Source organism: Caulobacter sp. (assembly GCF_017744445.1).
Classification (GTDB): domain Bacteria; phylum Pseudomonadota; class Alphaproteobacteria; order Caulobacterales; family Caulobacteraceae; genus Caulobacter.
In genome coordinates this window covers 164,423-219,840 of the sequence record NZ_JAGIBH010000004.1, presented here as the reverse complement: position 1 = coordinate 219,840, position 55,418 = coordinate 164,423, and the positions used below count along the sequence as shown (strand labels likewise).

The window sequence follows — 55,418 nt, the reverse complement described above, 5'->3', positions numbered from 1 at the left end:
ATCGCGACGGTCTCGTTCGTCTGTTACGCGCTGAGCCACTTCCTTGAGGGGCGTCTGGCGACGGCGCTTTCCGTCGTGGGGCTAGGGGCCTGCGGATGGGCCTGGCTGGTCGCGAGGGCCCTGTTCGACCCGGCTGAGCGCGATGCGCGGTGGGCCTGGGTCGTCGCCCTGGTCGTCGCCATCAGCGCCGGCTTGGCGGGTCTGGCGCCCGCGGGGACGCTGGTCGGACGCGTCGCCGGCAATGTCTATGCTCTCAGCGGCTCGGCGGCCTTGCTGCTGACCTTCGTCGAGCCGTTCCAGCGGTATGCAGCAGACCTGCCGACGATCGAGAAGCGGTTTCGGTTCGTATTCGTGGCGCTGTACGCCGTGCTCGTCGGCGTCTCGGTCTTGGGCCTGCGCGCGTCGGCCGGCGCCGCGCAGGACGACCTGGTGAAGAGCGTCTGCGCCGTGGTGGGTCTGGCGGCCACGCTGAGCGCGGTCTGGTTCCGACGGCGTCATCCGCTCGCGGTAAGAGTCCGCCGCGCGGCCACCGACGACGACGCCCGCCTGGCCGATCGGCTCAAGCGCCTGCTGGCCGAGGAGGCCATCGACAGCCGGCCCGAGCTGAAGATCGCCGACGTCGCCGCGCGGCTGGGCGAGCCGGAGTACCGGGTCTCGCAGTGCATCAGCGCCGCCTTGGGCTTTTCCAACTTCAACCGCTGGATCAACCACCACCGCATCGCGCGCGCCAAGGCGCTGCTGGCCAGCCCGGACGAGCGGCGCTCGATCCTGGAGATCGCCTTCGACTGCGGCTTCGCCTCGCTGGGACCGTTCAACCGCGCCTTCAAGGACGAGGTCGGCACAACGCCGCGGGCTTATCGGTCAGCGACGCGGCAGCCCTAGGGGGCGCCACACGCCTTGCCATCCAGCTTGCGCTGATAGGCTTCGGCCAGGCTCAGATACGGCGGCAGGAAGGTGTGCAGCGTCACCGCCTTGCCGTCGCTCGTCGTGCCGCTGACCCCCGCCCGTAGCTCGAAGTGCAGGTGGATCGTCGTGGGCGTGCCGCCGAAGTCGTTGGACACCTTGCCCAGCTTCTGCCCGACCGCGACGTTGTCGCCTTCCTTCACCGCCAGGGTCGACATCTGCATGTGCAGGTAGCGGTAGGTGTAGTGCGGCGCGGCCTTGGCCACGAGCGTGACGGTGTAGGTCCCGATGTCGGTGATCGTGCCGGCCTCGGCGGCCACGGCCCAGTGCTCATTCTTCTTGCAGGTGGCCGGGCGGATGTCCTGGCCCTGGTGGCCGTTGCCGGAGCCCGCGCACAGCGGGTTCGCCCGCGAGCGCGCCTCGCAGAAGGTGTCGCGCCAGGGCAGGGTGTAGTTCAGCGTATCGCACTGGCTGGGCTTGCCGGGCGGACCCATGCCGCCGCCGGGGCCGTAGACCTGCGAGTTCGGGAAGCCGGCCTCCATCATCGGCCAGCACATCTTGGGCGACCAGACCGTGCGGTCCAGATAGCCCGGACCCTGACCGGCCGGGATCGCGCCGGCCGGCGCGTGGTCGAAGCTGGCCGGCGAAGGCGCGGGCGGCTCGGGCGGCTGCGGCGCGGGATCGGGGCTGGGCGGCACCGGCTCGCTGGACGGCTGCTCGGCCCCGCCGTCGGCGGGCGCATCGTCGGCCTTGGGCGGACCGGGCTCGGGCGAAGGTGGTGGCGTCACGCCGCCGGTCGCCGGTGTCTTGGTGGTGTCGTCGCAGGCGGCTAGCGGGGCCAGCGCCAGGGCGGCGACCAGAAGGAGCGGGGAGACTTGCATGATCAACCTCCCAGCCCTGCGGCCTGCCGCGCGGCCTTGCCCATGACCACGGCGGTGGTCTTGCCGACCAGGCCCAGGACGTAGTTGTCATCGACGCAGCGCGGGTCGCTGGGCGCGTCGCAGCGGATCTCCACCGTGTAAAGCACCCCGTAGCGCACGAAGCTGGCCAGCTGGCCGTCGACCGTGCGCTGGACGGTCAACTGCTCGGGGCCGCTGTCGATCTTCAGCGGCTTGCTCGCCGGCATCGGCACGGTGGTCGTCGTGCCGCTGAACGACACCCCGCCGCCGGCCGTGTCGGCCGTGATCGTGTAGTAGTCGCCGAAGCTGTAGATCCGCGCATTGCCGGCCAGCTTGGCGTCGGTGGGCAACAGGATCGGCACGGCGGTGATGTCGACCTGCTGGCGGTTCAGGTTGCCGCCCAGGTTCTCGCCCAGGCCGCCCGACTGCCTCAGGCCGCCGACCGCGCCCTGCCAGTCCACGCGCGGACGCGGCGGGGCCACGAAGGCCGCGATACCGGGTCGGATGGCCGGACGCGGCGCGGCGGCGCCGGGGATCGGCGCCCCGGTCGCGTCCCGGGTCTGAGCCCGGCTGGTCGATATCCAGGTCGCCCCCGCGACCATGGCGACGACGACGGCCCCCGTCGTCGCCCACCACTTCCCATGACGCATGGCTTCCCCCACAGAACCGCGTTCGGTCAAACCCTAACGTGAAAATGCCGCGCTGTTAACCTTTGTCGCCATGTTGCAGTGCGATTGAACCGCGAAGGCTTCATGCTATATGCGTGACATGTATTCGCGGGCCTTGTGTGTGGCGGCCCGGAAGAACCCCAACCATTCAAAGGGATAGGCTTCCCCGCCATGCTGCTCACCATGCTCAAGGCCAAGCTGCACCGCGCCACGGTGACCCAGGCCGACCTCGACTACGAAGGCTCGATCGCCATCGACCGCGACCTGTTGGACGCCTCGGGCATCCTGCCCAATGAGCAGGTCGACGTGCTGAACATCACCAACGGCGCGCGCTTCACCACCTACGCCATCGAGGCCCCGCGCGGCTCCAAGGTGATCGGTGTCAACGGCGCCGCCGCGCGCCTGGTGCAGAAGAACGACCTCGTCATCGTCGTCACCTACTGCCAGATGGCCGCGGAAGAGGCGCGCAACTACGCCCCGACCGTCGTGCTGCTGGAAGAGGGCAACCAGATCAAGAAGGCGGCCTGATGCGTCGCATCGCGCTGGTAGGGCTGGCGGCCCTGGGTCTGTCGGCCTGTTCGGGCAAACTGCCGGACGGCGTCGATGAGAGCATCCTGACGCAGTCGGTCGGCAAGTCGATCGGCTCGCCCTCGACCTGCGTGGTCATCGCCGACGCCGACGGCAAGCTGGTCTGGCGCGGCGGCGGCTATGTCACCTGCTCGCGCAACCTGCCCGACTGCGAGGGTGGCCAGACCACGGCCGAGGACTTGCTCAAGGCCAGCCTGGGCAAGCCAGCCCGCTTCATCAGCTGCCCCAGCCCCGCGGCCGCCGCCAACACCGTCGGCTGGTCGATCGGCCCGGTGCCGACCGGCGAGGGCAAGCCGCCGCGTAACCTGACCTATGTCGCCGTCATGGAGGGCGAGCGCGCCCTGCCGGGGCTGGAGATCAAGAATCGGGTCGAGCGGGCTTTTAAGAAAGCCGGCTTCTAGCCTGAAGCATCAAAGCCGCCGCCGGGCTGTCCCGACGGCGGCTTTTTCGTGCCTGCTCGGGGAGCGGACTTACTTCGAGACTTCGTAGACCGCGCTGACGTCGATGCGGACCTTCAGCTCGCCGCCGGCGATGCTGGTCGAGTCGGCCATCTCGCGCTTGCCGGCGAAGGCCATCATCGGCACCGGCGGCGGCGCGGGCATGTAGCCGCCGCCTTCGCTCAGATTGACCAGGCGCACGGTCTTGTAGCCCGTGGCGCGGCCGTACAGCTCGGCCTTGGCCTGCAGGGCCTTGACGGCCTCCAGGCGGGCGGCGTCCTCGGCCGCCTGCGGATTGATCAGGCCAAAGCTGATGCCGTTGACCGTGTTGGTGCCGGCATTGACCGTAGCGTCCACCGTCGCGCCCAGCTTGGACAGGTCACGCACCGTGATCGTCACCTGGTTCGAGGCCTGATAGCCGGTCAGGCGGGGCGGCTGGTTCTGCTCATAGGCATACTGGGCGTTGATGTTCAGGTTCGAAGTCTGGATGTCGCGTTCGGCGACGCCGGCCTTCTTCAGCGCGGCCATCACCTGGTTCATGCGCTCGCCATTGGCCTTGAGGGCGCTGGAAGCGCTGGTGGCTTCGGTCTGGACGCCCAGATTGATGGTGGCCATGTCCGGCGCCACGCGGGTCTCGCCATAGGCCGACAGGCTGAAGGTCGTGGCCTTGAAAGCCGCCTCGGTGGAGCTCTGGGCCAAGGCCGGAGCGGCTGCGCCCATCAGCAACGCGCCGCCGATCAGGGCAGGCAGGGCCATCGAAGTCAGGCGGCGAGCGGTGTTGGTCATCGTTCTTTCTCCAGGGCGATCCGGCGCAGGAAAGCGACGCCGGACAGCTATGGTTCCTTTGGTGACAGCATCAACCTGAACCGGAGCTTTAAGCGGCGTTCGGCTCATGTTATTCGCCGGCTCTCGCGTACGCTCACCCGTATTCGCGCGGGCCTGTAGCTCAATGGTTAGAGCCGACCGCTCATAACGGTCTGGTTGGGGGTTCGAGTCCCTCCAGGCCTACCAAACCTTCTCCCTTATAGTGCTGAAGCCTGCGCGCCGCTGCTGAGCTGTGGTGGCATCGTTGCGCTACATGCAAATCTAACTCGTACTCTTGAATTTGCCTCATGTGCAAAAATTAACACACGTCAGACTCGGACGTACGCGCCGCCGCGACCCGTCGACTCACGCGAAAGAGGCGTGCAGAGTAGGGGTGTTGAAGGCGGAGGTTGTCGTGTTCGCGGTGACGCGGTTCTGCGTACAGGCGTTCGGGAGGCGGGGTGGAACGCTCCAGCCGACCGAGGTTCGGGAGTGCTACTTCGAGGAGGATGCCCGGCGTGAGATGGAGGTCCTGGGGCGGCGATCGTCGGGCGTGGCGCTGTATCGCGTGCGGGGCGAGCCGCTGTCAGGCCTTTGGGGCAAGCCTGCGCTGATCGCGCGCCAGGGCGAGATCCTGGCGTTGGACTAGGTGGGAATTATCCCACCTTTTTCAGGGTTTGTCCGATCTCGACCAGTTGCAGCCGCTGAACGGGCTGGAGCTGGTCCCAGATCGACCAGATTCCTTCGGAGGCTTCCGGATCCCGCATGATCAGGTCGGCAGGCTCGCAGCGATAGATGGTCGCCAGCGCTTCCAGCACGTCCTGCGAATAGCCGGTCTCGCCGCGTTCGACACGCGACAGCTGGGCTACCGAATAGGGGTAGCCGACCTCCAGCTCCAGCCGTTCGACGGCCTGCTCCAGGTTCAGGTCGCGATGCTTGCGCCAGGCGCGGATGAAGGTCTTGCCGCGCCGTTTCGCCTTGGCCTGCCGGTCGGGTGTCATGCAAATCCCAGATGCGAGCGAAAGGGAGAATGTCCGGCCATTAAACACAAAATTTGCTTGCCATGCAAATTTGTATTTGGTACAAATTGGATATTCCGAGAACTTCGCCCTGGCGACGCGAGCCGGGCGGGGTCTCCCCCGAAATTCCCCATCCATCGGCTCAAGCCGCAGGAAGCTCCAGATGATTCCGATCCACGCGACCGGTCCGGCCGGTCATGCGACCTTTCACGTCTATACGGCCCGCCGCACCGAGGCCGACCGTCGGCGCCCGCGCGCCATTCTCACCGGCCTGCTGATGGGCGATCCGCGCCCTGACCGCTACGCGCTGTCGGAGGCGATCCGCACCCGCCTGTTCGGCGTCCTGCCGGATGAGCCTGTCGTGCCGGCCAAGGTGCTGGCCGTGCTGGAGGCCCTGGCCGACGGCCCGCTGACCCTGGCGGACCTGGCCGACGAGATGGCCGTCAGCCTGTCGGCCGGCAGCGACCGCGCCCAGGCCGCGCGCCTGATCGGCCTGGTCGAGCGTCTCGGCGGTCGTCCGTGCCGGGTCAGCCTGACGGCGGCCGGCCGCGCCGTCCTGGAGGAGCAGGGCGGGTGAGCGGCCTGCAGGACGAGGTCGCGCAAGGGGCCATCGACCGCGCCGTCCAGGCCTGCGGGCCACGCAAGCCGATGCTGTGCGCCATCATCCGCGCCGCCGGCCGGATGCTGGCCGAGAGTGAAGGCCACGACTTCGTCGCCCAGGTCTGCGCCGGCGAGGCCCGGCGCCACGCCCTGGCCGAAAACCGACGCGGCGTCCGGTTCGGGCGCTGAGATTTTCCAAACGAGAAGGGGACCGCCATTAGCGTCCAAGTCATCCGTCCCGAGGGGCTGACCTCCGCCGAGCTGGCCGACATGGCCCGCGCCGATCGCGCCGCCGTCCTGGCCATCAGTCCCGCCGCCCGCCAGGCGGCGCGCGAGACCGTGCTGCGTATCGCCGGCGCTCAGCTGGCGCGCAGCGAGGAGGCCGAGATCGCCGCTGGCCTGATCGAGACCGCGGCTTTGGCCCGCGCGCGGGGCGAGCAGATCGATACCGGCGCCGGCGGCTTGCGGATCTCCAGCCGCGACGGCCTGCGCAGCCTGCGCCAGGGCGGCCGCATCACCGACGCGCACTATGCCGTCGGCCTGCTGTACCGCGTCGGTTTCGAGGCCCGCGGCCGTGACTTGCGCGCCGCCAGCCTGGAGCCCGGGCGCTTGAGTGGCGGTGGGGGCGGCGGCCACGACAACGACCGCTTCGTCGCCGCCCGGCTGCGTCGCGCCCGCATGCTGGACTTCGTGGCTCGCGCCGACCGCGCCGTGGCCATGTCGCTGGCCGACAAGCCCATGGCCTTGCGCCTGCTGCGCTCGGTGGTGGGCGAGGGGACCAGTCTGTCGGTCTGGGGCGCCGGCCGCGCTTTCACCCGTAATCGCGAAGTCCTGGTCGAGGTTCTGGACCTGATCGTGGCCATGGCCAAGCAGATCGCTCGCGACCGCAAGAATAGGAACGTTTATCGAGCAAATTGATTGACCGTCGGGAAGGTAGATGGTCTAATCTGATCATTCTCGGAGATGTGCCTATGACGGCGCTTTTGACCTCCGAAGACTAAAAATCCGAACCTTCGATCTCTTCCGGACCCGACGCTCGATTTGAGCGACGGACCGCCCGCGACCCCGTCCTTCGTTCAAGGGCGGGGTTGTCGTCTCGCCTGCCTGTTCAGGAACCCAGACATGACCCTCGATCCCGTCGCCGGGAGCCATGCGGCTCCGGGAACGCCTCCGCTCGCCTGTCTGCCGGCGGGCCGCCGATGAGCGTGCTGAAGATCCGCGCGGCGCTGGAGACAGCGCTGGCCGCCATGAGCCCCGCCCTGGCCACTGCTTGGGAGAACACCGCCTACACGCCGACGGCGGGCGCGCCGTACCAGCGCGCATCGATGCTGTTCGAGCCGCCGGTCAACACCGAGTACGGGCGCGGCTTCCAGCAGGGCGGCATGTTCGTCGTCGCGCTGTGCTGGCCGCAGGGCGCCGGCATGGCCGACCTGTCCGCTCGTATCGAGCTGCTGCGCGCGACCTTCCCGCGCGGCGCGGCCTTCACGTCCGACGGCCTGACCACCCAGGTCGCCCGCACCCCTCTCATCCTGGCCGCGATCCTGGAGGGCGACCGCTACGTCGTGCCCGTTCAGGTCCCGTTCCTGGCCACGATCACCAGCTGACGGCGGCCTCCGCCCGAAGGGACGGTCTTCCGTCCAGCCCCTCCACCCATCCCGATAACTTCCCAGGAGAAGATCCCCATGGCAGTCGCCCAGGGCATCAACAAGAAGACCGTCTACAAGAAGCAGGCCGGCCTCGGCGCCGCCGCGACCGGTACGGGCGGTCAGATCGTCCGCCGCACCAGCTCGGTGTTCCAGGCCCCGCCGGACACCTTCGAAAGCAACGAGATCGTCAGCCACCAGCAGTCGACGGGCGTTGGCCTGGGCGTGGTCAAGCCGGCCGGCAAGATCGACGGCCTGCTGTCGCCGGGCTCGTACGCGGCCCTGCTGGCCTCGCTGTTGCGCAAGGACATGACCACGGGCGTCTCGGCCACCGGCGCCACGATCAGCGTCGCCGCCTCGGGCCAGAACTGGACCCTGACCCGCGCCGCCGGCTCGTATCTGACCGACGGCTTCAAGATCGGTGACGTCGTCCGCCTGACCGCCGGCGCCTTCAACGCCCTGAACACCCAGAAGAACCTGCTGGTCATCGCCCTGACCGCCACGGTCGCCACGGTGCGCGTGATCAATGGCTCGGCCATGTTCGCCGAGACCAGTATCGCCAGCGCCACGGTCGCCGTCTCGGGCAAGAAGTCGCTGGTCCCGCTGACCGCCCACACCAACGACTACTACACCTTCGAGGAGTGGTATCCGGACCTGGGCCGCTCGGAAACCTATGCTGACCAGCAGGTGGGCCAGGCCGCGCTGAACCTTCCGGCCACCGGCAACGCCACCATCAGCCTCGACACCGTCGGCCGCACCCGCACCCTAGGCGCCGCCCAGGTGCTGACCTCGCCGGCCGCCGAGACGGGCACCGACATCCTGACGGCCGTCAACGGCGTGATCCTGGTCAACGGCGCGCCCGTGGCCAATGTCACCGGCGCCCAGGTGACCATCAACGGCAACGCCGCCCACAGCGACGCCGTGGTGGGCTCGAACGTCGTGGACGACATTCAGCGCGGCCGCCTCGCCGTATCGGGCTCGTTCACGGCCAAGTTCGACAGCGTTTCGCTGCAGTCGATCTTCGACGGCCGCTCGACCACCTCGCTGGTGCTGGCCATCACCGAGGACGCCACGGCCAACGCCGACTTCGTGGTCATCAACCTGCCGATGATCAAGCTGACCGGCGACACCCCCGACGACGGCGAGAAGGCGGTGATCCGGACCTATCCGTTCACGGCCCAGATCAACAGCGCCGGCGGCGCGACCCTGGCCACCGACCAGACCATCGTCGCCATCCAGGACAGCGCCGCCTAACCGGCCCGGCCCTTCTCCCTCCCTCTAAAGTCCCCTCAACTCAACGGCCGGGTCGCGCCCGGCCGTCCTTTTCCCAAGGACAAAGCGACATGACCAAGTTCTCGACCGAAACCCTGTTCGACCTGAACGACCTCGACGCCGTCGCCGCCGGCGATACGCCCTTCGAAGTCGAGTACATCCGCGCCGATGGCAGCGGCTCCGGCGTCTTCCTGCTGGTGCTGGGCGGCCAGTCCGAGAAGGTGCAAGGCGAGGTGAACCGCCTCGTCAACGATCGCCGCAAGAAGCAGGCCGTGGCCGCCGCCATGACCGGCCGCTCGAACCCCGAAAAGGCCGACTTCACGCCGATCGAGGACGACATCGCCTTCGGCCACCGCCTGACCGCCATCCGCCTGGTCGGCTGGCGCGGCATCAAGCAGGAGTGGTCGGCCGAGAACGCCTTCCGCCTGGTCAGCCGCAATTCCGAGATCGCCGAGCAGGTCACCACGGCCTCGAACACCCTCGGAAATTTTATGCCGGGCAAGTCCGCGGCCTGACAGCCTATGCCCGCGAGCAGTTCGAGCTCGCCGGCCGGCAGGATGACGGCGAGCCGCTGCGGACGCACTTGGAGAGCCTGGCCCGCCAGGGCGATCCGGAAGCGACCTGGCGGCTCGCCAACCCGCCGCCGCTGTCGTCGTACGTCGCCCACCTCTGGGGCTGGTACGCCGACCTGTGCCAGACCCGCCAGTCGGGCGGCTTTGGCCCCTCGCGCCTCTCGCGCCTGGAGATCCAGGCCTGGGAACGCGACGAGGGCGTGCGGCTGGAGCCGTGGGAACGCCGGGCCCTGATCGCCCTGGACGCCGAACACCTTCTGACGATGACGGCCCCCGCCAAGGGCGGCTGACCACCAACCGGGCTGCGCCTCTTCACCGAGGCGCGGCCCGAACTTTTTGGGAGAGCCGTTGTGGCTGACAAGGATCTGGATGAGCTGATCTCGCAGTTGGGCAAATCTGCTCGCGCAACGGACTCGTTGGCTTCGGCGCAGCGCACCGCGACGCAGGCTGCCGACCGCTTGGCTGCGGCGATCGCCGACTTGAACAAGCAAGCATCGCGGGGGGCGACGGATCTCAGCGCCATCACCAAGAGTCTGAACGATCACGCGGCGGCTACCCGGGCGGCTGCGCTGGCTCAAGCAGAGATCGCCAAGGTCCAGGCGCCAGCCAGCAGCGCATTGAAGACGACGGAAGCCGCCGCAAAAGCGAGCGCCGATCAGCTGAAAGCCTCGCGCGACGCTGCCAAGGAGCTGAGCGGTGTCCTGATCGATACGTTCGCCAAGATCGCATCAGGCGAAGATCCCTTGAAGACGTTGGCCGCCAAGACCGCTGACGTTTCCAAGGTTCTTGTGAAGGCAAAAATCGACGGCGCGGATCTGGGTGGCGTCCTTGGCCAGCTTGGCGGTTCAGCCGGAAGTCTGGCGGCGAGCCTCCTCACGATCGCAGGCGCGCAGGCTGCGCAGACCCTTGTTTCCAAGATCGCTGCGGCCTCGGCTGGAGAGGCGGCGTCGGCCAATGTGTCGCTCGCGGCCGCTTCAGGAGGCGCCGCCGGCGCGTTGCATCTGCAGGCCGCTGCCGCGACCGAGGCTGCGGCCAAGAATGTCATAGCCGCGGAAACCGCTGTGGTCGCGACGGCGGCGACGACCGAGGCGGCCGTCGCGTCTCGAGGGCTGGGCGCCGCGCTCCTGGGGGCGGTCGGTGGTCCGATTGGCTTGGTCGTCGGTGCGTTGATCGCCGGCGTGGCGGCGCTCGCGTTCGCTCAGCGTGATGCGGCCCAGTCGTCCACCGCTGCAGCTGGTGCGAGCGATATCTCGGCCAAAGCCATATCTGACCTCAACAACATCTTGAGTCAGGACCCGACGCCTGGGGTCACGGTGAACGTCAAGGAGTACACCAAGGCTCAGCTGGATCGAGCGAAGGCGACCTATGAGGTCGCCCGTGCGGACTTAATGGCCAAGAAAGCGGGCGCCGAAGCGCGTTTGGCGGACCTGCAAGATGGGGTCGTCACGGAGAAGACCGGGCCACGCGGAACCTATCGGGATCGCCGCCTTTCGACTGCGGGGGGGCGCGCAGGCTCGGAACTCAATCGGGAGAAGGGTGCTGCTCAGGCTGCCATTGATGCCGCCAACGGCGGAATTGCAAATCTCGACGTTGGATACGAGCGCGCCAGCAAAGCGATTGTGGCGCACGGCAAGGAGCTGCAGAAGGCGCAAGCCGCCACCATCGTTCATACACAGGCCGTCAAAGGCCATACTGCCGCGCTGTCGGCTGAGGACGAGGCCTGGTCGCGAGGCGCGCAGTCTTCCAAGGACTTCGCCGATGCCTTGTCCGAGGAAATCGCGACAATGGGTCTCTCGAATGAGGAGATCCGTCGGCGTCAAATCAACCTGGAAATCCTGAAGGCGCCGACCTCTCAGCTTCATGATCGTCTCGTGGAATTGCGAGATCAATGGGAGCAGCAGACCGCCGTCACTAGAGGCGCCGAGGAAGCGCAGAGGGCCGTCGCGGCGCAGCAGCGCGAAACGCTACACACGATGCGCGAGATCATTGGGGATGGCCCTCATTTCTCGACCATTTTCGAGGATGTCGCCGAAGCCCTGGCTAAGAACGTCGCTCAGGCGGACGCCACGCGGATCAGCATCGAAGGCATCGCAACGGCGCTGAACAAGAACGATTGGACCGGCGCCCTCGGCTCTATGGTCGGTCTTCTTGGTCAATTGGAGAAGGCGTTCGGGAAGACCGGTACGGCCGCGGATAAGTTCACGGCGCTGGCTGGCGTTGCTCAAGGCGTTGGCGGGATTGTCGGCGGCAGGACAGGATCCGCCATCAGCGGCGCCGCGTCGGGCGCGCTGGGAGGCATGAGCCTCGTCGCATCCCTGGCCGCCGCCGGCACGATCATTCCCGGTATCGGCAACGTCGCCGGCGCCGCCATCGGCGCCGTACTGGGCGGCATCGGCAGCCTTTTCGGCTCCTCGAAGGCCAAGAAACAGGCCAAGGCCCAGGCCGCCGCCGAGGAGGCGCAACGGCAGGCGCAGATCGCGGCCCAGGGCTACGATCTGGACATCCAGATCGCCGAGGCAAGCGGCGATACCGCGACGGCGAAACGACTGCGGCGGCAGCAGACCCTCAACGGGATCGCGCCGGCGAATCAGGCGAGGCAGCAACAGCTCTTCGATATCGAGGACGCCAAGCAGCGCGAGGCCGACATCAAGAGCGTCAACGAGGCCTTGGCCTCGCTCGGCATGGTGTTCAGTACGGTCGGCGACGCGACCGACGCCGCGCGCGAACGCCTGGTCAAGCTTTCGGGCGGCCTGGAAGAACTCACCGCGCAGACCGCCTTCTTCGCCGAGCACTTCCTGAGCGAGGACGAGCGGCTGAAGCCAGTGAAGGAGTCCGTGACGGGCGAGCTGGCCCGTCTGAAGCTGCCGACCGACCTGACGCGCGACGGCTTCGCGAAGACGGTCCTGGGTCTGGACGTCTCGACTGAGGCGGGCGCCGAACTCTACGCGGCGATGATGAAGCTGGCCCCGGCCTTCGACAAGGTCGCCACGGCGGCTGAGACGACCAAGGCGGCGGTCGATGACAAGGCCAAGTCGATCCAGGACCGGATCGACGATCTGGTCATGAAGCCGGCTGACAAGCTGGCCAAGTCCCGGGCGGCCGAGGAGGAGGCCGTCAAGGCGCTCGACGCCTCGCTGCTGCCGCTGCTCAAGACCCTGTGGGCCGTGGAGGACGCGGCCACGGTGGCCGCCGAAGCCGCCGAGAAGGAAGCCAAGGACAAAGCCTTGGCGAGGGATCGTTCGAACGCCCTGGCCGATCTTTGGGACGCCCAAGGTTACACCGACCTGGCCAAGAACATGCGGCGGGACCTGGCCCTGGCCGAGGTCGAGGACGACGTCCAGAAGGACTACATGCGGCGCACCTGGGCCGCGCAGGACGCCGCCGAGAAGGTGTCGGCCGCGCGCGACGTGCTGACCCAGGCCTATGAGCGCGAACAGGAAGCCATCCAGGCGACCAAGGACAAGTTCAAGGAGCTGTCCGCGTCGCTGCGGACGTTCAGCGGCAGCCTGACGGACACGATCGCCGGAACCGATCCGGGCGCGCGCTATCGCCGGACGCGGGAGACGTTCCTGTCGACCGCGGCCATGGCCCGCCTGGGCGATCCCGACGCCATGGGGCGGCTGCAGAGCGAGGGCGAGGCGTTCACGGCGGCCTCGCGCGACTACGTGTCGACCAGCCTGGACTATCTGCGTGACGTCGGCCTGGTGCGAAACGCGGTGGACGAGGCGGCGGATACGGCCGATCGCCAGGTCTCGATCGCTCAGCGCCAGCTCGATGCGCTGGACGCTTCGGTGCAGGGGCTAATCCAGATCAACGCCAGCGTCGTCTCGGTCGAGCAGGCGATCTTCAGCCTGCGCGGCGCACTGGCAGCGGCCCGGTCGGCGGGCGTCGTCTCGGTGGACGGCTCCAACCTGGGCCTGGGCAATCCGGCGCCGCCGACGACGGGCTCCGGCGCGGGCGGCAGCGCTGTCGACCTCACCAAGACCCTGGATGGCAAGTACAACTACGACGCCATGCTGGGGCAGATGGCCTACACCGAATCCCTGCGGGATCCGGCCTTCTACGCCGAGCACAATATCCCGTTCGAGGTCATGATTCCCGGCACGCAGGCCTACTCCCTGCTGCAGACCTTCAAGGTTCGGAACAAGGACCAGTACGACTACCTGGAATACCAGCGGCTCATCCAGGGCTACGCCACCGGCGGCAGCTTCGAGGTTGGTGGCTCGGGTCCTCCGGACTCCAAGTTCTTCGGCCTGGCCCTGAGCCCTGGCGAAGCTGTCAACGTCCAGCGCGCCGACCAAAAGGGCGACCGGGCCCTGATCCAGGAACTGCAGCGCCTGCGCGCGGAGCTCGCCGAGCTTCGCGCCACCAGCGCTCGCATCGCCACCAGCAATGACAAGATGGAGCGCACCTTGACCAACGTCACCGAGGGCGGCCGCGCCATGCAGACACAGGCGGCTGCCTGATGCGCGCGCTTCCTCCCATCACGATCACGCCCGCCATCCTGACCAGCACCACCTGCGCCGAACCCTCGGCAGGGGAGGCGGCCTGGAGCGCGACCACGGCCTACAAGAACGGCGACAAGGTCTTCAGCCCGACCACTCACCGCCTTTACGAGGCGGTCGCCCGCAAGATCGCCAACGTGACGATCGCTTCGAACGGCGTTGTGACCTGGGCTGGCCACGGTCTCGTCGCGGACACGCCGGTGGTGTTCTCGACGACGGGCGCGCTGCCTTCGGCCATCGCCGCCGGGACGACCTACTACGTGCTGGCCGATACGGCGAACACCTTCAAGGTCGCCGCCAGCGCCGGTGGTTCCCCGCTTTCGGGTAGCGGGACGCAGAGCGGTTCGCACACCGTGGCGACGACCGCGAACCTGGGTCAGAACCCGGCCACGACCGGCGACAGCTGGTGGACCGACATCGGCCCGACCAGCCGCTGGGCGATGTTCGACCTGCTGCGCAACACCGGCACCACCACGGCCTCGCCGCTGACGGTGTCGCTGACGCCGGGCCAGCGCGTGGACTCGATCGGCGTCGTCGGCATCGTCGCCGACACGGTTTCCGTCACGGTCACGGTGGCCGGCGCGACGGTCTACACCGCCTCGGCCAACCTGCTGAACCGGCCGACCAGCGGCTGGTACGACTACTTCTTCGGCGCGTTCCGCTACCGGCAGGAGTTCGCGCGCTTCGACCTGCCGCCGTACACCAACGCCGTCATCACCATCACCCTGACCAGGGCCAACGGTCCCGTGACCTGCGGCGGCGTGGTGCTGGGCACGTCGGTCTATCTGGGCGCCACCCAGCACCAGGCCGAAAGCGACGCCCTGAACTTCTCGAAGATCGATCGCGACGACTTCGGGACCGCCGCCCTGGTGCCCCGCCGCTCGGTGCCGCGCACCGTCCAGACCCTGCGCTGCCGCAAGACCGACGTCGATCGGGTCCTGCAGCTGCGCGACGACCTCAACGCCGTGCCGGCGCTGTGGTCGGGCCTGGACGACCAGGAGAGCGGCTACTTCGCGGCCCTGCTCATCGTCGGTGTCTACAAGCGGTTCACGATCAACATGGACCAGCCCGATGACGCCCTGATTTCCCTCGAACTCGAAGAGGTCTGACCCCGTGCCCGCACAGATCACGGCGTTCCCGACGCCGCCATCCACCAACGATCCCGCCAACTTCAACACCAGGGCCGACGCCTTCCTGGGACAGATGCCGACCTTCGTGACCGAGACAAATGCGCTCTCGACCGAGGTCTACGGCCTAGCCGTCCAGGTCACGGCGGACAAGGCCGCCGCCGCGGCTTCGGCGGCGACGGCGACAGCCAAGGCCACCCAGGCGGCCGATCAGGTCGGGCTCGCGGCGGCCCAGGTCACGTTGGCGGCGGGGCAGGTGACCCTGGCCGCCGGGCAAGTGACCCTGGCCACCACCCAAGCCGGCATCGCGACCACCAAGGCCAGCGAGGCCGTCGCGACCCTGACCCAGATCCAGAACGTCGCCTCGGGCGTCTCGTTCTCGACCAAGTCTCTGACCGCCAACACGCTGGGCACGGGGACCAAGACCTGGACCGTCGACGCCAACGAAAGCTTCGTCGAGGGCATGCCGATCTATGCCGTCGCGCAAGGCGATCCGACCAAGTTCATGGTCGGCGTCTGCACGTCTTACGCCGGCGCGACCCTGACGGTGGCCGTCACCCAGGCCGGCGGCAGCGGCTCGGTCAGCAACTGGAACATCAGCATCGGCGGGGTGCCCGGCGTGCAGGGCGTGCAGGGCATTCCCGGCATCGGCACCCCCACGGGTGGCGCGAAGGGCTACCTGCTGAAGAAAAAATCCACGTCAGACTTCGACTTCGAATGGGCTCCCGAACCCGTCGAAGTCCCGGTCGCCTACCTGATGAAACACGGAGTTTTCTAGACCATGGTCGATACCACCGAAGTCATCTGCGACGTCACCTGCGACTATAACCAGCTCGCCGCGGGCCAGACGCTTTTCGATCTGGCGGCCAACGAAAGTCTGGTCATCCGCGATTTCACCTGGAGCAACCCGGGTCGGAAGGTCCTGAACCTTCGGCTAAACGGCTCCTCGTGGAGGCCGTACATGCCCTGCGACTATAGCTGGCGGCTGTCTGGGTCCGATATCATCCAGGCCGACGCCGTCGCCACGCTGTCCACCGCCGCGTTGCCGATCTTCGGCAACCTCATGCGCTTCACGGGCAACCAGAATAGCTACACGTTGCTGGGCCAGCCCACGGTTTTCACGGAGCAGCAGACCGGTTCGCCCCAGAGTCTTGCGACGCTCGGCGCGGCCGCAACCAGTCCGACGATCTCACCGCAACTGGCATGCGCATCTCCCCGCTGCGCTTTCTTTGACGCCAGTGGCAACTTTTACTACACGCACGGCGGTAACAGCACCAAGACCGCCGCCTATCGCCGCGCTGGCGGCCTAGCGGGTGCGGAGACGTCGCTCTTCGGTGGGGCGATCGTCTGGTTCATGGCCTATGACGTCGAGACCGGGATCATCTATGCGGCCACGTCTGCGTCGACCCTGAAGCGCTACAACACCGCGACGTCAACGCAATTGGCGGATGTGACGCTGGGGACGGTGCAGCTGACAAATCAGTACTCGTCGTTCGCCATTCGCGGCGGCTTAATGATGTCGCATATCTATTCCGAATTGAATGTCTACTTTAGCAACGCGACGACGGGCGCCTACCTGGGCGCTGTCCGATACGACACCGATGGCTCGGGATCGACCATACTTGGAGTCATCGGTCAGCCGTTCATCACGAAGACCTCGACGGGCGTCTACAAAGCCTATTTTGGGTACTACAACAATGGTGGGAATGCGGATCAAGGACTCGCGTGCATCAGCTGCGGGACTGCGCCGCTAACGACTTTCTCGCCAGTCCGGGTAAACAGGATGGGTGAGGCGCTATACACGCACAGCTATAATACTTCTTCGTCCCAGATTTGGTCAGAGCTACCCTACAGCAACAGTTACAATCAGGATCTTGTACTCGCACTGGATCCCGATACGGGCTCCAGCAAGACTGTCTGGCTTTTCAACAAGCTGACTGACGCCGTCGTCTACAAGTTCACGATTCCAAGCATCCCGAATGCCGGGGGAGCCCTGATCGCCCTTGGTTCAGCAACGCAGCTCGCGGCGGACTACGGAACCGTCCGCTGCAAGATCACCGGCATCAAAACCAAATAAAGGAGCGCCACAATGGCTATGCAGGATCCGGCCGGCGGCGGCCGGCTCATCGTCGTCGAAACTTCGGCCCTGGCCTCGAGCGCCGTGGTCTATACCGTTGCCGATGGCAAGACGTTCGTCGGGTTTCTTCAGTCGGGCTCCCCTACGGGCAACCCGGGCTACAAGGTCAACGGGATCGCTCAGGTTCTGCCTTACGCTTATTCAACGGGCGTTGCTTTCACCCCACTGCCCGTGATCTGGCCGGCTGGAACCGTGATCGCCAAGAGCGGCTCGAGCGACTTCTACCTCCAGGGCAACGAGCTCTGATCGTAGAGCCCTAGGACGACGCAGCGATGCGGGTCACCGATCCGCATCGCTGGTCTCATTGCCATCAATCGCCAAACGAACTGAAAGGTCAGGAGCGTACAGTGGACCTTGCCTCACAGGTCGTCGCGGGGCTGGGGCTCGTCATGGGCAGCGGCGGGCTCTGGGCCTTTCTCGCCGCGCGGGCCAAGGCGCCGGCGGATCTCACGACCGCCCAGGCGGCCTTCCAGACAGCGCTCAGTCACCAGGCCGAGGGCTTCATCGCGGCCCTTCAAGCCGATCGAAACGCCCTGACCGTAGAGGTCGCCCAGCTGCGGCATCGCGTCGAGGAACTCGAGAACGAGAACCTGCAATGCCGTGGCGAGACCGCCCAGATGCGCCAGCATATCGAGAGCCTGCAGGAGCACCTCCGCCGCCACGGCATCGACATCCCCAAGGGCGCGCGCCCGCGCGGCCTGACCGTGCTGGAGGAGGGGAGGGCCACCGTCATCACCCTCGACGCGCCCGCCAAGTCGCCGCGCCGAAGGAAACAGAAGGTCGTCACATGACCGTCCTGCGCGACTTCCATCCGTCAGCCGACACGGTGCTGGTCGCCGCCGCGCTGCTGGGCCTGATCCTGCTGGCGGTGCTGCTGGTCTTCTTCGAGCCCAGGGCGACGGCCAAGGACATCATGCTGGTGATCATCGGCGCCCTGGCGACCTTCCTGACGCGGACTGGTCCGCGTGCCGCTTCGCCGGAAACGACCGTCACGACCGAGAAGGCCTGACGGCGGGCGGGAGCATCCCGCCGCAACATCAAAGGACATCACCATGACCACGCGAGCCGTGCCCGCGTGCGCGCTGGCGCTTATCCAGCGCTTCGAGGGCCTGCACGACGGCGATCGCAAGACCGCCATCCTGGAGCCTCAGCCAGACCCGGTCGGGATCTATACCGTCGGCTGGGGTCACGCCCTGTTCGTCGGTGGTCGTCCGGTGAAGGACCGCGAGACCGCTTACCGCCTGTGGCGCACGCGGTGGCCGGCGGGGATGATCCGGGCGGACGCCGATACGCTGCTGAAGGCTGATGCGCAGCGCGTCTGCGACAAGGTCGCGGCGCTGTTTCCGAAAACGCCGCTGAGCGACGCCCAACTGGGGGCGCTGACCAGCCTGGCCTACAACATCGGCCTGACCGCCTTCGAGAGCAGCAGCGTGCGCCGGCGGCTGATCGCTGGCGACGTCGTCGGTGCGGCCGACGCCTTCCGGATGTGGCGCTATGCCGGCGGTCGCGAGCTGCCGGGCCTCGTGAACCGGCGCGAGGCCGAGCGCGCGGTCTTCCTGGGCCGCGCGGCCTGATCCTTCAACAATCCAAGGAGCTAGAGATGAAACACGTCATCGGCCCGATGGCGGGCCTTGTGCTGTCCATGGCCCTGTCGGGCTGCGCCGGCATGGCCGTCGACCCCGTGACCCTGGCCCAGGCGGTCAAGGTGCTGAACGAGGGTTGCGAGCGCACGGTCGACCTGCACGTCGACAAGGGCCAGCCGGGCGGCGGGTCGCTGAAGGTGACCCGGGTCTGCGCGCCGGCCGAAGCGCCGGAGGCGAAACCCTAGAAGCGGCTGGGATAGGCCTTGGCCGTCTTGGCGTCGTTGTAGCGCGCGCCGGGACAGTCGACGGCATAGGCGTTGGCGGTCTCGGCCAGGTAGGGGCCGCGGCCGGCGTCGCCGTTCAGGGCCCGGCACGAGACGGCGGTCTTGTAGACCACCGAGCCGTCGCGGCTGAGATCGTTCATGAACATGTCGAACGCCAGGGCCATCAGGCCGCGCGTGGCGGCGGCGCGGCGTAGCGTGCCGTTGAAGCCGGAGGTGATCTCGCCGTTCGCGGCGACCTGCCGCTGAACAGGCACGGGACCCGCCGCGGCGCCAGCCGCGCCGATCGCGCCGCCCGCCAGCATGGCCTCCAGGTCCTGGAAACGGCCGGCGGCCGTGCCGGTGGCGACGGCGGCGGTGAAGGCGCTGGCGAAGCCTGGCCCCCACTGGCGCGGACCGCCGATGCTGGCGGCTTCCAGTCCGCCGATGGCGCCGGCGATTGGGGCGTCATAGATGTCGACGATGTGGTTCTGGTTGACGTAGTAGCCCAGGCCGATGCCGACCAGGGCCCCGCCGATGGCCGCTCGCGCGATCTCGGGCGTCGCGCCGGTCCAGTGGACGTTATAGCCGGCCTCGACGGTCTTTTCGCGCACCAGCTCGCCCGTGCGCCAGCGCACCAGGCGGAAGGTCACGCGGGCCGTGGCCAGCTTGTCGGTTCCCCACCAGACGTTGGGGCCGCGCAGGTCTTCGAACGTCGTGTACAGCATGTACTCGGCGTCGAGGCGCGACGGCGCCAGCATCTCGGCGCCCAGCAGGTGCTTGTTCAGGCCGGCGGTGACCTCAGCGCGGGTCGGGCGGGTGGTGATGACGCCGCCGCCATCGAACCAGCGGAACTCGGGCGCGCCCTCGACGGCCTGGACGGCGACATTGCGATAGTAGGGGCGGGCGGGAGCGGCCTTGGCCACGGCCAGCGGCGGCAGGGCCGGCTGGCGCAGGGCGGCGACCTCGTCATGGCTGGCGCAGGCGGTCAGCACGCTGGCGCTCGCCAGCAGCACGGTCATGCGGACGGTCTTGAACGGCATTCTGCGCTCCCCCAACAATTGGCGGGCACTATCCGGCTCAATTCTAAAGAGAGCTTTTAAACTCTAGCTCGAACCCAAAAAGAAGCCCCTGTCGGGCAGGACCGACAGGGGCGCCAAAGGCTTTGGGGAAGGTGTTACGCGCTTAGAACTTGTAGTTCAGGCCCACCAGGAAGGTGCGGCCGTAGTTCTGATAGTCGATGACCTGGCGCGGATCGTTGTTCTGATAGGTGACGAAGGGCTCGTTGGTCAGGTTGTTGACCTGGGCGAGCAGCGACAGGCCGTCCATCGGGCCGTCGCTGAAGGTGTAGCCGATCTGGCTGTCGACCACGGACTCGCCCTTGACCATCCGGTAGTTGCGGCCGTTGCCGAAGCCCGAGACCTCGCCCAGGAACTTGGAGCGATAGCGGTCGCTGACCCGGAACGAGAAGCCGTTCTTCTCGTAGTAGACGGTCAGGTTGGCCACGGTCTTGGACAGGCCCGGGATCGGGGTGCTGAGGTCGGCCGGGTTCGGGTGGATCGAGCTGTCGGTGTACGAGGCGCTGAAGGTGGCGCCGAAGCCGTCCAGCCAGTCCGTGAACAGGGAGCCGGGGATCGAGGCGGCGAATTCGACGCCCTTCAGCTTACCGCCCTTGCCGTTCTGCGGGGTGGTCACCAGGCCCAGGCGCGTGGCGGGATTGCCGCCGCCGGTCGGGAAGCCGGTGAAGTCGAAGATCACGCTCTGGTCGTAAACGTAGGTCTTCAGATCCTTGTAGAAGGCGGCGAGCGAGATGTAGGCCTGACGGCCGAAGTACTTCTCGTACGACACGTCATAGGCGTCGGCGCGCCAGGGCTCGAGTTCCGGGTTGCCGCCCGTGCCGCTCCACGGCGAGAAGTTGATGTTGGTGTTGGCGGCCTTCGACGGATCGTAGCTGAACGTCTTGCTGGCGCGCATCTGGTCCATCCGCGGACGGGCCAGGGTGCGGGCGACGGCGAAGCGCAGGCTCTGCTCGCCCGGCAGGGCGAACTGCAGGTTCATGCTGGGCAGGAAGTCGACATACTTCTTGCCGCCCGACAGGTTGGCGCGGGTAACGCCCGTGCCGGTGCCCGAAGCGCCCAGGGCGGTCGAGCTCTGGTCGGTGCTGACGATCTGGAAGCCGAAGTTGCCGGTGACCGGCACGCTGCCGACGGCGGCGTCGATATTGGCCTTCACATAGCCGATCGCGACCTTCTCCTCGACGTCCCAGCTCTTGACCAGCACGTCGGCGTTCGGGTTGCGGACCAGGTCGTACGTGCCGTTCTTGATCAGGGCGAACGGGTCGTAGCTGACCATGCCCTGGATGCCGATGAAGGCCAGCGAGGTGGTGCCGACCAGGGCCGACTGCGGGATCGAGACGCTGGCGGGCGAGCCCTTCACGCGCAGGAACCACTCGTCGTTCACCAGCGCCTTGGAGCGTTCGCTGTAGTTGAAGCCGACCTTGAACGACGACAGGCCGTCGTCCAGGGCCTTGGTCGCCGAGAAGCGCGCGGCTTTCAGCTCGTCCTCGATGGTCGGCTGGTTCAGATAGCCGTCCTGGCCGCCCGTGATGATGTCGCTGCCCCAGCCCTGCGAGCTGGTCAGCTTGATCAGGTTGGGATCGGCGTAGTTCAGGGTCGACTTGAAGATCGCGACGCCGTCGTCGTTCATCGTGAACGTCATGTTGTCGGTCGCGCCGGTCCCTGAGCGGCCGGTGCCGGCATAGCTCTCGACGATCTGGTCGGTGCGCTCGACCTTCGAGTAGGAGAGGTCGCTGACCAGGGTCCAGTCGTCGCCGACGTTCAGCTTGTTGTTCCAGCCGACCGACTTGATCGTGGCGTCACGATCGTTGCCGTCGTTACGGACCACGCCCTTCACGCCGTTGAAGGCGCCGCTGGTGACGAAGCTGCCCGAGGCCTGCGAACCGGTGAGCGGCACGCCGCCCCAGACCAGCGGCAGTTCGATGCCGCGCTGGATCTGGTGGTTCTTGAACTCCGAATAGAAGACGTCCAGCGACGAGCTGAAATTGTCGGTCGGCTTGAATTCCAGGACGCCGATGACGCCGTCGCGCTTGAGTATGCTGGACTGCACGTACGGCTTGGCGCCGCCGATCACCAGGTTGCCGGCCGCGTCGGTGGGATAGCCCCACGAGTTCCAGCGCTCGGCCTGATAGGGCGACTCCATGTGGGCGTAGCCCAGGGCGATCCCCAGCTTACCGTCCATGAACTGGTCGATGTACGAGATCGACAGGCGGTTGCCATGGGCCTTGGTGCCGGCGTTCAGGGCGCCGATGTCGTTCCATTCGTAGCGGGCGCCGATCGCCAGGGCGCGCTTTCCGAAGGCCAGCGGGCGGACGGTGCGCATGTCGGCGGTGCCGGCCAGGCCCTGGCCGATCAGGCCGGCGTCCGGGGTCTTGTAGACCACGACCGCGCTCAGCAGTTCCGACGGATACTGGTCAAACTCGACGCCGCGGTTGTCGCCGGTCGAGACCTGCTCGCGGCCGTTCAGCAGGGCGGTGGTGAAGTCCGGAGCTAGGCCCCGGATCGAGATGACCTGCCCGCGGCCGTCCAGGCGCTGGGCGGTCAGGCCGGGCAGGCGGGCGATCGACTCGGCGATCGACACGTCCGGCAGCTTGCCGATGTCTTCGGCCGAGACGGCTTCGACGATCGAGGTCGAGCTCTTCTTCAGCGAGATGGCGCCTTCGATGCCGCGGCGGATGCCGGTGACGACGATCTCTTCGACTTTGCTGTCGTCCTGGGCGGCGGGGGCGGTGGTCTGCGCTTGAGCGGCGCCGGCCATGGCGAACGCCAACGCCAGGCTCGTGGCGCTGCCGGCCATCAGCCACGCACGGCGGCGCGAGAATTGGGTGTTCATCGAGTCTCCCTCCCTGACCGGCTCTGCGCGTTTGACGTCGTGCGGCGGGCCGTTGGTGCAAACTACTGCAAATTAACGACCTGTAATCAACCCAAAAAATTGCAAACCAAGGTGCGTTGGATCGATGCTCTCAGAGGAATTGCACTGTGTGTGGCTTCTTTGCGCCACTGAATGCGCGCTTTCCGTAGCGAGAGCGCCGCAAATCCCTTCAATGAGATGGATTGACAGTTCGCGCTTGGCTCTGCAAATTCTTGCAAAGAATTGCAAATGGCGATCCCGAGATCGCCGCCAACGGGAGGGGAGCGATGTCGGCCTTAGCGCCCTGGCGCAGAACGCTGCTGGCTGTGATAGCCTTAAGCGCGTTGGCGACGTCCGTGTCGGCGGCTCCCCAGTCCTTTCGGCTGCGCAAGCCGCAGGACGAGGTGATCTATTTCGTCCTGCCCGATCGCTTCGAGAATGGCGACGTGACCAATGACCACGGCGGCCCCGCTTTAGGTCCGCTGGCGGATGGCTTCGACCCGACGCGGGCGGGCTTCTATCACGGTGGCGACCTGAAGGGCGTGACCCGGCGGCTGGACTATATCCAGGGCCTGGGTGCGACGGCGGTGTGGCTGGCGCCGATCTTCAAGAACCGCGCGGTGCAGGGCCCGCCGGGCCACGAGTCGGCCGCGCATCACGGCTATTGGATCACCGACTTCACCGACGTCGATCCGCACCTGGGGACCAAGGCCGACTTCAAGGCCCTGGTCGACGCGGCCCATGCCCGGGGCATGAAGGTCTACATGGACATCGTCGTGAACCACACGGCCGACGTCATCCAGTACCGCGAGTGCCCGGACAGCCGCTGCGCCTATCGCGGCGTCGCCGACTATCCGTATGTCCGGCAGGGCGGCGTGGCGGGCGCGCCGATCAATGACGGCTTCGACGGCAAGGACTTCTCTAAGCTCAAGCGCACGGACTGGGCCTATACGCCTTACGTCCCGGCGGGGCAGGAGCATGCCAAGAAGCCGGAGTGGCTGAACGACCCGATCTTCTACCACAATCGGGGTGACAGCACCTTCGCGGGCGAGAGCTCGCTGCTGGGCGATTTCGCGACCCTGGACGACGTCTTCACCGAGAACCCGCGCGTGGTGCAGGGCTTCATCGAGGTCTATGGCCGGTGGACCGACGAGTTCAGCGTCGACGGCTTCCGCATCGACACCGCCCGCCACGTGAACCCGGAGTTCTGGCAGGCTTTCGTTCCCGCCATGCTGGCCCGCGCCAAGGCTAGGGGCATCCCGAATTTCCACATCTTCGGCGAGGTGTTCGATCCCGACGGCGCCGCCCTGGCGCGCCACGTGAAGGTCGACAAGCTGCCGGCGGTGCTGGACTTCGCGTTCCAGTCTGCCGCCACCGATGTCGCCATCGGCCGCACCGGCACGGACCGCCTGGCCACGGTGTTCGCCGCCGACTCCGTCTACGAGGGCGGCGAGGCGACCGCGCGGCAGCTGCCGACATTCCTGGGCAATCACGACATGGGCCGCATCGGCTGGTTCATGCTGAAGGCCAAGCCGACGATCGGCGACGACGAGCTGCTAGCCCGCGTCACCCTGGCCAGCGCACTGATGCTGACCGCACGCGGTGTGCCGACCGTCTATTACGGCGACGAGCAAGGTTTCACCGGCGACGGCGACTATGCCGATAGCCGCGAGGACATGTTCCCCAGCCAGGTCGCCAGCTACAACGACAACCGGCTGGTAGGCTCGAGCGCCAAGGGGCCGATGTCGGCGTTCAAGACCGACGCCGTGCTCTACCAGCGCATCGCCGAGCTCTCGAAACTGCGGATCACCACGCCAGCCTTGCGCGAAGGTCGTCAGGTGACCCGCGCCGCCGGCGACAAGCCTGGCCTGCTGGCGTTCTCACGCATTCTGGACAAGACCGAAGTGGTGGCTGTGTTCAACACCAGCGACCAGCCGCTGAAGGTCAATATCTCGGTCGAGTACGGTTCCGTCGCCTGGAAGGCGCTGCACGGCGCATGCGCCGCGACGGCTGTCGCACCGGGCAGCTATGCGATCGAGCTTGCGCCGTTCGACTACAAGATTTGCGTTTCCGAGGGACGATAGTGACAGTGCAGGTTCTGGTTCGCCCCGGTGCGGAGACGTCGATGAACGCCGAATGGTGGCGCGGCGCGGTCATTTATCAGGTCTATCCGCGCAGCTATGCCGACTCGAACGGCGACGGCGTCGGCGACCTGCCGGGGATCACGGCCCGCCTTGAGCACATCGCCTCGCTGGGCGTGGACGGAGTGTGGCTGTCGCCGTTCTTCACCTCGCCGATGAAGGACTTCGGCTACGACGTCTCGGACTACCGCGACGTGGACCCGATCTTCGGCACGCTGGCCGACTTCGACGCCCTGATCGCCAAGGCCCACGACCTGGACCTGAAGATCATCATCGACCTGGTGTTCTCGCACACCTCGGACGAACATCCCTGGTTCGTCGAAAGCCGCCAGAGCCGCGACAACGCCAAGGCCGACTGGTTCGTCTGGGCCGACGCCAAGCCCGACGGCAGCCCGCCCAGCAACTGGCAGTCGGTGTTCGGCGGCCCGGCCTGGACCTGGGATGCTCGCCGCGGCCAGTACTACATGCACAACTTCCTGGCCTCGCAGCCGCAGCTGAACCTGCACAATCCGGCTGTGCAGGAGGCCCTGCTGGCCGTCACCCGGTTCTGGATCGACAAGGGCGTGGACGGCTTCCGCTTCGACGCCATCAACTTCTCGATGCACGACCCGGCCTTCACCGACAACCCGCCGCTGCCGCCGGGCGGCAAGCGTACGCGGCCATTCGACTTCCAGGACAAGATTCACAACCAGAGCCACGCCGACATCCCGAAGTTCCTCAGCCGCCTGCGGGCGCTGACGGATGCGGCGGGCGGCCGGTTCTCGGTGGCGGAAGTCGGCGGCGATCACGCCGATCGCGAGATGAAGCTGTTCACGGCCGGTGAGGATCGCCTGAACAGCGCCTACGGCTTCCTCTATCTCTATGCCGACAAGCTGACGGGCGACATGATCCCGCACGGCGCGGCCATGTGGCCGGGCGCTGACGGGGAGGGCTGGCCGTCCTGGACTTTTTCGAACCACGACGCCCCGCGCGCGGTGTCGCGCTGGGCCGAGGGCCGCGACCGCAAGGCCTTCGCCGAGATGTGCCTGCTGCTGCTGATGGGGCTGCGCGGCAATGTCTTCGTCTATCAGGGCGAGGAGCTAGGCCTGCCCCAGGCCAATGTGCCGTTCGAGCGCCTGCAGGACCCCGAAGCTATCGCCAACTGGCCCCAGACCCTGGGCCGTGACGGCGCTCGCACGCCGATGCCGTGGGTGTCGAGCGCGGTCAATGCCGGCTTCTCGGGCGTCGAGCCGTGGCTGCCGGTGGATCCCGAGCACCTGCTGCTGGCCGTCGACGCCCAGGAGGCCGACCCGACCTCGACCCTACATGTCGCCCGCCGCCTGATCGCCCTGCGCCGCGCCTATCCGGCCCTGCGCACCGGCGCGATCAGCTTCGTCGAGACCAACAGCCCGCTGCTGATCTTCCAGCGCGGGGAAGGCGAGGGTGCGCTGCTGCTGGCCTTCAACCTAGGGCACGAGGCCGCGACGTGGTCGCTGCCGGAGGGCTGGGCGCTGGTCGACGGGGTGAACCTGGGCGCCGAAGGCGAGATGCCAGCGTGCGCGGGGCTGATCGCGAGAAGGGCTTAGTCCGTCAACATCCGACTTCCCCGGCGAAAGCCGGGGCCCAGATCGAACCCCGAGCGCTCGATAAGCTGATGTCGCGCATCTCGGATCATCCCAAACCGCTCAGGCTGAATCTGGGTCCCGGCTTTCGCCGGGAAGGTCGGGTTTTTGTATAGGTGATCAGAGAGGGCTACCCCCCGCAGCTCTCGCGAATGATCAGGTCCGTCGGCACCCGTTCCGACCGGCTGGCGCGCTCACCGCTGTCCAGCAGCTTGGACACCATCAGCCGCCCCGCCTTGGTCGTGTCCTGGGCGATGGTGCTGAGCGCCGGGCTGGCGTAGCGGCTGAAGGGGACGTTGTCGAAACCCATGACCGAGACGTCGCCGGGAACCGACAGGCCGGCGTGCTTCAGGGCGCGCATGGCGCCCAGGGCGATCAGGTCGGACGCGGCGACGACGCCGTCGAACGTCACGCCATGGTGGATCAGGCTGTCGAGAGCGGCTTCTGCCGACTCGACCTCGAAGTGGGCCGGAACGATCAGCTCCGGATCGACGCCCAGCTTGGCGTGCTCAAGAGCGTCCAGATAGCCGCGGTGGCGCTGCATGGCCTCGGGCGCCTCGGTGTCGCCTAAGAAGACGATGCGCTTGCGGCCCAGGCGCTGCAGGTGGAGCGTGGCGCGGCGGCCGCCCATGACGTTGTCCGAGCCGACCGAGCAGTAGTTCTGGTCCGGGAACTGCGCGCCCCAGACCACGAAGCGGTTCTCGGTCTCGGCCAGGCGGTTGAAGGCCGCGTGCAGCGAGCTCTGGCCCAGGAAGATCACGCCCTCGGCTCGGCTGGTGGTCATGGCCGCCGACAGGTCCTCGAAATTGGCCGGGGCGATGTGGCTGAGGATGACGTCGCAGCCCCGCTCGCGGGCCGCCTCGCCGACGCCGGCCAGCAGTTCCTGGAAGAAGGGATCGGACATGCCGCTGTCGCGGCTCTGCACGCGCGGCGTGACGATGGCGATGGTCGCCTCGGCTCCGATCGGGCCGGCGGGCATGTAGCGGCGGAAGGGGTAGTCCATCTCGCGCGCCAGCTTCCAGATCAGCTGCTTGGTGCGCTTGTTGACGGCGGGGCTGTCGTTGAGGGCTCGCGAGGCGGTCGAGATCGAGACCCCCGCCAGCTTGGCCAGGTCCTCCAGTCGCGTCGCCCCCTTGCTCACTCGAAACGCCCCTAATGCAAAGATTTCTGCAAATTTTTTCAGGGGCCCATAAGGCGCCGTTCGAGCGGGTTGGCAAGCCGGGTAGGGTGAAAATCGCTCTGAAAACTCCTGCAAATCATTCCGCAAGCTTTGCTAACTCGAAGCGCGAGCGGCGGCTGCGGGTTTGCCGATAACCTCAATCAGTCCTGGATTTCTCGTTGCGCCACGCGGCGGCGCATGCGCAAATGCGCGCCACGAAGTTTTATGAAAAAACTTGCGAACCAGCCGGGGCAACCGGCGGTCGGAGCGGGGCGGAGGATCCATGGCCAGGCAAAGGCTGAGCTTCCTGCAGATCTGGAACATGTGCTTTGGCTTCTTCGGAATCCAGATTGGTTTCGGCCTGCAGAACGCCAACACCAGCCGTATCTTCCAGACCCTGGGCGTGGATGTGAACCACCTGGCGATCCTGTGGATCGCCGCGCCGGCCACGGGCCTGCTGGTCCAGCCGATCATCGGTCATCTCTCGGACAAGACCTGGGGCCGCCTGGGCCGTCGTCGGCCGTACTTCTTCTGGGGCGCGATCCTCACGACGCTGGCGCTGTTCGTCATGCCCAATTCGCCGAGCCTGTGGGTGGCGGCGGGGGCGCTGTGGCTGATGGACGCCTCGATCAACATCACCATGGAGCCGTTTCGGGCCTTCGTCGGCGATAACCTGCCCGACGAGCAGCGCGCCACCGGCTACGCCATGCAGAGCTTCTTCATCGGCCTGGGCGCGGTGCTGGCCTCGGCCCTGCCGTGGATGCTGACCAACTGGTTCCATGTCGCCAACACCGCCCCGGCCGGCCAGGTCCCGGACGCGGTGCGGATCGCCTTCTACGCCGGCGGGGCGGGGCTGCTGCTGGCGGTGATGTGGACCGTCTTCACCACCAAGGAATACAGCCCCGATCAGCTGGACGCTTTCGAGATCGCCGAGCGCGCCGAGGCCAGCTGGAACCCGCACGAAGAGCCCGAGCCCTCGGTCAACGCCTATATCGGCCTGGCCGCCCTGGGCATCCTGGGCGGCGCGGCCCTGGCCGTGACCGTCTGGGGCGCGCGGCTGGAGAAGGAGCTCTACGTCCTGGCGGCCCTGCTGGCCGCGTTCGGCGTCATGGGTGTGGTCGGCGTGCGCCTCAAGCGCATGGGCAAGACCCGCAATGGTTTCTCCGAGGTGCTGGAGGACTTCTTCCGCATGCCCCGCACCATGCGCCAACTGGCGGTGGTGCAGTTCTTCTCGTGGTTCGGCCTGTTCGCCATGTGGATCTACACCACCCCGGCGGTGGCGGCGGTCCACTTCCACGCGGCCGACGCGACGTCCAAGGCGTATAACGACGGCGCCGACTGGGTGGGCGTGCTGTTCGCCATCTACAACGGCGTGGCGGCCCTGGCGGCGCTGGTCATTCCGCTGATGGTCCAGGCGACCAGCCGGCGCGTGAGTCACGCGGCGTGCCTCGTGCTGGGCGCCCTGGGCCTGCTGTCGTTCCTGCTGATCCGCGAGCCGGGAATGCTGTGGATCGGCATGGTCGGCGTCGGCTTCGCCTGGAGCTCGATCCTGTCGGCCCCGTACTCGATCCTGGCCGGAGCCCTGCCGGCCCGGAAGATGGGGGTCTACATGGGCATCTTCAATTTCTTCATCGTCATCCCTCAACTGCTGGCGGCGACGGTGCTGGGCCTGCTGCTGAAGACCTTCTTCAGCGGCGAGGCGATCTGGGCCCTCGTCCTGGGCGCGGTCGCTTTCGCGATCTCGGCGGCGGCGACCTTCGTGGTCGAGGACCGCACCCCTTCTTCCCTTCAAGCCTGACGAGGTCCTCGCCATGCGCACTCTGAAATCTATCGCCCTGGCCTCGGCCGCCGTCTTGATCGCTGGCGCCGCGCAGGCCGCGCCCAGCACCTGGGCCTATTCCGCCAAGACCGGCGTCGGGGCGTCCTACGAGGCCTATGTCGACGGCGCCTACAAGGCTGGCGGCAAGACCGGGGCGGTGTCCAAGGTCTGGTTCTCGATCGCTGACGGCGTGCTGACCGAGACCATGTACGGCCTGATCCACGAGGCGCAGATCAAGCAGATGCGCATCGCGGTGCAGACCGCGACGGGCTTGGCGATCGAGGGCGCGGATACGACCTCGAAGACCGAATATCTGCACGTCGACGCCGCCGGCCGACCGCTGGCGCCGGCCTACAAGATCACCACCACCGACAAGCAAGGCCGCTTCGTCATCGAGAAGCGGATCTTCACCGATCCCGACCGCAACAGTCTGTTCGTGCGCGTGACGATCAAGGCGCTGAAGGGCCCGGTGACCCCGACCTTGGTGCTGGAGCCGCACATGGCCAACACCGGCGGCGGCGACGCCGGCTCTGCTTCGACCACAGCGCTGACCGCCTACGAGGGCAAAGCGTTTCTCAGCCTCAAGGGGACCAAGCCCTTCGCCAAGGCCTCGGCCAGCGTGCTGAAGGACAACGACGCGCTCGCCGGCCTGAAGGACACGACGACCTCGGCCAAGGGCGCGATCGTCCTGACCGGCCAGCTGCCGGTCGTGGCCAAGGAAGCGACCTTCGACTTCGCCATCGGCTTTGGCCCCGACGCCAAGGCCGCCGACGCGACCGCTGCCGCCACGCTGAAGACCGGCTACACGGAAGTGCTGGCCCGCTTCAACGGCGAGGGCGCGCGGGTGGGCTGGGAGGACTATCTCGCATCCCTGACGGAGCTGCCGCGCCTGCGCGAGGCGTCGGAGGATGGTGGCAAGCTGCTACAGGCCAGCGCCCTGATGCTGAAGGTCCAGGAGGACCGCACCCACGCCGGCGCCCTGATCGCCTCGCTGTCGAACCCGTGGGGCGACACGGTCGACGCGACCCAGTCCTCGACTGGCTATAAGGCCGTCTGGCCGCGCGACTTCTATCAGTGCGCCATGGCCCTGGCGGCCCTGGGCGACAAAGACACGCCGTTGGCCGCCTTCCATTACCTGCCGACGGTGCAGGTCGGCGCGAAGACCTCCGGCAACAAGGGCGACGGCGGCTGGTTCCTGCAGAAGTCCCATGTGGACGGCACGCCCGAATGGGTTGGCGTTCAGCTCGATCAGACCGCCATGCCGATCATGCTGGGCTGGAAACTGTGGAAACTGGGCTGGCTGTCCGACGCCGACCTCAAGACCTTCTACGGTCGCATGTTGAAGCCGGCCGCCGACTTCCTGGTCAAGGGCGGCAAGGTCGACCTGGGCTGGAACCACAGCACGATCACCCCGCCGTTCACCCAGCAGGAGCGCTGGGAGGAGCAGGGCGGCTACTCGCCCTCGACGACCGCCGCCGTGATTGCGGGCCTGGTCGTGGCCGGCGACATCGCCGAGGCCGCCGGCGACAAGGCTTCGGCCGAGACCTACCGCAAGACCGCCGACGACTACTCCGGCAAGGTCGAGGCCCGCATGGTCACGACCAAGGGCTCCTTCGGCGACGGCCACTACTACCTGCGCCTCAACAGCGACCAGGACGCCGACAACAAGAGCCCGGTCGAGGAGCGCAACGGCCAGGCGGCGGTCCCCGAGGACAAGATGCTGGACGCCGGCTTCCTGGAACTGGTCCGCTACGGCGTGCGTCGCGCCGACGACCCGGCCATCGTCGCCAGCCTGCCCAAGATCGACGACCAGGCGCTCGAGGACCTGTACCGCGTCCGCTACGACTTCAAGTTCCCGGGCGTGGAGGGCAGCTTCCCCGGCTGGCGGCGCTATGGCGTCGACGGCTATGGCGAGGATACCAAGACCGGCGCCAACTACGGGGCCGACGACCAGATGCGTCCGGGCCAGCGCGGCCGGGTGTGGCCGATCTTCACCGGCGAGCGCGGCCACTACGAGCTGGCTCTGGCGGGCCTCTCGGGCAAGCCCGACGCGGCGGCGGTGAAGAAGATCCGCGACACCTACGTCAAGGCCATGGAGCTGTTCGCCAACGACGGCCTGCTGATCCCTGAACAGGTCTGGGACGGCGTCGGCGCCGATAGCCAGCACGCCTATGTGCGCGGCGAGGGCACCGACAGCGCGACGCCGCTGGCCTGGAGCCATGCTGAGTACGTCAAGCTGCTGCGCTCGGTCAGTGATGGCCAGGTGTGGGACACCTATGCGCCAGTTAAGGCCCGGTTCTCGCGCTAGGGTAAGCCGTTGAAGCGCGCGGATTGTCGCAGTTCAGCGCCCTTACGGCGTAGTTAACGCGGGCTTTAGGATTCGGTCGCGATGAGATGGTTAACGCCATCGCTCGCGGCCGGAGACCTTTGAAATGACAGCGTTCCGTCGGTTGACCATCGCCTGGAAATTGATCCTGGTGGCCGGTCTCGCGATCGGTTTCCTGCTGATCGCCGCGGCGGTCGCGGTGTCGTCGCACACGGCGACCATCGTCTCGGGTCTGACCAACCGCTATGCCGGCGCCGTCGCCGACGACGCGATCCAGAGCGTGCAGGCCGACATCGGCCGCGTGCAGTCGACCGTGCGGTCGATGGCCGTCTCGATCGGCGCGGCCCACGAAGCCGGGATGCACGACCGCGCCACGGTGGTCCAGATGCTGAAGCCCAATGCCGAGTCCTCGGCCATGGTGCTGGGCAGCTGGTACATGGCCGAGCCGAACGCCTTTGACGGCAAGGACGCCGAGTTCGCCGGCAACACCGCCTCGGGCTCGAACAAGGCCGGCAACTTCTCGCCCTACTGGGTGCACGACGGCGACAAGGTGATCTTCCAGCCTCTGGACCAGGGCAACGAGTACGCCGAGCCGTACTACGCCGTGCCCAAGCAGACCGGGAAGTCGACCGTCGTCGAGCCCTATTCCTATGACGTGGCCGGCAAGTCGGTGCTGATGACCTCGGTGGTCTATCCGGTCACCTCGCACGGCCAGTTCATTGGCGTGGCCGGCCTGGACATGGCCCTGGACAGCGTTTCCAAGACCCTGGGCGAGCTGAAGCCCCTGGGCGGTGGTCGGGTGATGATGCTGTCGCCCAGCGGCAAGTGGATTGCCCACCCCGACGCTTCCAAGCGCACCCAGGCCTATAGCGATGTCGGCGCCGACGAGGTCCGCAGCGTCCTGGACGGCGGCGCGGCCGTCGAGATCAAAGGCGTGGTCGAGGACGGCGTGCCGATGGCCCGCATCGTCCGCCCCGTGCCGATCCCGGCCCTGAACACGACCTGGGCGCTGGTCATGGACGTGCCGGTGGCCGCCATCACCGGTCCGGCCGACCGCTTGGCCAAGATCCTGTTCGTCGGCGGCTTGGTGATCACCGCCGCCGTGCTGGCCGCGCTGTTCTTCGCCAGCGCCAGCCTGGTCAAGAAGCCGCTGACCGGCCTGACCCGCTCAGTCGATAAGCTGTCGGCCGGCCGCTACGACGAGGCCGTGCCCGGCGTCGACGGCGGCGACGAGATCGGCGCCATCGCTCGCGCCCTGGACGGCTTCCGCCACGATCTGGCCGACGGCCAGCGCCGCCGGGCCGAGCAGGAGGCCGAGCGCGCCGCCGCCGAGATCGAACGTCAGCGCCACGAGCAGGAGGCGCAAGCCTTCGCCGCCGCGCAAGCCAAGGCCGTCCACTCGCTGGGCGAAGGCATGGAGCGCCTGGCCGACGGCGACCTGATCTGGCGCATGCGCGAGGACGACTTCCAGGGCGACGCGTCCAAGATGCCGCGCGACTTCAACGCTGCGGTCGAGAGCCTGCAGGCGACCATGGCCGGCATCCTGACCGCCGCGCGCAGCATCCGGGGCGGTTGCGCCGAGATCAGCAGCGCCGCCGACGACCTCTCGCAGCGCACCGAACGCCAGGCCGCTGGCCTGGAGCAGACCGCCGCCGCCCTCGACCAGATCACCGCCACCGTGAAGCGCAGCTCGGAAGGCGCCGAGCGCGCCCGCCAAGTCACCATTAGCGCAAAAGCCGCTGCGGAACGCAGCGGCGCGGTGGTCAAGGAAGCCGTCGTGGCCATGGGCGGCATCGAAAAGTCGTCGCAGTCGATCACCCAGATCATCGGCGTCATTGACGAGATCGCTTTCCAGACCAACCTGCTGGCCCTTAACGCCGGCGTTGAAGCCGCGCGCGCCGGCGAGGCCGGTCGCGGCTTCGCGGTGGTCGCCCAGGAAGTCCGGGCCCTGGCCCAGCGCTCCGCCGACGCCGCCAAGGAGATCAAGGGCCTGATCAGCGCCTCGACCGCCGAGGTCGGCAAGGGCGTGAAGCTGGTCGGCGAGACCGGCGAGACCCTGGAGCAGATCCTCACCCAGGTCGCCGAGATCAACGAACTGGTCGGCGAGATCGCCGCCTCGTCCAAGGAGCAGGCCGTCGGCCTGGCCGAGGTCAATCAGGCGGTGAACCAGATGGATCAGGTCACCCAGCAGAACGCGGCCATGGTCGAGCAGTCGACAGCAGCCAGCCACGCGCTGTCGACCGAGGCCGCCGAGCTGGAACGCCTGATCGGCCGCTTCCAGGTCGGGGCGGTGGTCCACGAGATGCCGGCCCGCGTCGAGCGTCGCCCCGCCGCGCCGGCTCCGCGTCCGGCTGCGGCTCCCACGCGGGAAAGCTTCCGCCAGCGCTACGTCCAGGGCAGCAGCGCCCTAAAGGTCGCGCCGGGCAATCGTCCGGGCGAGTGGGAAGAGTTCTAGGCCAAACTATTGAGATTTAAGTCGCTCCAGCACCAGCAGCGACACCCCCTGGCGCGGCAGCTGAAAGGTCAGCGTCGCGCCGGTCTTGCTCCAGGTCGGCGCCGCGCCGTCGATGACGGCCAGACCGCTGGCGGCTTCCAGGGCGTCGTACTGGGCCTTGGTCGGGGCCATGGGCGAGCCCATTCGCTGCCAGGCGCCGTAGACATTGCCGTGGTCCTGATCGACCCGGTAGTGGGTCAGTTTGCCGCCCGCGAAGCCCTTGGGCAGACCCTTCAAGTCCAGGGTGACGTCGGCGGCCGGACCGGGCACGTCGTCGTCGTGATAGTTCCAGACCATGATCGCCACGCGGTCCTTGTCCAGGCTGGCCAGGGCGCCGACATCGGGCCGGCCGCGCACGCCCTGGGCGATGATCTCGTCCAGCGGGATCTGGCCTGAGCTGACCGCCTCGATGCGGCGCGGGCCCATCAGGCTGAACATCCGGAAGACATTCACCACGGCCAGGTCCAGGCCGTTGCTGGACAGCTGCCGGAAGCCGGCGAAATAGGGCTGGTCCTCGAACTCGAACGCCCAGGTCAGGGCGCCGTCCAGGGTCACCCCGCGCCGCTTGGCCAGGTCGTGCTTCCGCGCGAAGCTGGCGGCGGTGTAGCTGGAATAGACCGTGCCGTTCCGATAGCTGAGGCTGGGGCCCTGGCAGGCGGCGCAGCCCTCCGGATCGGACTCGCCGATGACGATCGGCTTGTCCTTCAGGGCCGGCCGGGCGGCGATCATCGAGAAACCCTTGTCGATGCCGGCCAGCTGGTTGGCGATGCCCATCTGGACGTGGCCGTCGACGAACTTCGGCGAGCCCTTGGCGTGGAAGGCCAGGAAGTCGGTCGGCGTGCCCTTCTGGCCGGTGGCGTAGTTGGTCCCGTCGGCGACGTGGGTGAGGAAGTCCTCCATGAACTGGCCGCCGCTGCCGGCCACGTCCGGACCGCCCACCCGCGCCGTCGGCAGGGCGCGCCGCACCCCAGCGATGGCGTAGTCGTGCAGCTTGTGGAACTCCTGCGGTGTGCCCTTCCAGTAGGCGGGGCCATTGGGCTCGTTCCAGACCTCGAAGTACCAGGTCTCGACCTCGGCCTGGCCGTAGCGCTCGATGCAGTGGCGCACCCACTGGTAGGCCAGCTCGGACCACTTGTCGTAGTCCTTGGGCGGATAGCCCCAGCCGCCGCTGATCAGGTTGTAGTCGAAGCCCGGCCGCCAGGCGTGCTGGTAGGGCTCGGGATTGGTCGACAGCGCCTTGGGCATGAAGCCGATCTGGACGTAGGGCCGCACGCCGGCGGCCAGATAGGTGTCGAACAGGTGGTCGAGGATGGTCCAGTTGTAGATCGGCTTCCCTTGCGCGTCCTCGGTATAGACATTGGTGCTGCCCCACTTCAGGGCGGGGGTCCCGTCGCCGGTGTTCAGCAGGTTGTGGGTGCGGAAATAGACGGCCTTGGGCTTCAGCGCGCCCAGGTGGCCCAGCAGCTTCCGCCCATCCTTCATCGTCGCGTAGTTCGGCTCGTCGGCGCCGAAGAACCGCCAGATGGGACGGAGCTCCTCCTGCGGCTTGCCGGCGTCGACAGTGATGGAGACGGGCAGGGGCGCTGTTGTCTGAGCGAAGGCCGCGCTCGTCAGTGACAGGGCGGCCAGCAAGCCGAGACCAACACCTTTGCGCATGACTTCACTCCCACAGGGCGCTGTGTTCGCGCCGTTGGAGCGATGCCTAGCATGACCGCAGAAGGCTGAGAATATTGTCAGACAAAAGTGGGCGGCGTCAGTCTCCGCCCAGCACCACGATCGGATCGCTGTCGTCGGCCTCGACGCCCTGGTCGTCTTCGAAGACCAGCGGGGTGTAGACGATGTTTTTGATCTCGGCCTTGGTCAGCAGGACCCGCAGCTTCTTGTCGGTGCGCGGGGTGGGCGTGCGCTGGATGTGGCGATCTTCCAGCACCGTCAGGCTGAATGGCTCGGCGCGCGTCAAGACCAGGGACGAGATCTGCTTTTCGGCGTCGAGGGTCACATACTCGAGCAGCCCCTGGTAGCCGACGGTTCCATGGTCGTTTTCGAACTGCGTCAAGACGTAGGCATAGGCGCCCTGGGTCTTTTCGATCTGCCAGAACCAGCCATAGAGCGCGCCGCCGATCAATTCGCTGCGCCCGATCGGGCTGTTCATGACGGCGCGGGTGGCCAGATAGGTCCCGAGGCAGAGCAGGGTCAGCAGAGAGAGAATCCAGGCGAAGCTCGCCGAGGTCGCCAGCCCGTCGGCGGCGGCCAGATGTCTGGCCTGGTAATAGGGGTTCGGATCCAGCGTCGGCCAATGCCACCGCGTCCACATGTTGAGGACGTGGCACAGGAGAAAGATGACGGCAGCGACAGTGTGGGCGACGAGAGAGCCGCCGGTGACCATGGCCAGGGCCATGATCGAATTGGGCGGCGGCGGCGACGCTTCGTGGATCGCGGCGCGACCGGTGGCGTAGATCCCGGCGACGAAGGCGAATCCCGGTGCGAGGAGGAAGAGCGCCAGGACCAGATTGTAGCTGAACGTCACGGCTCAGCGGATCAGCGGTTGGCCGCGCGCGTCATGAGGCCAAAGAAGCCGCGCCGTTGTGGGCGAGCTGAAGCCTGGCCGGTCTTGGGGCGAGGCACGATGATCGCCCCATCGCGTGTACGGCGCGCGGTGGCGATGAATTCGTCCCACGACTTGTCGCCGCGGGCCTCGTCCAACGCTTCGATCATCGCGGGCGAAGTGACCTTCATGCAGAAACTATATGAGCATCACGGCGAAATTGCCAAGGCGGCTTGCATGACATCCGCGACTCTCTTGGAGGTTTAGTAACCGAAGCGCGGCTATCCAGGGCTTTGAATGGAGAAGTTTCGCATGTTCCGCCGCGCTCTGATCCACGCCCTGGTCGCGCCCATCGTGGCCAACGTCCTTCTGCTGGCCGTCACCTTTGTCGAAACGGTCGTGCGCAAGCCTGGCATTCTCGATCAGCACGTGGACCAAGCGACTGAACTGCTGCCGAAGCTGCTGACCACCGGCCATGGCATTCTGCTCCTGGGGTGGGCGATCCTAGCCTTGATCGGCATGGTCGTGGCTGACACTCGCCGGCCGCGCACGGTTCTCGGCGTCATCCGCCTGAGCCTGGGCGGCGTCTTGGTCGGTGGGGCGGCTGTCTTCGCCTTGGTCGTCTATGGACTGTTTGGCGTCCCGGTCTGGATCGCGATCTGCGCCGCCACGCTGGCGGTCTGCCGGCTGGCGGCCAAGGCGCTCGGCGCGGGACTGGATCAGACCGCCTCGCGTTCGGCGCCGGACCCCGTCCCCGAGAGCCGCGCGGTCTTCGGCCGTCGGGGCCTGACCTGAACAACCCCCTCGCATCCGCCGCCGCCTGCGCTATATCCCCCGCCATGGCCGAAGCGTTCAACGACCTCACCCTCTCCGCCGACAAGGCGACCCGCTATGCGGAGGTCGCCGAGGAGATCGCGTCCGTGCTGGATGGCGAAAACAACCTCACAGCCCGCATGGCGACGGTGGCGTCGATGCTGGCCAACAGCTTCGACAGCTATTTCTGGACCGGCTTCTACGTCGTGGATCCGCTGAAGGAGCGCGAGCTGGTGGTCGGTCCGTACCAGGGCACGCTGGGCTGCCTGCGCATCGCCTACGGGCGCGGCGTGTGCGGCGCCGCGGCGGCGACGGGCGAGACCCAGCTGGTGCCGGACGTCCATGCCTTCCCGGGCCATATCGCCTGCGACGGCCGTTCGCAGAGCGAGATCGTGGTGCCGGTCTTCGGTCCCGACGGCCAGCTGATCGCGGTGTTCGACGTCGACTCCGACCAGCCCGCCGCCTTCGACGAGACCGACCAGCTGTGGTTGGAAAAGATCATCAAGACAACGTTTGCATGAATTTGTCGGCCGCCTGACACATGGCCCGCTGATTGCAGCGACAGGTCCATCTTTCCCTAACCCGAGCCGGAGTAGGACAGGTGGACATGATGGACGTCGAGACCCTTCACCCCAGCCAGTTGAGCGCCGATGACGTGGCGCTGTGGCGCAGCCTGGCCGCCGGCCAGGCCGGGTTTGGCAATCCTCTGCTCGGTCCCGACTTCACCCAAGCCGTTGGAAAGGTTCGTGAAGATGCACGCGTTGCGGTGGTTCGCCGCGACGGGGTGACCTTGGGCTTTCTGCCGTTCCATCGCCGTCCGGGCGGCCTGGCGCGGCCGATCGGCTCGCCGCTGTCGGACTATCACGGCCTGGTGGCCCGTCCCGATGCGGGACTTGATCTGGCACAGGTGCTGCGCGCCGCCGATGTCTCGGTGTTCCGCTACACCGGCCTGATCGATCCGCACGGCGTCTTCCCGGCCTCGCCGGAAACCGACCGCACGGCCTATGTCATCGACCTGGCCGGCACGACCGCCGAGGACTATCTTGAGGCCGTCCGGGCCGCGAGCCCCAAGAAGATCAAGAACTACCGCCGCCTGGACAACAAGCTGGACCGCGAGGTCGGGCCGGTGCGCCTGGTGGCCGGCGACGTCAGCCGCGAGGCCTTCAACCAGCTGATCGACTGGAAGCGCGAGCAGCTGCTTCGCACCGGCATGCACGATTTCCTGCGCGCCGACTGGACGCGCGAGCTGATGGCCGACCTGTTCTCGGTCCGCGATAGCGACTTCCGCGGTCTGATGATCAACCTCTATGCCGGCGACACGCTGGTGGGCGGTCATTTCGGTATTCGCCAGGGCGACGTCTATCATCCGTGGCTTGCCTCGATGAACCCCGAGCATGCGGCCTGGTCGCCGGGACAGATCTTCTTCCTGCGGGCCATCGCCGCCATGCCGGAGCTGGGCCTGTCCCGCTACGACCTGGGTCCCGGCCACGACCACTACAAGCGCTCCTACGCCCTGAAGAGCGTCGTGATCGGTGAGGGGGCCGCGACGGCCTCCAGCATCGGCGGGCGCGTGGCGTCGTCGATGGAAAGCGTCTGGAACATGGCCGGCGCGCACGGCGCGGGGCCGGTCGGCCAGCTGCGCCGCCGGATGGACGCCATCGCCAGCAGCGAGCTGACCATGTCCGGCCGCGTGCGCGACTTCGTCGAGGCCGTGGCCTCGAAGGCGCAGCGCCGTGGCGGAGAGCATCCGGAGGCCTGATGTGGCGCGCGTGACGATCATGATCCCGACCCAGCGACGCCCCGACGGTCTGGCCGTCGCGGCGCGCTCGGTGTTCGCCCAGACCGGCGTCGACGCCGCGACGTTGGAGCTGGTGATCGTCGACAACGACCAGGTCCCGTCCGCCAAGCCGGTGGTCGACGATCTGGCCAAGACCGCGCCGTTTCCGATGATCTACGTCAACGAAAAGCGCCCCGGCGTCGCCTTTGCCCGCAATGCCGGCATGGCCCGCGCCTCGGGTGAGTTCATCGCCTTTCTGGACGACGACGAGGAGGCCCCGACCGGCTGGCTGGCGGCGCTGCTGGCGGCCCAGGCCCGCTATGAGGCCGACGTGGTGTTCGGGCCGGTGAAGACACGCGCCCCGGATCACATCGTCGAGCACCGCGACTATCTGGAGCGCTTCTTCTCGCGCGAAGGCCCGGCCGAGGCCGGCATGCTGGACCACTATTACGGCTGCGGCGACAGCCTGATGCGCCGGGCGGCCCTGCCGGATCCGGTCGCGCCGTTCGCGGTCGAGCGCAACCACATCGGCGGCGAGGACGACATGCTGTTCGGCCACATGCAGGCCGCCGGCGCGCGCTTTGCCTGGGAGCCCGCGGCCTGGGTCTGGGAAGAGCCCGTGCCCAGCCGGATGACCCTGGCCTATACGATCCCGCGCGCTTTCGCCTATGGCCAGGGGCCGACCGCCCACTGCGCCGCCGCCCAGCCGCGCGACAACGCCGGCGTCGCCCGCTGGATGGTCATTGGCCTGGGCCAAGCCGCCGTCTTCGGCGTCGTGGCGGGCTTCAAGTGGCTGACCCGCGCCAAGGATCGCGCCGAGTGGCTGGACCGCGCCGCGCGGGGCCTGGGCAAGACCTTCTGGTGGGGACCCTTCAAGATCCATTTCTACGGGAGGACCGCATGAGCGTGATCACCGACTGGACGGCGGACAAGGCCAAAGCCTTCGGCCGCGAGAACCTGATGTTCAAGCACGCCCTGCATGAGCGTCCGATGTTCGACGACGAAGGCCTGGCGCGCCTGCTGGACCAGTATCCGCGCGACAAGCTGGGTGTCTTCACCATGGGCGAGGATCCCAAGGCCTGGACGACCTGGCGCAAGGGCTCGGCGGGCAATCTGACCGGCGACCAGCTGCTGGAGGGGGCCAAGAGCGGCCGCATCTGGCTGAACCTGCGCCAGACCAACGATCACGTCCCGGAATATGCCGCCCTGGCCGACGAGATCTTCGCCGACAAGGAAGCCCACGTCCCGGGCCTGAAGACCTTCAAGCGCGACGTCGGCATGCTGATCTCCAGCGCCAACGCCCAGGTCTTCTACCACCTGGATGTCCCGCTGGTGTCGCTGTGGCAGATCCGCGGCGAGAAGAAGGTGTGGGTCTATCCGGTGGCCGACCCCTATGTCGGCGACCTGGCCCTGGAAAAGATCGTACTGCGTGAGACCGCCGAGCAGTTCGCCTTCGAGCCCGAATGGGACAAGGGCGCGCAGGAGGTGCTGCTGACGCCGGGCAACATGGTGACCTGGAAACAGAACGCCCCGCACCGGATCGAGAACGGCCCGATGCTGAACGTCTCGATCTCGATCGAATTCATGACCCCGCCGGCGCTGATGCGGGCCAATGTCATCTATGCCAACGGCGTGCTGCGCCGGCGCATGGGCATGAACCCGCGCGTGCAGAACGGCTTTGGCCCCACGGCGCTGGGAAAGCTGGCCGTAGCGCGCGGCGCCAAGGCGCTGGGCTTGCAAACCCCGCATGTGCGCCACCTGCCGGTCACCTTCGGCCTGGATGCGAGCCGTCCGGGCGTTTTGGTCGAGCAAGCGCACGGCTGACCTTGAAGGCCGGGCCGCTTTGCCCCACTGCTTAGGTGATGAGTAAAGCGGTTACGATCGAACTGGGGGAGGGCGCCGAGCACGACGCCCGGGCCCTGCGCAACGCGTTCGGATGCTTCACGACCGGGGTGACGGTGGTCACGACCGTCTGCGAGGACGGGCGCAAGGTCGGACTGACGGCCAATTCCTTCACCTCGGTGTCGCTGAAGCCGCCGCTCGCTTTGGTCTGCGTCGACCTGAACTCAGCCAGCCTGCCGGCCCTGGACGCCGCCGGGCGGTGGGCGGTCAACGTCCTGCACGCCGAGCACCAGGAACTGGCCCGCCAGTTCGTCCAGAAGGACACCGACCGCTTCGCCGGCATCGACACCGAGACCTGGGTCACCGGCGTGCCGATCTTGCCCGGCTGCATGGCCAATTTCGAGTGCGAGACGCACCACGTTTTCGACGCCGGCGACCACCGGGTCTATGTCGGGCGGGTGGTGAAACTGCGCTACGACCCGGACCACGAGCCGCTGGTCTATCTGCAGGGCCGGTTCCGTCGCGTCCACGTCGACGCTGAGTAGAATTTCACGCGATACGGCGCGATCCTTGGATGCTATTGACGCCAAAAAACCGCGTTAGGGAGCGCATCATGCGAGACATCGCCCATTTCGTGAACGGTCACACCCTGACCGGGACCTCCGGCCGCTTCGGCGACGTCTTCAATCCCAACACCGGCGAGGTTCAGGCTCGCGTCCAGTTCGCGACCGACGCCGAGCTCGACGCCGCCGTCCAGGTCGCCGCCAAGGCCCAGATCGGCTGGGCCGCCACCAATCCGCAGCGCCGCGCTCGGGTGATGTTCGAGTTCAAGCGCCTGATCGAGCGCGACATGAACAGCCTGGCCGAGATCCTGTCGTCCGAGCACGGCAAGGTCATCGCCGACAGCAAGGGCGACATCCAGCGCGGCCTGGAAGTCATCGAGTTCGCCTGCGGCATCCCCCACATCCTGAAGGGCGAATATACCGAAGGCGCCGGTCCCGGCATCGACGTCTATTCGATGCGCCAGCCGCTGGGGGTGTGCGCGGGCATCACGCCGTTCAACTTCCCGGCCATGATCCCGATGTGGATGTTCGGCATCAGCATCGCGGTGGGCAACAGCTTCATCCTCAAGCCGTCGGAGAAGGATCCGACCGTGCCGGTGAAGCTGGCCGAGCTGATGATGGAAGCCGGCGCGCCCGCCGGCGTGCTCAACGTCATCCATGGCGACAAGAGCGCCGTCGACGCCATCCTGACCCATCCGCTGATCCGCGCCGTCAGCTTCGTCGGCAGCAGCGACATCGCCCACTATGTCTACCAGACCGGTACGGCGCACGGGAAACGCGTCCAGGCCATGGGCGGCGCCAAGAACCACGGCATCGTCCTGCCCGACGCGGACATGGATCAGGTCGTGAAGGACCTGTCGGGCGCGGCCTTCGGCTCGGCCGGCGAGCGCTGCATGGCCCTGCCTGTGGTGGTGCCGGTGGGCAAGAACACCGCCGACGAGCTGCGCGAGCGCATGGTCGCCGAGATCGCGTCCCTGAAGGTGGGCGTCTCCACCGACGCTGACGCCCACTACGGCCCGGTCGTCTCCAGCCAGCACCGCGCCAAGATCGCCGACTACATCCGCATCGGTCAGGAAGAGGGCGCCGAGCTCGTCGTCGATGGTCGCGACTTCCAGCTGCAAGGCTTCGAAAAGGGCTTCTTCATCGGCCCGTCGCTGTTCGACGGCGTCAAGAAGGGCATGAAGACCTATCAGGAGGAGATCTTCGGCCCGGTGCTGCAGATCGTCCGCGCCGAGAGCTTCGAGGAGGCCGTGGCCCTGCCGTCCGAGCACCAGTACGGCAACGGCGTCGCCATCTTCACCCGCAACGGCCGCGCCGCTCGCGAGTTCGCCGCCAGCGTCAATGTCGGCATGGTCGGCATCAACGTGCCGATCCCCGTGCCGGTGGCCTATCACACCTTCGGCGGCTGGAAGCGCTCGGCCTTCGGCGACACCAACCAGCACGGCGTCGAGGGCGTGAAGTTCTACACCAAGGTCAAGACCGTGACCGCCCGCTGGCCCGAGGGCGAGGTGGGTGACAGCAGCTTCGTCATCCCGACGATGAAATAGCTTTTGAGGGGGCGGTGATGAGCATGCTGGTTCGACGATCCTTCCTGTCCATCGCCGCCGCCGGGTTTCTGGCCCCGGCCGTTCTGGCGCAGACGAAAGCCGAGTGGGCCGCCATCGGCCAGTACGGCGACAAGGCCGCGCCGTTCACCGTCTTCGAGAAGGACGGGGCGCTGCACATCGATGGCGAGGGTTTCCAGTCCGCGCGGCTGACCCTGATCGACGGCAATCGCTACGCCGTCATGGGCGGCGGCGAGCTGGTGCTGGAGAAGGGCACGGTGCGCCTGAACGGCAAGACCCTGGCCTTCCACGACTTCGGCGCCGAAACCCGCGACCGCATCCACAAGGCGGTCCGCGCCGACCCGGTGCTCTTGCGCAAGCGCGCCCTGGCCGCAACGCCGCCGGTCGAGACCGATCGCCTGCCGTCCGACCTGGTGGACGTCACCACCATCGATCCGGGCATCAAGCTGGATATCTGGTACGCGACGCCGGACAACTTCATGGGCATCCCGCTGTACGAGAAGCCGGCCGCCTACATGCAGCGCCCGGCCGCGCAGGCGCTGGGCCGCATCCACAAGGCGTTGGCCGCCAAGGGCTATGGCCTGCTGATCCACGACGCCTATCGGCCGTGGTACGTCACGTGGATGTTCTGGGACGCTACCCCGCCCGAGGACCACGTCTTCGTCGCCGACCCGTCCCAGGGCTCGCGCCACAACCGCGGCTGCGCGGTGGACGTGACCCTGTACGACCTGAAGACCGGCAAGGCCGTCGAGATGCCGGGCCGCTACGACGAGTTCTCGACCCGCTCCTATGCCGACTTCGTAGGTGGCACGACGGCCCAGCGGGCCCGACGGGCGGTGCTGCGCCAGGCGATGGAGGCCGAGGGCTTCACCGTCTATCCCGAGGAGTGGTGGCACTTCGACTTCAACGACTGGAAGCGCTACCCGATCGGGACCAGGACGTTCACGCAGCTGGCGGGCGGCTAGGGCCCCCAGGCGAAATCCACGACTGCCCAGCCGTACGAGCGGATCCGCCAGCGGCCGGCCTCGCGCACCTGCACGAAGGTCCAGCCGCCTAGCTCGCTGAAAGTCTTGCCGTCACGCACGCCGCGCCAGCGGGTGGGCAGGGTGAAGTGGACGGTGTCGCCGGTGACGCCGAAGTCCTGCGGGGTTTCGAAGGTATGCGCAACTGGTCGATGGCGCCGACGTGCCGGGCCATCAGCGCCTTCCACTCGGCGAGGCCGGCCTGGCCGCTGAAGACGTGGGGCGGGAAGTTCTCGAGGATGGTGACGTCGCCGTCGGAGAATACGTCGTCGAGAAGGGCAAGGTCGCCGGTTCCGAGGAAGCGGGCGAGGGCTTCAGGGGCGGCCATCATCTCGGCGTTTGGACCGTTCATCGGCATCCCCTAACTTGTCATCCCGGAAGCGCGTAGCGCTATCCGGGACCCAGGAGCAAGCGGCAGGACGGCGACCCCTGGGTCCCAGCTCTCCGCTACGCTACGGCCGGGATGACAAGAGGGTTTGCATGGTGAGCGCATCCCGCGTCGCCGCGCCGAACTTGGTGTTATCGAAGATGCACCAGGTCTCGTCCTCGGTCCGTAGTCGGGCCGCCAATGCGTCCAGCGTGTCGGTCGGATAGGCGCTCTCATAGATCACCGGCGAGCCGTGCCAGCGGCGATAGACAAGGCCGCGCCAGCCGCCGGGCTCGGCCGCAGCCGGAACCACGGCTGGATCGGCGGCGACCCTCGCGACCTGGAACTTCGTGAGCATGCGCTCCGCCGCGTCGGCGAACCAGCTGGCATGGCGCGGCTCCAGCACGGTCGGCGCATCGGTGCGGTTCCGCCAGGTTTCCAGGAATGCCGCCACCCGATCCGCCTCGAACCTCAGGCTCGGCGGCAGCTGCACCAGCAGCGGCCCACGTTTGCCGCCCAGGCCGTCGGTCTCGTCCAGGAACCGCGCGAGCAAGTCCTCGATCGCGACCAACCGCCGCTCATGGGTGATGGTCTGAGGAACCTTCACCGAAAACCGGAAGTCCGCCGGCGTGGTGGCCGCCCAGCGCTCGTATGTCTTGCGCTGATGCGGCCGATAGAACGAGCTGTTGATCTCAACGCAGTCGAACCGCGCCGCGTAGCGCTCCAGGCCCGTGCCCTCGACCGGGAAGTCGAGGTCGCGCGGGAAACTCCAGCCGGCCGTGCCGATGCGGATGGTCATGCAGCGATCAGCGCGCGAGGCCGTGTCAGGTTCAGCCGCGCGGCCGCCACGCCAGCACGTCCGCGCTATGACCGACCCCAGCCTTGGCGCACATGCCCTTCACCGGACACGCCCCACACTTGGGACCTTCATGCGGGCACAGCATCTGCCCCAGGCCACGCTTCATCAGCCAGTGGAGCTCGAAGAGGTCATCCGCCGTCCAGGCGTCGGGCGCTAGGCCCATCAGCGTGTGATAGGTGTGGGTCGTATCCCCGGCGCCCACTAGGCCGATCCGCTTGGCCACCCGGTCGACATGGGTGTCGACGACCAGGGCTCGCATGCCTAAATCGCTGAAGTTCAGCACGCAGGCGGCGACCTTGACCCCCACGCCGGGCAGGGCCTGCAACTCCCAGCGCGCCTGGTCGACCTCCAGCGTTTTCAGGTGGCTCAGCGACAGCCAGCCGACCTTGGCCTCGATCATCTTCAGGGCGGTGGTCAGGTGGCGGGCCTTGTCGCCGGGGAAGGTGACGTCGTCGATGATCCGGGCCACTGCGGCGACCGGCGCGCGGGCCAGGTCCTCCCAGCTTTTGAACTCCGAGCGCAGGCGCAGGAACGCCGCCCACGAGACCGCGTCCTGGGTGCGGCCGCTGATCGAGGCCTTCACCAGCTGCGAGATCGGGTCCATCCGCGCGACCGGCCGCTGCGCGCCGAACTCGCAGAGCAGGGCGTCGCGCACGCTTTCCAGCGGGGACCGGGCCAGGCCTAGGGACAGCTGCATGGGAACTCGCTACGCAAGAACATAATGAGAACATTATGCGGCGCGCGCGAACTTGTCCACAGCTTGTTTAGCGGCGGTAGCGACCCCACAGCGCCGTCACCCGGCGACGCAGGCGCTGGAAGGCCACGCGCACCGGCGTCGGGGCGAGATGCGGCGCGGGGCGTTCTTCCTCGGGCAACGCGACCCCGGCGAAGCGGGCGATCAGATCGCGCAGCTGCGGTTCCTGGACGGCGAGGGCGGCCTCGACCGGGTCCATCCATTCGAGGGTGCGCTGGCCCTTCTCGGGCCAGGTCTCGAGCTCGCTGCCGACCTCCAGCGGAAAGACGTCGACCTTGACCAGCCGGGCCGCCCCGCTCTTCAGCTTCTTGAGGTACTCGTATTCGCCGACCGGCTGCTCGGCGATGACGCCGACCAGGCCGGCCTCCTCATAGGCTTCGGTGGCGGCGGCCTGGAAGTCGGTCTTGTCCTTCATCGGCCAGCCCTTGGGGATCACCCAGCGGCGGGTCTCTCGCGACGAGACCAGTAGGATGCGCAGGGCCTCGCCCTCGCCGCGCCAGGGCAGGGCGGCGACCTGACGCCGCTTGCCGCCGGACTTGCGTCCATCCTGCTTGCCCCCAACGTCGGTCACTTCATCCAGAACCCTAGGTAGTAGAACAGCGCCGCCGTCAGGGCCGCCGCCGGTAGGGTGACGATCCAGGCGGTGACGATGTCCTTGGCGACGCCCCAGCGAACCGCCGAGACCCGGCGCGAGGCGCCCACGCCCACAATAGCGCCTGTGATCGTGTGAGTCGTCGAGACCGGAACGCCCACATGGGTCGCCAAAAACAGCGTGATCGCGCCGCCGGTCTCCGCGCAGAAGCCCTGCATCGGCGTCAGGCGGGTGATTTTGCTGCCCATGGTATGGACGATGCGCCAGCCGCCGAACAGCGTGCCCAGGCCCATCGCCGTCTGGCAGGCCAGCACCACCCAGAACGGGATATGGCCCGGCTGGTCGGTGGCGCCGTGGGCGAACAGCAGTGCGGCGATGATGCCCATGGTCTTCTGCGCGTCATTGCCGCCGTGGCCCAGGCTGTACAGCGCCGCCGAGACGAACTGCAGCTTGCGGAAGATGCGGTCGGCGAAGAACGGCGAGCTCTTCACGAAGGTCCACGAGACGACCAGCACCAGAACCAGGGCCAGCAGGAAGCCCATGGTCGGCGAGACGATGATGCCGGCGGCGGTCTTGCCCAGGCCCGCCCACTGGATGGCGCCGATGCCGCCCACCTTGGCGATGGACGCGCCGACCAGGCCGCCGATCAGGGCGTGCGAGCTGGACGAAGGGATGCCCGCCCACCAGGTCAGCAGGTTCCAGCTGATCGCGCCCATCAGCGCCGCGAAGATCAGGCGGTCGCTGATCACGTGCGGGTCGACGATGCCCGAGCCGACCATCTTGGCCACGTGCAGGCCGAAGAACAGGAAGGCGATGAAGTTGAAGAACGCCGCCCAGATCACGGCCCAGCGGGCCGACAGCACTCTTGTGGAAACTATGGTGGCGATCGAGTTGGCGGCGTCGTGCAGGCCGTTCAGGAAGTCGAACGCCAGGGCGACGACGACCAGGAAGGCCAGGATCAGGAAGGTCGGATCCACGGCGATCAGACCTGTTCGACGACGATGCCGCTGATGCGGTTGGCCACGTCCTCGAAGCGGTCCATGACCTTCTCCAGGTGGCTGTAGATGTCGACGCCGACGATGAAGGCCATCGGGTCGCCTTGGCGATTGGCCAGGAACAGCGCCTTGCGGCCTTCGTCGTACATGACGTCCGACTGTTCCTCGATCTCGGTGATGCGCACGGCGATCTCGCTGAGCTTCTGCGCATTCAGGCGCATCTTGGGCAGCAGGGCGACAGCCTCTTCCGTCAGCTTGGCGGCCTCGACGATGATGCGGGTCATCTCGCGCATCTGCGGCTCGAAGGTTTTGACCTCGAACAGGTTCACGACCTTGGCGGTCTTACGCATCTGGTCGATGGCGTCGTCCAGCGAGGTGGTCAGGCTCTGGATGTCGCTGCGGTCGAACGGGGTGATGAAGCTGCGGCGCACGGCCACCATCACCTGGCGGGTGACCTCGTCGGCCTCGTCCTCGTATTGGTAGACCCGCGCGCTGGCCGCCTCGACGGCGTCGCCGCCCGCGGTCATGTCGTGCAGAGCCTCGGCGCCGGCGACCAACGTGCGGGCGTGGGCGGAGAACAGGTCGAAGAAGGCGTCTTCCTTCGGCATGACGGCCTTGAACAAGCCCAGCATCAGCGTCTTTCCTTGCTGCGAAATGGCGGTCGTCCGTGGACGGATCGCGCGCGGCGCACCGGAACCACGGAAGGATTTGCCCGTCAAATCCTATCTGTGAAAGTTATGTGACAGCTCTCGCGCCAACGGCGCCGTTAGGGCAGGATCGGCCGCAACCTCTGGAGTACGGGAGCGGGCGTCATGGCCTTCACGCTGAGCGTCAACGGCGAGACCAAGACAGCGGATGTCGACGGCGATACGCCCCTGCTGTGGGTGCTGCGCGACACGCTGGGCTTGGTCGGCGCCAAGTACGGCTGCGGGGCGGCCCTATGCGGGGCGTGCACGGTGCATCTGGACGGCGCGCCGGTCCGAGCCTGCATCACGCCGATCGAGAGCGTGGGCAAGAAGAAGGTCACCACCATCGAGGGGATCGGCAAGTCGCCGGTCGGGGCCAAGGTGCAGGAGGCCTGGAAGGCCATCGACGTGCCCCAGTGCGGCTACTGCCAGGCCGGCCAGATCATGTCGGCCACGGCGCTGCTGACGCAAAAGCCCAAGCCGACCGACGAGGACATCGACGCGGCGATGAACGGCAACCTGTGCCGCTGCGCGACGTACATCCGTATCAAGAAGGCGATCAAGGTGGCCGCCGGCCAGGAGAAGGCGTGATGGACGGCGAGATCCTGCGCGACCCGACCCGCCGCTTTGTGCTGCAGACCGGCGCCGCGACCGGCGGCGGCCTGATGCTTAGCTTCACCATGGCCGCCGAGGGCCATGCCGCCGGCGCGACCCAGGTCAACGCCTATGTCCGCATCGGCGCGGACAGCAAGGTGACCATCGCCTCGAAGGTCCCGGAGGTGGGGCAGGGGATCAAGACCTCGCTGCCGATGCTGATCGCCGAGGAACTGGACGTCGAATGGTCGGCCGTCACGGTCGAGCAGGCCATCGCCGACACCAAGGTCTACGGCCGCCAGGTGGCCGGCGGCAGCATGGCAACGACACTCGAGTATGACGGCCTGCGCCGCGTCGGCGCGACGGTTCGCGCCCTGCTGATCCAGGCCGCCGCCACGCGCTGGAACGTGCCGGTCGACAGCTGCTCGACCGACCGGGGCGTCGTGATCGCCGGCAATCGCCGCGCGGCCTATGGCGAGCTGGTCGAGGACGCCGCCAAGCTGCCGGCCCCCGATCCCAAGACCCTGACCCTGAAGGACCCCAAGGCCTTTCGGATCATCGGCCAGAGCCACAAGAGCCAGAACCTCGACGCCATCACCAAGGGCAAGCCGCTGTACGGCATCGACACCCGCGTGCCGGGCATGCTGTTCGCCACCTTCGCCAAGGCTCCGGTGTTCGGGGCCAAGGTGGCGTCGGTCGATCTGGCGCCGGCCAAGGCGGTCAAGGGCGTCAAGGACGCCTTCGTGATCGAGGGCGGGGCCAACCTCAACGGCCTGCTGCCCGGCGTGGCGGTGGTCGCGAACAGCTGGTGGGCGGCGCGGAAGGGGCGTGAGGCGCTCGAGATCAAATGGGCCGAGCACCCGACCTCGGCCCAGAGCAGCGCGGCCTTCGCCGCCAAGGCCGCCGAGCTGGCCAAGGCCCCCCCGCAGCGCGTCGACCGCGCCGACGGGGACGTCGACGCCGCCCTGAAGGGCGCGGCCAAGACGGTCAGCGCCGCCTACAGCTATCCCTTCATCGCCCACGCGCCGTTGGAGCCGCAGAACTGCACGGCGGTGGTCAAGGACGGTAAGGTCGAGATCTGGGCCCCGACCCAGAACCCCGAGCCCGGCCGCAAGCTGGTCGCCGCCGCTCTGAACGTGCCGGAAGAGGCCATCACCATCCACCTGGTGCGCGGCGGTGGGGGCTTCGGCCGGCGGCTGAACAACGACTACATGGTCGAGGCCGCCGCCATCGCGGCCAAGGCCGGCGTCCCGGTCCAGCTGATCTGGACGCGCGAGGACGACATCCAGCACGACTTCTACCGCCCGGGCGGCTGGCACAACCTGACGGCAGGCCTGGACGCCTCGGGCAAGCTGGTGGCCTGGAACGATCACTTCGTCAGCTTCGGCGAGGGCGAGCGCTTCAACTCCAGCGCCGGCTTCAACGCCACCCAGTTCCCGTGCCGGGCGGTCGACAACTACCGCGTCCAGGTCTCGGTCATGCCGCTGGGCATGCCGACCGGGCCGCTGCGGGCGCCGGGCAACAACGCCTTCGGCTTCGTGCTGCAGAGCTTCACCGACGAGCTTGCCCAGGCGGCCGGCCAGGATCCCGTCGCCTTCCGCCGCGACCTGCTGGGCGCACCGCGCCTGCTGGGCGAGGCGGGCAAGGGCGACAGCTTCCACACCGGCCGCATGCGCGGCGTGCTGGACCTGGTCGCCGAGAAGTCCGGCTGGGGCCGCAAGCTGCCGGCCGGAACGGGCATGGGCGTGGCCTGCCACTACAGCCACATGGGCTATGTGGCGGTGGTCATCCAGGTGACCGTCAAGGATGGCGCGCTGAAGGTCGACAAGGCCTGGGCCGCCGCCGACTGCGGCCGCCAGATCATCAACCCCAAGGGCGCCGAGCAGCAGGTTCAGGGCTCGGTGCTGGACGCCGTCGGCGCGGCCCTGGCCCAGGAGATCACCTTCGAAGGCGGGGCGACGACCCAGAGCAACTTCGGCGACTTCCCGCTGCTGCGCATGGCTGACGCTTTCGACGTCGAGGTCCATTTCAAGCTTTCGGACAACAATCCGACGGGCCTGGGCGAGCCGGCGTATCCGCCGGCCCCGGCGGCGCTGTGCAACGCCATCTTCGCCGCGACGGGCAAGCGCATCCGCAACTTGCCGGTGGGGGACCAACTGGCCTAGGACCGGAGGGTATTTTCTAGCAGGGCTCTTCCATGTCGCAGGTCACCGTCGTCAACCACCCGCTGGTCCAGCACAAGCTGACCAAGATGCGCGACAAGCAGACCTCGACGAAGACCTTCCGGGCCCTGATGCGCGAGGTCGCGACCCTGATCTGCTACGAGATCACCCGCGACCTGCCGATGGATCCGGTGCGGATCGAGACCCCGGTCGCCCCGACCACGGCCTATGAGATCGCCGGCAAGAAGCTGGTCTTCGCCCCAATCCTGCGGGCGGGACTGGGCATGTGCGAGGGCATGCTGGACCTGGTCCCGTCCGCCCGCGTGGCCCATATCGGCCTCTATCGCGACCACGATACGCTGGAGGCGGTCGAATACTACTTCAAGGCCCCCGAAGACATCGCCGGCCGCCTGGTCATCGTGGTCGACCCGATGCTGGCCACGGGCCACTCGGCCATCGCGGCCATTACCCGCCTCAAGGAAAAGGGCGTCACCAACCTGCGCTTCGTCTGCCTGCTGGCGGCGCAGCCTGGCGTCGAGGCCTTGCAAGCCGCCCACCCCGACGTGCCGATCTGGACGGCGGCGGTGGACGCCACGCTGAACGAGCACGGCTACATCGTGCCGGGCCTGGGCGACGCCGGCGATCGAACCTTCGGCACGCGCTGATCTTGTTTGCCACTTGAATTGACGCTATATTCGTCATCCTGAGTGGCAATGAAAGGTCATCGCCATGGGTTTAGCCAAATACGCCGACGACGGCTTCTTCGCCCCGCGCAAGATCGCCGACGTCCTGCGCACGACCAGCGAGGAAGTCGCCCGCACGGCCGGCCTGGGCCGTGACGCGGTCGTGCGTCAGGAGCGCTCGCGCTCGGCCAAGACCCAGCGTCGCCTGCGCGAGATGGTAGAGGTCATCAACAAGGTCGAGCCGCGCTTTGGCTCCGAGCTGATCGCCTACGCCTGGTATCGCTCCGAGCCGCTGCCGGGTTTCTCGGGCCAGACGGCCATGCAACTGGTCCGCGAGGGGCGCATCGACGAGGTGCTGGACTATGTCGACGCCGTCGACGCCGGCGTCCACGCCTAGCCTCGCATGTATCGCGGGCTGCTCTATCGCGCCTTGAACCCGATCTATGCCCGTCAGCCACTGTCCGGCCGTGGGGCGCAGCTCTATGGCGGCCGCTTCAACGCCAAGGGCACGCCGGCGCTCTACGCGTCGCTGAGCGTCATGACCGCGCTGCGCGAAGCCAACCAGGCCGGGTCGCTGCAACCCACCACGCTCGTGTCCTACGACGCCGAGATCGAGCGGGTGTTCGACACGCGCGACATGGCCGCCTTGACCGCTCAGGACATGGACGACGATGGCCTAGCCGACGCCGGCTGGCGCGATCAGATGAAGGCGAAAGGCGAGGCCAGGCCCCAGGCCTTCGCGCGACGCCTGGTCGAGGCCGGCTATCAGGGCCTGCTGGTCAGAAGCTTCGCGCGTGGGGCGCGGCCCGACGATCTCAACCTGGTCCTGTTCTCATGGGGCGAGGGCCCGCCGTCACGCCTGACCCTGATCGACGACGAGCAGCGGCTGGGCTAGTTCGGCAGCGCCTTCACGAACGCTTTCACCACCGTGGCGGAATTGTCCGAGGCCAGGGCCATGAAGGTTCCCATCTCGTTTTCGCCCGCGCCGCCGCCGGCCAGGTCCGACAGGCTGCGGAAAGCGATGAAGGGGGTCTTGCTGACAAAGGCCACATGGGCGACGGCGGCGCTTTCCATATCGACCACGCGGGCGTCGAAGGTGGCGCGCAGGTACTTGCGGTAGGCGGCGTTGTCCAGGAACACCGGGGCCGAGACGCCCTTGCCGCCCACCACCACCTTGGGCGGATGGACCAGGCACTTGCCGGCGGCACAGCGCTGCAGGGCGACCTCGGCGGCGACCTTGCGGGCGGTGGTCAGCAGGGCCGGATCGGCCGGGAACCAGACGCGGGCCGGAGCGCCCAGGGCGTCGCCAGGGAGAACGATCCCGCGCGGATAGATCATGCCGTAGTTGGCCAGGTCGCTGTTGCGGATGAACGACTGGACCTCGAAGCCCTTGTCGGTCTCGCGGGCGAAGGCGCTTTCCAGGTTCTGGGCCCACTGGTCGGCGACCACGACGTCGCCGATGTCCAGGCTCTCGTCGACGCCGCCGGCGATGCCCGAGAAGACGATGCGGGTGATGTTGAAGCGGTCCAACGCCATCTGGGTGGTCATGGCCGCGTTGACCATCGACACGCCGCTGAGGAACACCACGACTGGCTTGCCCTCCAGCTTGCCGGTCATGAACTGAACGCCGTTGACGTCATAGGTCTTCTGCTCGCCGGTCGCCGCGTTCAGGGCGCCGATCTCGGGCGGGAAGGCCGAAATCACGGCCACGCGCGGGGTCTCGTCCAGGCGCTGAGCGAAGGCCGGCGAGGCGACCAGGAACAGGCAGGCGAGAAAAAAGGCGGGCAGGCGCATGGCGACTCCTTGAATGGCCAAGCCTTAGCCGCCCGGCGACGCGGACCCAAGCGTCTAGGCGCAAAGCGGGCCAAACCTAAGAACGTGGTTTGACGCCTCAACCATCTTGAGCTTCAACCGCTCGAACGGCGTGCAGCGTCGAACACCGAGTCTATGCAATCGATGTCCAAGAGCGTGCCGCTGATCTACGTCGCCGACGACGACGAGCCGACGCTGGAGCTGATCGAGGCTTTTCTGGCCCGTGACGGGCTGGAAGTGGTGGGCTTTTCGGACGCCGCGCGGCTGATCGCGGCCATCGCCGGCCGCAAGCCGGACGCCATCCTGCTGGACGTGCGCATCCCGGGCCTGAGCGGCCTGGACGCCCTGAAGACCCTGAAGGAATCCGACGCCGCCGCCATCCCCGTGCTGATGCTGACCGGCGACGGGCGCTTCGACCGCATCGTCCAGGCCATGCAACTCGGCGCCAAGGGCTATGTCATGAAGCCGTTCGACGGCCCCAAGTTGGTTGGCGAAGTGCGGGCGATGCTGAAGTAGCTAGCCGATCAGGCCCTTCAGCCAGGCCAGGGTCTCGTTGCACCAGGCCAGGAAGTTCTCGAACAGGCTGGGCGCCTTGGTCGACGCGGCGGGCTTCTTGACCTCGACGGGCACGAACCAGCTGGGCGCGGCCGGCGGGGCGCAGTTCATCCGCATGCCGACGCCCTTGAGATAGCCGCGCCGCACGCCGCCGGACTGGATAGCTTTCGCGATCGCCTTGTCGTGCTTGGCCGCGCCGGTCAGCTTGCGGATCCAGCTACGGAACGGCAGCACATCCCGCGTCGTGTCCCGCACGCCCGAGACGCCGACGCCATAGGCCGCGTCGGCGACCTTCTTGCCCTTGGAGCGGTTGTCCGGCGGCGGGGCCTCGTCGAGGTCGGGACCCAGGGCCGCGTCCAGCCGGCCGATCTCGGCGGCGATGGGTTCGCAGCGGGAGAGGCCGGTCATGTCATAGGGATCGGCGACGGCGCGTTGCAGCACCGCCGGGATGCTCTTCTGCTTGAGGTTCAGGTCCTCGAGCGGCGCGGTGGCGGCGTCGCGGAAGGTGTCGTGCTGCTGCATCGTGCCCTGGTCCGTTTGGGCGATGGCCGGACCGGCGAGGGCGAGCAGCAGGAGAGCGAACGGCGCGCGCATCACGGTCGCTTCACCACCTGGCCGCCCTTCATGACGAAGACGACGTCGCGCGTCGCCTCGATCGCCTGGGTCGGGTCGCCCTGAACGGCGACGATGTCGGCCAGGTAGCCGGGCTTCAGCTGGCCCAGGTCATTGGCGCGGCCCAGCACCTTGG

General features: G+C 67.5%; 57 protein-coding genes, 1 tRNA gene and 1 pseudogene (2 of these 59 running past the window's edge). 40 read left to right on the top strand and 19 right to left on the bottom strand.

Going from position 1 to position 55,418, the window contains the following annotated elements; translation table 11 throughout:
- Nucleotides 1-882 carry the 3' portion of an AraC family transcriptional regulator gene (locus J7528_RS07885; RefSeq protein ID WP_291872524.1) on the top strand. It extends 84 nt beyond the left edge of the window, so only the last 882 of its 966 coding nucleotides appear in the window; its start codon lies beyond the left edge, outside the window; the stop codon is at nucleotides 880-882.
- Here the strand turns inward: J7528_RS07885 and J7528_RS07880 are convergent.
- Entirely contained in the window at nucleotides 879-1,784 is a 906-nt protein-coding gene (locus tag J7528_RS07880) for a M23 family metallopeptidase (protein ID WP_291872521.1), read from the bottom strand. The two genes, J7528_RS07885 and J7528_RS07880, sit on opposite strands and share 4 nt — an antisense overlap.
- Nucleotides 1,785-1,786: 2 nt before the next feature.
- A complete protein-coding gene (locus tag J7528_RS07875) occupies nucleotides 1,787-2,464 on the bottom strand; it encodes a hypothetical protein (protein ID WP_291872518.1) in 678 nt (225 codons plus the stop codon).
- Between the two features lie 177 nt (nucleotides 2,465-2,641).
- Here J7528_RS07875 and panD point away from each other — a divergent pair, with 177 nt between their 5' ends.
- Entirely contained in the window at nucleotides 2,642-2,998 is a 357-nt protein-coding gene (gene panD, locus J7528_RS07870) for an aspartate 1-decarboxylase (protein WP_291872516.1), read from the top strand.
- Complete coding sequence (locus J7528_RS07865; RefSeq protein WP_291872513.1) at nucleotides 2,998-3,459, top strand: hypothetical protein; 462 nt, start codon at nucleotides 2,998-3,000, stop codon at nucleotides 3,457-3,459. The genes panD and J7528_RS07865 overlap by 1 nt, the downstream gene beginning before the upstream one ends.
- Before the next feature lie 69 nt (nucleotides 3,460-3,528).
- Here the strand turns inward: J7528_RS07865 and J7528_RS07860 are convergent, their stop codons facing one another.
- Nucleotides 3,529-4,281 carry an SIMPL domain-containing protein gene (locus tag J7528_RS07860; RefSeq protein ID WP_291872510.1) on the bottom strand — a complete coding sequence of 251 codons (753 nt, stop codon included), beginning with the start codon at nucleotides 4,279-4,281 and terminating at the stop codon, nucleotides 3,529-3,531.
- A gap of 149 nt (nucleotides 4,282-4,430) precedes the next feature.
- Between J7528_RS07860 and J7528_RS07855 the strand changes: the two genes are divergently transcribed.
- Nucleotides 4,431-4,506: transfer RNA gene (locus J7528_RS07855), tRNA-Ile, on the top strand.
- A gap of 190 nt (nucleotides 4,507-4,696) precedes the next feature.
- Complete coding sequence (locus J7528_RS07850; RefSeq protein ID WP_291872508.1) at nucleotides 4,697-4,948, top strand: hypothetical protein; 252 nt, start codon at nucleotides 4,697-4,699, stop codon at nucleotides 4,946-4,948.
- A gap of 7 nt (nucleotides 4,949-4,955) precedes the next feature.
- Here J7528_RS07850 and J7528_RS07845 read toward each other — a convergent pair whose 3' ends face one another.
- A complete protein-coding gene (locus J7528_RS07845; protein WP_291872507.1) occupies nucleotides 4,956-5,300 on the bottom strand; it encodes a helix-turn-helix transcriptional regulator in 345 nt (114 codons plus the stop codon).
- Between the two features lie 181 nt (nucleotides 5,301-5,481).
- Between J7528_RS07845 and J7528_RS07840 the strand changes: the two genes are divergently transcribed.
- From J7528_RS07840 to J7528_RS07765, 16 genes are all read left to right on the top strand, one after another.
- Nucleotides 5,482-5,895 carry a hypothetical protein gene (locus J7528_RS07840; RefSeq protein WP_291872505.1) on the top strand — a complete coding sequence of 138 codons (414 nt, stop codon included), beginning with the start codon at nucleotides 5,482-5,484 and terminating at the stop codon, nucleotides 5,893-5,895.
- Entirely contained in the window at nucleotides 5,892-6,107 is a 216-nt protein-coding gene (locus J7528_RS07835; RefSeq protein WP_291872503.1) for a hypothetical protein, read from the top strand. The genes J7528_RS07840 and J7528_RS07835 overlap by 4 nt, the downstream gene beginning before the upstream one ends.
- Nucleotides 6,108-6,188: 81 nt before the next feature.
- Entirely contained in the window at nucleotides 6,189-6,836 is a 648-nt protein-coding gene (locus J7528_RS07830) for a hypothetical protein (protein WP_291872501.1), read from the top strand.
- 281 nt (nucleotides 6,837-7,117) lie between these two features.
- Complete coding sequence (locus J7528_RS07825) at nucleotides 7,118-7,522, top strand: phage tail terminator-like protein (protein ID WP_291872499.1); 405 nt, start codon at nucleotides 7,118-7,120, stop codon at nucleotides 7,520-7,522.
- Nucleotides 7,523-7,600: 78 nt separating this feature from the next.
- A complete protein-coding gene (locus J7528_RS07820) occupies nucleotides 7,601-8,815 on the top strand; it encodes a phage tail tube protein (protein WP_291872497.1) in 1,215 nt (404 codons plus the stop codon).
- A gap of 89 nt (nucleotides 8,816-8,904) precedes the next feature.
- Nucleotides 8,905-9,348 carry a hypothetical protein gene (locus J7528_RS07815; protein ID WP_291872495.1) on the top strand — a complete coding sequence of 148 codons (444 nt, stop codon included), beginning with the start codon at nucleotides 8,905-8,907 and terminating at the stop codon, nucleotides 9,346-9,348.
- A 68-nt stretch (nucleotides 9,349-9,416) separates the two neighbouring features.
- Nucleotides 9,417-9,695: a hypothetical protein gene (locus J7528_RS07810; RefSeq protein ID WP_291872493.1), complete on the top strand. Its 279-nt coding sequence runs from the start codon at nucleotides 9,417-9,419 to the stop codon at nucleotides 9,693-9,695.
- A gap of 60 nt (nucleotides 9,696-9,755) precedes the next feature.
- The gene (locus tag J7528_RS07805) at nucleotides 9,756-13,871 is read left to right on the top strand and encodes a hypothetical protein (protein ID WP_291872491.1); all 4,116 of its coding nucleotides are present in this window, start codon (nucleotides 9,756-9,758) and stop codon (nucleotides 13,869-13,871) included.
- Nucleotides 13,871-15,019 carry a hypothetical protein gene (locus tag J7528_RS07800; RefSeq protein WP_291872489.1) on the top strand — a complete coding sequence of 383 codons (1,149 nt, stop codon included), beginning with the start codon at nucleotides 13,871-13,873 and terminating at the stop codon, nucleotides 15,017-15,019. Before J7528_RS07805 ends, J7528_RS07800 begins: the two co-directional genes overlap by 1 nt.
- A gap of 4 nt (nucleotides 15,020-15,023) precedes the next feature.
- Nucleotides 15,024-15,815: a hypothetical protein gene (locus J7528_RS07795; protein ID WP_291872487.1), complete on the top strand. Its 792-nt coding sequence runs from the start codon at nucleotides 15,024-15,026 to the stop codon at nucleotides 15,813-15,815.
- Between the two features lie 3 nt (nucleotides 15,816-15,818).
- Nucleotides 15,819-17,114, top strand: coding sequence for a hypothetical protein (locus J7528_RS07790; protein WP_291872486.1), 1,296 nt, complete (start codon nucleotides 15,819-15,821; stop codon nucleotides 17,112-17,114).
- A gap of 12 nt (nucleotides 17,115-17,126) precedes the next feature.
- Nucleotides 17,127-17,420 (top strand): hypothetical protein, encoded by a 294-nt coding sequence (locus J7528_RS07785; protein WP_291872484.1) that lies wholly within the window; start codon nucleotides 17,127-17,129, stop codon nucleotides 17,418-17,420.
- Nucleotides 17,421-17,446: 26 nt separating this feature from the next.
- Nucleotides 17,447-17,965, top strand: coding sequence for a hypothetical protein (locus J7528_RS07780; RefSeq protein ID WP_291872482.1), 519 nt, complete (start codon nucleotides 17,447-17,449; stop codon nucleotides 17,963-17,965).
- Nucleotides 17,962-18,183, top strand: coding sequence for a hypothetical protein (locus tag J7528_RS07775; protein WP_291872480.1), 222 nt, complete (start codon nucleotides 17,962-17,964; stop codon nucleotides 18,181-18,183). The genes J7528_RS07780 and J7528_RS07775 overlap by 4 nt, the downstream gene beginning before the upstream one ends.
- A gap of 43 nt (nucleotides 18,184-18,226) precedes the next feature.
- Nucleotides 18,227-18,748: a lysozyme gene (locus J7528_RS07770; RefSeq protein ID WP_291872478.1), complete on the top strand. Its 522-nt coding sequence runs from the start codon at nucleotides 18,227-18,229 to the stop codon at nucleotides 18,746-18,748.
- A gap of 26 nt (nucleotides 18,749-18,774) precedes the next feature.
- Entirely contained in the window at nucleotides 18,775-19,002 is a 228-nt protein-coding gene (locus J7528_RS07765; protein WP_291872477.1) for a hypothetical protein, read from the top strand.
- Here J7528_RS07765 and J7528_RS07760 read toward each other — a convergent pair.
- Both J7528_RS07760 and J7528_RS07755 read right to left on the bottom strand, forming a co-directional pair.
- A complete protein-coding gene (locus J7528_RS07760) occupies nucleotides 18,999-20,060 on the bottom strand; it encodes a hypothetical protein (RefSeq protein ID WP_291872475.1) in 1,062 nt (353 codons plus the stop codon). The two genes, J7528_RS07765 and J7528_RS07760, sit on opposite strands and share 4 nt — an antisense overlap.
- Nucleotides 20,061-20,202: 142 nt before the next feature.
- A complete protein-coding gene (locus J7528_RS07755; protein WP_291872473.1) occupies nucleotides 20,203-22,926 on the bottom strand; it encodes a TonB-dependent receptor in 2,724 nt (907 codons plus the stop codon).
- A 305-nt stretch (nucleotides 22,927-23,231) separates the two neighbouring features.
- Here J7528_RS07755 and J7528_RS07750 point away from each other — a divergent pair, with 305 nt between their 5' ends.
- Nucleotides 23,232-25,028 carry an alpha-amylase family glycosyl hydrolase gene (locus J7528_RS07750; protein WP_291872471.1) on the top strand — a complete coding sequence of 599 codons (1,797 nt, stop codon included), beginning with the start codon at nucleotides 23,232-23,234 and terminating at the stop codon, nucleotides 25,026-25,028.
- The gene (locus J7528_RS07745) at nucleotides 25,007-26,650 is read left to right on the top strand and encodes an alpha-amylase family glycosyl hydrolase (RefSeq protein WP_291872469.1); all 1,644 of its coding nucleotides are present in this window, start codon (nucleotides 25,007-25,009) and stop codon (nucleotides 26,648-26,650) included. The genes J7528_RS07750 and J7528_RS07745 overlap by 22 nt, the downstream gene beginning before the upstream one ends.
- Nucleotides 26,651-26,816: 166 nt before the next feature.
- Here J7528_RS07745 and J7528_RS07740 read toward each other — a convergent pair.
- Nucleotides 26,817-27,903 (bottom strand): annotated as a pseudogene (locus tag J7528_RS07740) (LacI family DNA-binding transcriptional regulator).
- A gap of 225 nt (nucleotides 27,904-28,128) precedes the next feature.
- Between J7528_RS07740 and J7528_RS07735 the strand changes: the two are divergent.
- The 3 genes from J7528_RS07735 (at nucleotide 28,129) to J7528_RS07725 (ending at nucleotide 34,445) form a co-directional block, all read left to right on the top strand.
- On the top strand, nucleotides 28,129-29,643 hold the full coding sequence (locus J7528_RS07735; protein WP_291872467.1) for an MFS transporter: 1,515 nt from the start codon (nucleotides 28,129-28,131) through the stop codon (nucleotides 29,641-29,643).
- 13 nt (nucleotides 29,644-29,656) lie between these two features.
- A complete protein-coding gene (locus J7528_RS07730) occupies nucleotides 29,657-31,972 on the top strand; it encodes a glucan 1,4-alpha-glucosidase (RefSeq protein ID WP_291872465.1) in 2,316 nt (771 codons plus the stop codon).
- 124 nt (nucleotides 31,973-32,096) lie between these two features.
- Nucleotides 32,097-34,445, top strand: coding sequence for a methyl-accepting chemotaxis protein (locus J7528_RS07725; RefSeq protein WP_291872463.1), 2,349 nt, complete (start codon nucleotides 32,097-32,099; stop codon nucleotides 34,443-34,445).
- A 6-nt stretch (nucleotides 34,446-34,451) separates the two neighbouring features.
- Here J7528_RS07725 and J7528_RS07720 read toward each other — a convergent pair whose 3' ends face one another.
- The 3 genes from J7528_RS07720 to J7528_RS07710 all read right to left on the bottom strand — a co-directional run bounded on the left by J7528_RS07720 (nucleotide 34,452) and on the right by J7528_RS07710 (nucleotide 37,220).
- Entirely contained in the window at nucleotides 34,452-36,140 is a 1,689-nt protein-coding gene (locus tag J7528_RS07720) for a beta-xylosidase (protein WP_291872461.1), read from the bottom strand.
- Nucleotides 36,141-36,237: 97 nt separating this feature from the next.
- Nucleotides 36,238-37,011, bottom strand: a complete 774-nt coding sequence (locus J7528_RS07715) for a hypothetical protein (protein ID WP_291872459.1) — start codon at nucleotides 37,009-37,011, stop codon at nucleotides 36,238-36,240.
- A gap of 11 nt (nucleotides 37,012-37,022) precedes the next feature.
- Complete coding sequence (locus J7528_RS07710; protein WP_291872457.1) at nucleotides 37,023-37,220, bottom strand: hypothetical protein; 198 nt, start codon at nucleotides 37,218-37,220, stop codon at nucleotides 37,023-37,025.
- Between the two features lie 121 nt (nucleotides 37,221-37,341).
- On the opposite strand from J7528_RS07710, the gene J7528_RS07705 reads away from it, so the two are divergent.
- From J7528_RS07705 to J7528_RS07670, 8 genes are all read left to right on the top strand, one after another.
- Nucleotides 37,342-37,824, top strand: a complete 483-nt coding sequence (locus tag J7528_RS07705; protein ID WP_291872455.1) for a hypothetical protein — start codon at nucleotides 37,342-37,344, stop codon at nucleotides 37,822-37,824.
- Nucleotides 37,825-37,868: 44 nt separating this feature from the next.
- Nucleotides 37,869-38,363: a GAF domain-containing protein gene (locus J7528_RS07700; protein WP_291872453.1), complete on the top strand. Its 495-nt coding sequence runs from the start codon at nucleotides 37,869-37,871 to the stop codon at nucleotides 38,361-38,363.
- 86 nt (nucleotides 38,364-38,449) lie between these two features.
- A complete protein-coding gene (locus tag J7528_RS07695; RefSeq protein ID WP_291872451.1) occupies nucleotides 38,450-39,601 on the top strand; it encodes a GNAT family N-acetyltransferase in 1,152 nt (383 codons plus the stop codon).
- A gap of 1 nt (nucleotide 39,602) precedes the next feature.
- Nucleotides 39,603-40,523, top strand: a complete 921-nt coding sequence (locus J7528_RS07690; protein ID WP_291872450.1) for a glycosyltransferase family 2 protein — start codon at nucleotides 39,603-39,605, stop codon at nucleotides 40,521-40,523.
- Nucleotides 40,409-41,443 (top strand): hypothetical protein, encoded by a 1,035-nt coding sequence (locus J7528_RS07685; protein WP_291872449.1) that lies wholly within the window; start codon nucleotides 40,409-40,411, stop codon nucleotides 41,441-41,443. Before J7528_RS07690 ends, J7528_RS07685 begins: the two co-directional genes overlap by 115 nt.
- 38 nt (nucleotides 41,444-41,481) lie before the next feature.
- Nucleotides 41,482-42,006: a flavin reductase family protein gene (locus J7528_RS07680; protein WP_291872447.1), complete on the top strand. Its 525-nt coding sequence runs from the start codon at nucleotides 41,482-41,484 to the stop codon at nucleotides 42,004-42,006.
- A gap of 68 nt (nucleotides 42,007-42,074) precedes the next feature.
- On the top strand, nucleotides 42,075-43,571 hold the full coding sequence (locus J7528_RS07675; protein ID WP_291872445.1) for a CoA-acylating methylmalonate-semialdehyde dehydrogenase: 1,497 nt from the start codon (nucleotides 42,075-42,077) through the stop codon (nucleotides 43,569-43,571).
- A 17-nt stretch (nucleotides 43,572-43,588) separates the two neighbouring features.
- Nucleotides 43,589-44,554, top strand: coding sequence for a M15 family metallopeptidase (locus tag J7528_RS07670; RefSeq protein WP_291872443.1), 966 nt, complete (start codon nucleotides 43,589-43,591; stop codon nucleotides 44,552-44,554).
- Here the strand turns inward: J7528_RS07670 and J7528_RS07665 are convergent.
- From J7528_RS07665 to J7528_RS07640, 6 genes are all read right to left on the bottom strand, one after another.
- Nucleotides 44,551-44,799: a hypothetical protein gene (locus J7528_RS07665; RefSeq protein WP_291872441.1), complete on the bottom strand. Its 249-nt coding sequence runs from the start codon at nucleotides 44,797-44,799 to the stop codon at nucleotides 44,551-44,553. The two genes, J7528_RS07670 and J7528_RS07665, sit on opposite strands and share 4 nt — an antisense overlap.
- Nucleotides 44,800-45,063: 264 nt before the next feature.
- The gene (locus tag J7528_RS07660; protein WP_291872439.1) at nucleotides 45,064-45,777 is read right to left on the bottom strand and encodes a DUF72 domain-containing protein; all 714 of its coding nucleotides are present in this window, start codon (nucleotides 45,775-45,777) and stop codon (nucleotides 45,064-45,066) included.
- A gap of 31 nt (nucleotides 45,778-45,808) precedes the next feature.
- Nucleotides 45,809-46,534, bottom strand: a complete 726-nt coding sequence (locus J7528_RS07655) for an endonuclease III (RefSeq protein WP_291872437.1) — start codon at nucleotides 46,532-46,534, stop codon at nucleotides 45,809-45,811.
- 67 nt (nucleotides 46,535-46,601) lie between these two features.
- Nucleotides 46,602-47,171, bottom strand: a complete 570-nt coding sequence (locus tag J7528_RS07650) for an NUDIX hydrolase (protein ID WP_291872751.1) — start codon at nucleotides 47,169-47,171, stop codon at nucleotides 46,602-46,604.
- Nucleotides 47,159-48,160, bottom strand: a complete 1,002-nt coding sequence (locus tag J7528_RS07645) for an inorganic phosphate transporter (protein WP_291872435.1) — start codon at nucleotides 48,158-48,160, stop codon at nucleotides 47,159-47,161. Before J7528_RS07645 ends, J7528_RS07650 begins: the two co-directional genes overlap by 13 nt.
- Nucleotides 48,161-48,165: 5 nt before the next feature.
- Nucleotides 48,166-48,810, bottom strand: coding sequence for a DUF47 domain-containing protein (locus J7528_RS07640; RefSeq protein ID WP_291872433.1), 645 nt, complete (start codon nucleotides 48,808-48,810; stop codon nucleotides 48,166-48,168).
- 180 nt (nucleotides 48,811-48,990) lie between these two features.
- Between J7528_RS07640 and J7528_RS07635 the strand changes: the two genes are divergently transcribed.
- The 5 genes from J7528_RS07635 to J7528_RS07615 all read left to right on the top strand — a co-directional run bounded on the left by J7528_RS07635 (nucleotide 48,991) and on the right by J7528_RS07615 (nucleotide 53,198).
- The gene (locus J7528_RS07635; protein ID WP_291872431.1) at nucleotides 48,991-49,455 is read left to right on the top strand and encodes a (2Fe-2S)-binding protein; all 465 of its coding nucleotides are present in this window, start codon (nucleotides 48,991-48,993) and stop codon (nucleotides 49,453-49,455) included.
- A complete protein-coding gene (locus J7528_RS07630) occupies nucleotides 49,455-51,623 on the top strand; it encodes a molybdopterin cofactor-binding domain-containing protein (RefSeq protein ID WP_291872429.1) in 2,169 nt (722 codons plus the stop codon). Before J7528_RS07635 ends, J7528_RS07630 begins: the two co-directional genes overlap by 1 nt.
- 32 nt (nucleotides 51,624-51,655) lie before the next feature.
- A complete protein-coding gene (gene upp, locus J7528_RS07625; protein WP_291872427.1) occupies nucleotides 51,656-52,285 on the top strand; it encodes a uracil phosphoribosyltransferase in 630 nt (209 codons plus the stop codon).
- 64 nt (nucleotides 52,286-52,349) lie between these two features.
- Nucleotides 52,350-52,700, top strand: a complete 351-nt coding sequence (locus J7528_RS07620) for an MbcA/ParS/Xre antitoxin family protein (RefSeq protein ID WP_291872425.1) — start codon at nucleotides 52,350-52,352, stop codon at nucleotides 52,698-52,700.
- Nucleotides 52,701-52,706: 6 nt separating this feature from the next.
- Nucleotides 52,707-53,198, top strand: coding sequence for an RES family NAD+ phosphorylase (locus J7528_RS07615; RefSeq protein ID WP_291872423.1), 492 nt, complete (start codon nucleotides 52,707-52,709; stop codon nucleotides 53,196-53,198).
- Here J7528_RS07615 and J7528_RS07610 read toward each other — a convergent pair.
- Nucleotides 53,195-54,097: a 5'-methylthioadenosine/S-adenosylhomocysteine nucleosidase gene (locus tag J7528_RS07610; RefSeq protein WP_291872421.1), complete on the bottom strand. Its 903-nt coding sequence runs from the start codon at nucleotides 54,095-54,097 to the stop codon at nucleotides 53,195-53,197. The two genes, J7528_RS07615 and J7528_RS07610, sit on opposite strands and share 4 nt — an antisense overlap.
- Nucleotides 54,098-54,259: 162 nt before the next feature.
- Between J7528_RS07610 and J7528_RS07605 the strand changes: the two genes are divergently transcribed.
- Nucleotides 54,260-54,631: a response regulator gene (locus J7528_RS07605; protein ID WP_291872419.1), complete on the top strand. Its 372-nt coding sequence runs from the start codon at nucleotides 54,260-54,262 to the stop codon at nucleotides 54,629-54,631.
- On the opposite strand, the gene J7528_RS07600 is transcribed toward J7528_RS07605, so the two are convergent.
- Entirely contained in the window at nucleotides 54,632-55,264 is a 633-nt protein-coding gene (locus J7528_RS07600; RefSeq protein ID WP_291872417.1) for a hypothetical protein, read from the bottom strand.
- A protein-coding gene (locus J7528_RS07595; protein ID WP_291872415.1) for an amidohydrolase family protein crosses the window boundary here: on the bottom strand, nucleotides 55,264-55,418 show its final stretch. 1,135 nt of this gene lie beyond the right edge of the window; the window shows 155 of its 1,290 coding nt (coding positions 1,136-1,290); its start codon lies off the right edge, out of view — the gene reads right to left on this strand; the stop codon is at nucleotides 55,264-55,266. The genes J7528_RS07600 and J7528_RS07595 overlap by 1 nt, the downstream gene beginning before the upstream one ends.

Excerpts from the sequence above, each read along its gene's own strand:
- J7528_RS07845 (WP_291872507.1), bottom strand. The coding sequence starts at position 5,300 with ATGACACCCGACCGGCAGGCCAAGGCGAAACGGCGCGGCAAGACCTTC.
- J7528_RS07815 (WP_291872495.1), top strand. The coding sequence starts at position 8,905 with ATGACCAAGTTCTCGACCGAAACCCTGTTCGACCTGAACGACCTCGAC.
- J7528_RS07765 (WP_291872477.1), top strand. The coding sequence starts at position 18,775 with ATGAAACACGTCATCGGCCCGATGGCGGGCCTTGTGCTGTCCATGGCC.
- J7528_RS07670 (WP_291872443.1), top strand. The coding sequence starts at position 43,589 with ATGAGCATGCTGGTTCGACGATCCTTCCTGTCCATCGCCGCCGCCGGG.
- J7528_RS07760 (WP_291872475.1), bottom strand. The coding sequence starts at position 20,060 with ATGCCGTTCAAGACCGTCCGCATGACCGTGCTGCTGGCGAGCGCCAGC.
- J7528_RS07820 (WP_291872497.1), top strand. The coding sequence starts at position 7,601 with ATGGCAGTCGCCCAGGGCATCAACAAGAAGACCGTCTACAAGAAGCAG.
- J7528_RS07730 (WP_291872465.1), top strand. The coding sequence starts at position 29,657 with ATGCGCACTCTGAAATCTATCGCCCTGGCCTCGGCCGCCGTCTTGATC.
- J7528_RS07640 (WP_291872433.1), bottom strand. The coding sequence starts at position 48,810 with ATGCTGGGCTTGTTCAAGGCCGTCATGCCGAAGGAAGACGCCTTCTTC.
- J7528_RS07840 (WP_291872505.1), top strand. The coding sequence starts at position 5,482 with ATGATTCCGATCCACGCGACCGGTCCGGCCGGTCATGCGACCTTTCAC.
- J7528_RS07655 (WP_291872437.1), bottom strand. The coding sequence starts at position 46,534 with ATGCAGCTGTCCCTAGGCCTGGCCCGGTCCCCGCTGGAAAGCGTGCGC.
- J7528_RS07675 (WP_291872445.1), top strand. The coding sequence starts at position 42,075 with ATGCGAGACATCGCCCATTTCGTGAACGGTCACACCCTGACCGGGACC.
- J7528_RS07710 (WP_291872457.1), bottom strand. The coding sequence starts at position 37,220 with ATGAAGGTCACTTCGCCCGCGATGATCGAAGCGTTGGACGAGGCCCGC.
- J7528_RS07785 (WP_291872484.1), top strand. The coding sequence starts at position 17,127 with ATGGCTATGCAGGATCCGGCCGGCGGCGGCCGGCTCATCGTCGTCGAA.
- J7528_RS07630 (WP_291872429.1), top strand. The coding sequence starts at position 49,455 with ATGGACGGCGAGATCCTGCGCGACCCGACCCGCCGCTTTGTGCTGCAG.
- J7528_RS07610 (WP_291872421.1), bottom strand. The coding sequence starts at position 54,097 with ATGCGCCTGCCCGCCTTTTTTCTCGCCTGCCTGTTCCTGGTCGCCTCG.
- J7528_RS07825 (WP_291872499.1), top strand. The coding sequence starts at position 7,118 with ATGAGCGTGCTGAAGATCCGCGCGGCGCTGGAGACAGCGCTGGCCGCC.
- J7528_RS07800 (WP_291872489.1), top strand. The coding sequence starts at position 13,871 with ATGCGCGCGCTTCCTCCCATCACGATCACGCCCGCCATCCTGACCAGC.
- J7528_RS07635 (WP_291872431.1), top strand. The coding sequence starts at position 48,991 with ATGGCCTTCACGCTGAGCGTCAACGGCGAGACCAAGACAGCGGATGTC.
- J7528_RS07605 (WP_291872419.1), top strand. The coding sequence starts at position 54,260 with ATGTCCAAGAGCGTGCCGCTGATCTACGTCGCCGACGACGACGAGCCG.
- J7528_RS07725 (WP_291872463.1), top strand. The coding sequence starts at position 32,097 with ATGACAGCGTTCCGTCGGTTGACCATCGCCTGGAAATTGATCCTGGTG.
- J7528_RS07700 (WP_291872453.1), top strand. The coding sequence starts at position 37,869 with ATGGCCGAAGCGTTCAACGACCTCACCCTCTCCGCCGACAAGGCGACC.
- J7528_RS07865 (WP_291872513.1), top strand. The coding sequence starts at position 2,998 with ATGCGTCGCATCGCGCTGGTAGGGCTGGCGGCCCTGGGTCTGTCGGCC.
- upp (WP_291872427.1), top strand. The coding sequence starts at position 51,656 with ATGTCGCAGGTCACCGTCGTCAACCACCCGCTGGTCCAGCACAAGCTG.
- J7528_RS07780 (WP_291872482.1), top strand. The coding sequence starts at position 17,447 with ATGCGGGTCACCGATCCGCATCGCTGGTCTCATTGCCATCAATCGCCA.
- J7528_RS07705 (WP_291872455.1), top strand. The coding sequence starts at position 37,342 with ATGTTCCGCCGCGCTCTGATCCACGCCCTGGTCGCGCCCATCGTGGCC.
- J7528_RS07755 (WP_291872473.1), bottom strand. The coding sequence starts at position 22,926 with ATGAACACCCAATTCTCGCGCCGCCGTGCGTGGCTGATGGCCGGCAGC.
- J7528_RS07790 (WP_291872486.1), top strand. The coding sequence starts at position 15,819 with ATGGTCGATACCACCGAAGTCATCTGCGACGTCACCTGCGACTATAAC.
- J7528_RS07680 (WP_291872447.1), top strand. The coding sequence starts at position 41,482 with ATGAGTAAAGCGGTTACGATCGAACTGGGGGAGGGCGCCGAGCACGAC.
- J7528_RS07660 (WP_291872439.1), bottom strand. The coding sequence starts at position 45,777 with ATGACCATCCGCATCGGCACGGCCGGCTGGAGTTTCCCGCGCGACCTC.
- J7528_RS07735 (WP_291872467.1), top strand. The coding sequence starts at position 28,129 with ATGGCCAGGCAAAGGCTGAGCTTCCTGCAGATCTGGAACATGTGCTTT.
- J7528_RS07615 (WP_291872423.1), top strand. The coding sequence starts at position 52,707 with ATGTATCGCGGGCTGCTCTATCGCGCCTTGAACCCGATCTATGCCCGT.
- J7528_RS07860 (WP_291872510.1), bottom strand. The coding sequence starts at position 4,281 with ATGACCAACACCGCTCGCCGCCTGACTTCGATGGCCCTGCCTGCCCTG.
- J7528_RS07775 (WP_291872480.1), top strand. The coding sequence starts at position 17,962 with ATGACCGTCCTGCGCGACTTCCATCCGTCAGCCGACACGGTGCTGGTC.
- J7528_RS07620 (WP_291872425.1), top strand. The coding sequence starts at position 52,350 with ATGGGTTTAGCCAAATACGCCGACGACGGCTTCTTCGCCCCGCGCAAG.
- J7528_RS07720 (WP_291872461.1), bottom strand. The coding sequence starts at position 36,140 with ATGCGCAAAGGTGTTGGTCTCGGCTTGCTGGCCGCCCTGTCACTGACG.
- J7528_RS07750 (WP_291872471.1), top strand. The coding sequence starts at position 23,232 with ATGTCGGCCTTAGCGCCCTGGCGCAGAACGCTGCTGGCTGTGATAGCC.
- J7528_RS07830 (WP_291872501.1), top strand. The coding sequence starts at position 6,189 with ATGGCCCGCGCCGATCGCGCCGCCGTCCTGGCCATCAGTCCCGCCGCC.
- panD (WP_291872516.1), top strand. The coding sequence starts at position 2,642 with ATGCTGCTCACCATGCTCAAGGCCAAGCTGCACCGCGCCACGGTGACC.
- J7528_RS07695 (WP_291872451.1), top strand. The coding sequence starts at position 38,450 with ATGATGGACGTCGAGACCCTTCACCCCAGCCAGTTGAGCGCCGATGAC.
- J7528_RS07880 (WP_291872521.1), bottom strand. The coding sequence starts at position 1,784 with ATGCAAGTCTCCCCGCTCCTTCTGGTCGCCGCCCTGGCGCTGGCCCCG.
- J7528_RS07600 (WP_291872417.1), bottom strand. The coding sequence starts at position 55,264 with ATGCGCGCGCCGTTCGCTCTCCTGCTGCTCGCCCTCGCCGGTCCGGCC.
- J7528_RS07770 (WP_291872478.1), top strand. The coding sequence starts at position 18,227 with ATGACCACGCGAGCCGTGCCCGCGTGCGCGCTGGCGCTTATCCAGCGC.